This is a genomic window from Micromonospora sp. BS32 (assembly GCF_059089345.1).
In genome coordinates this window covers 57,461-111,852 of record NZ_JBSSHR010000019.1, presented here as the reverse complement: position 1 = coordinate 111,852, position 54,392 = coordinate 57,461, and the positions used below count along the sequence as shown (strand labels likewise).

Below are 54,392 nucleotides of genomic sequence, written 5' to 3'. Positions count from 1 at the left end.
GGCCGCCCCCACCCCCGTCGCGTGCCGGCACCGGGCCGGCAGGACAGGAGGAGACGATGACGGAGTTGACCCGTACCCCGGTCAACGTGGTGAGTGACGATCAGCGGCGGTCCGACGTGGCGACGACGCCGCCGGCCGCGACCGCGTCCCGCCGGTTCCGGGTACGCCCCGGCGCCGTCGGCCTGCCGCTGCTCGGCCTGGTGATCGCGCTGGCCGTCTGGTGGCTGGTCACGTCCGGGCTGAAGCTGGTGCACCCGGCGTCGCTGCCGCCCCCGCAGGACGTCTGGCGGGCGCTGACGGCCGCGACCGACGTGCTGCTGCCGGCGCTCGGCATCACCACCGGCATGACGCTGCTGGGCTTTCTGCTCTCGTCGGTGGCCGGGGTGCTGATCGGGATGGCGCTGGCGGCCTCCCGCCGGGTGGAGCGGATGTTCGCGCCGCTGCTGGTGGCGGTCAACGCGGTGCCGAAGATCGCGCTCGGCCCGCTGCTGGTGGTCTCGGTCGGCTGGGGCCAGAAGCCCATCCTGACCATGGTCTTCCTGCTCTGCTTCTTCCCGATCGTGCTCTCCACCGCGACGGGGCTGACCACCACCCCGGCGGATCTGGCCGAGCTGGCCCGGTCGTTGAACGCCTCGTGGTGGCAGGCGTTCCGCAAGGTGCGCTTCCCGGCCGCGCTGCCGCAGATCTTCGTCGGGCTCAAGGTGGCCATGCCGCTGGCCGCGATCGGCGCGGTGATCGGGGAGTTCTACTCGGACAAGCCGGGGCTGGGCTACCAGATCCTGCAGTACAACGGCATCGGCGACACCCCGACGGCGTGGGCCGCGATCGTGCTGATCGCGATCATGAGCATCGTGCTCTTCGCGGCGCTGTCCCTGGTCGAGCGGATCGCCCTGCCCTGGGTCCGGGCCACCACCTCGGCCCGCTGACCGGTCCCGGTGTGGCCCGCCGCAGGCGACGGGCCACACTGGCGGCTCAGCTGGCGAGGCGCCAGCGCCCGCCGCGGGCGACGAGCGTGGTCAGCGCCTGGGGCATCAGGCCGGAGTGGTTGTCCGGGGTCATCCGGATCGGCCCGGAGAGGCCGTCCAGCTGGGACGTCTCCAGCACGTCCCGGATGCCGTCCCGGTTGACCCGGTCGTCGCCCCCGCCGGCCCGCAGCGAGGCGTCGGCGACGAGTTGGACGGCGTCCGCGGCGAACGAGGAGAAGCCGTGGTAGCCGCCGAAGCGGGCGGTGTAGTCCTGGAACCACTGCCGGCGGGCGGCCTTGGCCGGGGTGGTGGCGATGACGTCGTCGATCACCATGGTCTGGGTGAAGACCAGGGTGGCCCGCTCGGTGGCCCGGCCGCCGGGAAGGAACAGGTCTCCCGCGGCCGCCGCATCCAGGAAGAGCGACCCGGCGAACTTTGCCTGGGTGGCGCTGACGGCGGCGAGCGTCGCCTGCTCCGGCGGGGTCCAGATGACCAAAGCGTCGGGGTCGTTGCGGGTCAGCCTGCGGACCTGCTGGCTGACATCGGTGTCGGTGCCCTTGACGTTTTCCTGGTCCAGCAGTTTGATGCCGGCCTTGCGGAATTCGTCGCCAAGGGCGTCGAGTCCCTCGCGGCCGTAGTCGTCGTCGCTGTACAGGATGGCGACCTTGCGAATGGCGCGGCGGCGCAGTTCGGTGGTGAGCGCGTCCGCGCTGTCGGCCGCGTTCGGGGCCAGCTTGAACACGTACCGCCGGTCCGCGACCGGGTCGGCGACGGCGCCGGAAGCGGCGAGCGCGATGGTCGGGATCTTCTTCTCGTTGATGGTGCGCACGGCGCCGACCGCGCATTCGTTGCAGCCACCCATGATGATCGCGCTGACCTTGGAATCGTTGCTGAAGTCACCGATGTTGCGCAGTGACTCGCTGGCGTCGGAACGGTTGTCCTTCACCTGAAGCTTGATCTTCCGTTCACCCAGGGCGCCGGAGGAGTTCAGCTGCTCGATCTTCAGTTCCAGGGCACGCTGGTACGCCTTGCCGATCGGTGCGGAGGCGCCGGAAAGTTCCAGGTCGGCGGCGATGACGATGGGGCTCGCGTCCTCCTGCCCCGCCCCGAACGAGCAGCCGGTGAGCGTGGTGGCCAGCACGGCCGATGCGAGCGCCACGATGGTCGCGGAGCGGATGGGGCTCAACTCAGTCCTCCAGGTGCGGCGCGGGACGCTGCCCGGTCACCGCCGCTAGTCCGTCCTCAGTGGAAGAACGGGATTGGGTGCCGTACGGTGTGCGTGAAAGCCTGCAAAACCTTGCCAATGCGGGGCGGCTGCGGTCAAGCGCAGATGCCAGCGGCGGTTTCGGGACGCGAATCCCACATGGTGGGGTCATCAGATATTTACAGATGCTCACTCCGGAGAGGCTGTGCGGCCACTCTGGAGTGACATTGCCTGTTCAGAGCGTGCGCGGCAATGAGGGTAAATCGCAACGGGCTCGTTGGTTGACCGTTTCGTGCCTCACTGCGGCTTCCCAAACAGGACCAACTCTGATGAAATCGCGGCCGTGCCGCGCGTGGCGCTGTCCGTTGCACCGGGCGCGGGTCGGTGGGTCAGGCGTGGAAGAAACGACGGAGGCGATGTCGTGAGCACCGGACCGACGACCCTGCCCGAGATCGGCGACTCCGCCGGACGTGACCGGGGAAGGCGGCTGCCCCGCCTGCGGGACGCGCGGATCCGCTCGAAGCTCGCCCTGATCCTGGTCGTCCCGGTCGCCGCCGTCATTGCACTGGCAACAATCCGACTCGTCTCCACCGGCGAGGGCGCGGTCGACGCCACCCGGATCCGGTCGCTGACCGCGCTCTCCGTCGACGTCAGCGCCCTCGCGCAGGACCTGCATAAGGAGCGGATGGCCGCGGCCGGCTACCTGGCCAACCCGCAGCAGCGCCCCGACGACTACAACCTGCGGGTCCGGGCCACCGGGGCGCGGATCGACGCGTACCGGGCCGAGCGGGGCACCATCGGCGACGTCCCGGCGGCGGTGCGGGACCGGCTCAAGGTCATCGACGACCACCTGGAGACGCTCGACGCCACCCGGCAGGAGGTGCTCGACCGCCGGCAGATGCCGGTCGCCGAGGCCACCCTCCGGTACGGCGTCATCCTCACCGACCTGGTCTCCTACGGCGACACCCTGGCCCAGCTCCCCGGCCAGGAGAGCCTGGCCGACGCCCGCCGCGCGGTGGCCGCGTTCTCCCGGGCCAAGGCGGCGGTCGCCGAGGAGGAGGCGGTCGCCTTCACCGCGCTGAGCGGCGGCCGACTCGACCAGGAACAGCTCTCCTCCTTCCTGGCCACCCTCACCGGCCAGCAGGAGGCGCTGCTCTCCTTCTCGCTGGCCGCGGACCCGGATCAGCGGGCCCTGGTCGACGGGGCGGTCTCCGGCGACGCGGTCGGGCTCGCCGACCGGGTGGGCACCGACATCACCCGCTCGGTCGGGCTGCGCTCGCCGGTCAGCGCGGCGGACGCCAGCGCCTCGATCGGCGCGGTGAACGACCTGATGCGGTGGGCCGAGCTCCAGCTCCAGGACCGGCTCCTCTCCCGGGCCGAGCAGGCCCGCAGCGACGTGACCCGGCAGGCCGTCGTCGAGTCGGTGCTGGTGCTGCTCACCCTGCTCATCGCGATCAGCCTCGCCGTGGTGCTGGCCCGCTCGCTCAACCACTCGCTGCGCCGGCTGCGGGAGGGCGCCCTCTCGGTGGCCAACCACGACCTGCCGGACGCGGTACAGCGGCTGCAGAACATGGGCAGCGTCGGCGACGGCGGCGTGGAGGAGATCGTCCGCCAGGTACGCGACCCGATCCGGCTGGAGAACCGGGACGAGGTCGGCCAGGTGGCGCTGGCCTTCAACGTGGTCCACCGGGAGGCGGTCCGGGTCGCCGCCGAGCAGGCGGCGCTGCGTACCAGCGTCTCGGCGATGTTCCTCAACCTGGCCCGGCGCAGTCAGACCCTGGTCGACCGGATGATCGGCGAGCTGGACGCGATCGAGCGCGGCGAGGAGGACCCGAAGCGCCTCGCCCAGCTCTTCGAGCTGGACCACCTGGCCACCCGGATGCGCCGCAACGACGAGAACCTCCTGGTCCTGGCCGGCGCCGACTCGGCCGTGCCGCGCCGCGACGACGCGCTCCTGGTGGACGTGCTGCGGGCCGCCCAGTCCGAGGTCGAGCTCTACAACCGGATCGAGTTCGGCACCGTGGACACCGACATCTCGGTCTCCGCCCACGCGGTCAACGACGTGGTCCGGCTGGTCGCCGAGCTGCTCGACAACGCGACCCGCTTCTCGCCGCCGACCACCACGGTGGTCGCCGACGGCCGGCGGATCCGGGACTACGTGCTGATCCAGGTGGAGGACCGGGGACTCGGCCTCACCGACGAGCAGCTCGACTCGCTCAACCGGCGGCTCGCCGCGCCGCCGACCGTGGACGTGGCCGCGTTCCGGCTGATGGGTCTGGCCGTGGTGAGCCGGCTCGCCTCCCGCTACGGCATCCGGGTGGAGCTGCGCCGCAACGTCGAGGGCGGCACGGTCGCCCAGGTGACGCTGCCGAACGCCACCGTGATCCTCCCCGCCCACCGGGGCCGGGACCAGTCGATCATGCGGCCGCGTCAGCCGATGGCGGTCGAGCAGACGCCGCTCACCCCGGTCGGGCTCGGCGACCAGCTGCCCGGTGGCCGGACGGCGACGCTGACCGACCAGTGGCGTACCGCGCCGCCGGCTCCGGCGCCCTGGCAGCCCCCGGTCGACGCGCGGGACACCGCGTCGGCGGTGCGCCTCGGCGGCCCGGTGTCGTCCCCGCCGGCCGTGCCGACGTCCGCGGTGCCGACCTCTGCGGTGCCGACCTCTGCGGTGCCGACCTCTGCGGTGCCGACCTCTGCGGTGCCGACCTCTGCGGTGCCGACCTCTGCGGTGCCGACCTCTGCGGTGCCGACCTCTGCGGTGCCGACCTCCGCAGTGCCGACCTCCGCGGTGCCGACCTCCGCGGTGCCGGCGGAGCCCGCCTCCTTCGGCGGGTTCTCGGCGGGCAGCCCCACGGTGGCGAACCCGGCCATCGACCCGTTGCCGAAGCGGTCCCTGGCCGGTGAGGGCGCCCCCGGGCTGCCGGCCGGACCGGTGGCCGGCGCCCCGGGCGCCCCGACCGCCGAGTCGTACGCCCCGTTCGGCGCCGCGCCGGCCGCACCGCCGTCATACGCCCCGGCCGCTCCAGCGTCCTACGCCGCGGCGCCGTTCGCCGCGCCGCTGACCCCGGCCCCGACGCCGGTCGCCCCGGCGGTGCCGTACACCCCGCCGGCCGCGGCGCCCAGCGCCCCGGTGGTCGCCCGGCCCACCCCGCCGGCCGACTCGCCGATCTTCCGGGAGATGGAGGCGGTCTGGTTCCGGTCCCACGGGGACGACGCCACCGCGATCTTCACCCGGCCGCGCTTCGACGACAAGCCGGCCGCCGCCGCCCCGGCCGTGGGGCGGCCCACCGCCGCGTCGCCGGCCCGGCCACCGCTGCCGACCCGGGTGCCGGCCGCGCCGGCGGCCAGCGGCACCCCCACCGTCGCCCCGGCGGCCAGCGACCCCGAACCGCCGGCCGCCGCCACCCCGCCCCCGTCGTACGTCCCGCCGCCGGTGCCGTCCGCGCCGCCGGCCTCCCCGGCGGCGCCGGAACCGGCCACCGCGCCGGAGCCGGCTTCGGAGGCCTGGCGCACGGCCGCCGACGACGGCTGGACCCGGGCCACCAAGGCGGCCGAACCGGCCGCCGCCGGCACCACCCGCTCCGGTCTGCCGAAGCGGGTGCCGCAGGCCCAGCTCGTGCCGGGCGGCATCGAACCGAAGGGTGGCCGGGACCGCAGCCGGCGCACCCCGGACGAAGTACGTGGCCTGCTCTCGGCCTACCACCGTGGCGTACAGCGCGGGCGGACGGCCGGGGCGGACCTGAACAGCACCTCGACCAAGGAGACGAGCCGATGAACAGGCCAGCTGCCATGCAGGACATGGGTTGGCTGCTCACCAACTTCGCCGACAGCGTGGCGGGCATCGCCCACGTCGTGGCGGTGTCCGCGGACGGGCTGCTGCTCGCGTCCTCGCGGGACCTCCCCACGGACCGGGCCGACCAGCTCGCCGCGATCACCTCCGGCGTGGTGAGCCTGACCGAGGGCGCCGCCCGGATGTTCAGCGCCGGCGGGGTCTTGCAGACCGTGATCGAGATGGACAGCGGCTACCTCTTCCTGATGTCGATCAGCGACGGCTCCTCGATGGCCGTGCTCGCGGCGCGCAGCTGCGACGTGGGGCAGGTCGGGTACGAGATGGCGCTGCTCGTCGAGCGGGTGGGTGCCGCTCTGGTCCCGCTGCCGCGGGACGCCGTGCGTTCCTGACACGGCGGCTGCACGGCCGGGCGCGACCGCGCCCGGCCAGGGAATGAGGGATCCGGGGCCGCTGGCCCCGGGCGGGAGGAGGTGATCGCGGATGGAACCACGGCGGGACCCGCGCGGTGCGTTGGTGCGCCCGTACGCGGTCACCCGGGGTCGTACCGAGCCCAGCCGGGACATCGCCCTGGAGGCGGTGCTGTCGTCCACCCCCACCCAGGTCGCCGAGTCACGGTTCGCGGGGCACGACAAGTACCGCATCGCCACGGTCTGCGAGGGCCGGGCACAGTCGCTGGCGGAGATCGCCGCGTATACCCGGATGCCGCTCGGCGTCACCCGGGTGCTGGTCGCCGACCTGGTGGCCGATGGCCTGCTGACGCTACACACTGCCGCTCCCGCCGAAGGATTCGAGGAGCGGATGAACCTGCTGGGAAGGGTGCTAAGTGGACTTCGCGAACTATGACCCCGCCGGGGCGCGCCGCAGCCGGGAGATCATCTCCGCGAAGATCGTGGTCGCGGGTGGCTTCGGCGTGGGCAAGACGACAATGGTCGGGGCGATCTCCGAGATCACGCCGTTGACCACCGAGGCGTTGATGACCGCCGCCGGCGTGGGCATCGACGATCCGTCGAAGGTGCCCGGCAAGGAGACCACCACGGTCGCCATGGACTTCGGCCGGATCACCATGGCGCAGGACCTCATCCTGTACCTGTTCGGCACGCCGGGCCAGACCCGCTTCTGGTTCATGTGGGACGAGATCATCCGGGGTGCGGTGGGTGCCGCCGTGCTGGTGGACACCCGGCGGATCACCGACGCCTTCGCGCCGCTGGACTACTTCGAGAACCGCAACCTGCCGTACGTGGTGGCGCTGAACCGGTTCGACGACGCGCCGCAGTACGAGCCGGAGGAGGTCCGGGAGGCGCTGGCCATCTCGCCGGACGTGCCGCTGGTGATGTGCGACGCCCGGCAGCGGGAGTCGGTCAAGCAGGTGCTGGTGACGGTGGTCGAGCACGCCATGCTCCGGCTCCAGGCCGATCAGGGGCGGGACTACCCCGCGCCGGTGGGCTGAGCCGTACCGGCTGCGGGTGGCCGGTTCATTCCACCCGCAGCCGGTAGCCGCGCTTGACGACGGTCTGCACCACCCGGGGGGCCCGCAACCCCACCCGGAGCCGGGCGACCGCCATCTCCACCGCGTGCTCGTCCGCGCCCCGAGGCAGGGTCCGCAGCAGCTCGGTACGGGAGAGCACCCGGCCCGGCGCGGCGGCGAGCGCCCGCAGCACCGCCATCGGGGCGGGGGCGAGCGGTTGCAGTTCCCCGTCGACCAAAGCGGCGTGCCCGCGCAGGGTCAGCACGTGTCCGGCGGCCTTGACGCTGACCGTCCGGCGGGGCAGCTCATCGACGATCGTCCGGACCAGCGCGCCCAACCGGGCCCGGCTCGGCGCGCTCACCGGCACCCCGCGCCGGACCAGCGGCTCCGCCGTGACCGCGCCGACGCAGCTGGCCAGTACGTCCCCGCGCAGCGCCTCAAGCACCGTCTCGGTCCGGTCCCCGGCCGCCCGCAGCAGCGCCTCGGCGGCCGGCGCGGAGGTGAAGGTGACGGCGTCCACCAGCCGGCCGGCGACCAGGTCGATCAGCCTGTGCAGCGGCGCCGGGTCGGTCGGCGGCGCCCACCGGTAGACCGGCACCTCGATCACGGTGGCCCCGGCCTCCTCCAGCGCCTCGGTGCACTCCGGCTGCCGGTCGCCGTGCAGCTGCATGGCGATGACCTGGCCGGCCACCCCGCGCCGGCGCAGGTGGTCGACGACCTCCTCGCAGCTCTCCGAGTCGGGGGACCACTGGTCGTGCAGTCCTGCGGCCCGGATCGCGCCGCGCGCCTTGGGCCCCCGGGCCACCACGTACGACCGGGAGAGCACCCCGCGCAGCGGCTCGGCCAGTCCCCAGCCCTCGGCCGCCTCCAGCCAGCCGCGCATCCCGATGCCGGTGTTGGCCATCAGGATGTCCGGCGGGCGGTCGAGGCAGGCCCGGGTGGCCTCGCGCAGGTCGGTGTCGTCGGCCAGCGGCACGATCCGCAGGGCCGGGGCGAGCACCACCCGGGCGCCGCGCCGCTGGAGCAGCGCGGCCAGCTCGTCGCGTCGCCGGTCGGCGGTCACTCCGATGGTGAAGCCGGCCAGTTCGTCGGCCATCACTCCTCCAGTCGCAGCCGCACCTCGACCAGACCGTCCCGGCAGCGCGCCGGGTGCCGCCGCAGCCGCACTCCGGGCAGGTCGAGACAGTCGCCGGTGCACAGGTCGTAGACCTGCTTGTGCAGGGGGGAGGCGAGCGTCGGCACGCCGCCGCGGCTGCCGACGATGCCCCGCGACATCACGTACGCGCCGCCGACCGGGTCGAGGTTGTCGACGGCGTACAGCTCGCCGCCGGTGTGGAAGAGCGCCACCTGCACGCCGTCGACCAGGGCGGCGACGCCGCGGTCCGGGTCGAGTCGGTGGAGCGGGCAGACCGCGGTCCAGTCCAGGGTCGTGGTGTTCATCGCCGCACCTCCGGCAGGCCGAGTGCGACGGGCTGGCGGCGGCGGTCCGCGCCGGCCCCGGGCGGTGCCCCGCGCGCGGGTACCGGCTGACCGCGTTCGACCGCGAAGGTGATCGACGGGTCGGGCACGTCGGGGGCGTTGACGAAGGAGGTGAACCGGCGCAGCCGTTCCGGGTCGTCGAGCACGTCGCGCCACTCGTCGGAGTACGACGCGACGTGCCGGGCCATGGCCGCGTCGAGCTCGGCGCAGAGCCCGAGCGAGTCGTCCACGATGACGGCGCGCAGGTGGTCGAGGCCACCCTCCATCGCCTCGATCCAGGCGGCGGTGCGTTGCAGCCGGTCGGCGGTGCGGATGTAATACATCAGGAATCTGTCGATCAGCGAGATCAGCGCTTCCGTGGACAGGTCGGTGGCGAAGAGGTCGGCGTGCCGGGGCCGGAAGCCGCCGTTGCCGCCGAGGTAGAGGTTCCAGCCGGTCTCGGTGGCGATGATCCCGAAGTCCTTGCTGCGCGCCTCGGCGCACTCGCGGGCGCAGCCGGAGACCGCCGACTTGATCTTGTGAGGGGCGCGCAGCCCCCGGTAGCGCAGCTCCAGCGCGACGGCCAGCCCGACCGAGTCCTGCACCCCGTACCGGCACCAGGTCTCGCCGACGCAGGACTTCACCGTGCGCAGCGCCTTGCCGTACGCGTGGCCGGACTCGAAGCCCGCGTCGACCAGCCGCCGCCAGATCTGCGGCAGCTGCTCGACCCGGGCCCCGAACAGGTCGATCCGCTGCCCACCGGTGATCTTGGTGTAGAGCCGGAAGTCGCGGGCCACCTCGCCGATCACGATCAGCTTCTCCGGGGTGATCTCGCCACCCGGGATCCGGGGCACCACCGAGTAGCTGCCGTCGCGTTGCAGATTGGCCAGGAAGTGGTCGTTGGTGTCCTGCAACGACGCCCGCTCGCCGTCGAGCACGTGCCCGCTGCCCAGCGAGGCGAGGATGGAGGCCACCACCGGCTTGCAGATGTCACAGCCGCGCCCCCGCCCGTGCTCGGCGATGAGCTGCGAGAAGCTGCGCACGCCGCGCACCCGGACGATGTCGAAGAGCTCCTGCCGGCTGGCGTCGAAGTGTTCGCAGAGCGCGGTCGACTGCGCCACCCCGGCCGCGTCGAGCAGCTGCTTCAGCATCGGCACGCAGGAGCCGCAACTGGTGCCGGCCCGGGTGCACGCCTTCAGCGCCGGCACGTCGGCCGCGCCGCCCGCGATCGCCACGTCGATGTCGTCCCGGGTCACCGCGTTGCAGGAGCAGACCTGCGCCGCGCCGGGCAGCGCGGTCACCCCGCCGCCCGCCTCGCCCGCCGGGGCGAGCAGCGCGAGCGGGGGAGCGGGCAGCGGCCCGCCGACACTGGCCCGCAACGTCGGGTAGGCCGTGGCGTCCCCGACCAGCACGCCGCCGAGCAGCGTCCGCGCGTCGTCGGAGAGGACCAGCTTCGCGTACGACCGGGTGGCCGGGTCGGTGAACGTGACGTCCAGGCAGCCCGGGGTGGTCCCGTGCGCGTCCCCGAACGAGGCCACGTCCACCCCGAGCAGCTTCAGTTTGGTGGCGGTGTCCGCGCCGGGGAAGGTCGCCGAGCCGCCCAGCAGCCGGTCGGCGACCACCTCCGCCGTGGCGTACCCGGGGGCGACCAGGCCGTGGCAGGTGCCGTCGACCGCCGCGCACTCGCCGACCGCCCAGATCCGCTCGTCAGCCGTCCGGCAGGTCGGGTCGACCAGCACGCCGCCGCGCGGGCCGAGGGCCAACCCGGCCGCCCGGACCAGCTCGTCGCGGGGGCGGATGCCGGCGGCGACCACGACGAGGTCGGCGTCGACCGTGCTCCCGTCGGAGAGTTCGAGGGTGCCGACCGCGCCGGCCGGGCCGGGCCGCAGCGCGGTGGTGGCCACCCCGAGGTGGGTGGTCACCCCCAGTTCCTCGACGTAGCGCCGGAGCATCGCCCCGCCGGCGGGGTCCACCTGCACCGGCATCAGCCGGGGCGCGAACTCCACCACGTGGGTCGCGAGCCCCAGCAGCCGCAGCGCGTTCGCCGCCTCCAGCCCGAGCAGGCCGCCGCCGATCACCGCGCCGGTCCGCCGGCCCCGGGCGTGCTCCCGGATCGCCGCCAGGTCGTCCAGGGTGCGGTAGACGAAGACCCCGGGCAGGTCCGTGCCGTCCACCGGCGGCACGAAGGCGGACGACCCGGTGGCCAGCACGAGCGCGTCGTACGGGTGCTCGCCGGTCGCGGTGGTCACCACCCGCCGCTCCCGGTCGATGCCGGTGGCCGGCTCGCCGAGGCGCAGCTCCACCCCGTCGTCGGGGGTGTGCAGGTTCAGCTCCTCGGCGCTCACCCCGTCGAAGTACGCCGAGAGTCGCACCCGGTCGTACGCCGGCCGGCCCTCCTCGGCGAGCACCGTCACCCGCCAACGGCCGTCGTGGTCCCGGGCGCGCAGCGCCTCGACGAACCGCTGCCCGACCATGCCGTTGCCGACGACCACCAGTCTTCCGCCGGTCATCGCGTCACCTCCTATGGGTCCGGTGTTCATCGCGTCGCCTCCACGGAGTCCACCTCGGACAGCCAGCCGACGATCCCGGTGACCGCGTTGCGGCAGCCGCCGCAGCCGGTGCCGGCCCGGGTCGTGGCGACCACCTCGTCCACCGTCCGGGCGCCGGCCCGCCAGCAACGGACCAGGGCCCCCTTGCTGACGTCGTTGCACTGGCAGACGGTCGCCGCGTCCGGCATCAGCGCCGGGGACTCCACGGGCGCCGCCGGGCCGCTGCCGAGCGACCGGCCGAGCAGCAGCACCCGCCGGTCCGCCGGCACCGGGCCACCCCGGTCGAAGAGCTGCACCACCGTGCCCACCGCCGGGTTGTCGCCGAGCAGGATCGCGCCGGTCAGCCGCTCGTCGTGGATGCGCAGCCGGGCGTACGTGCCCCGGGCCGGGTCGGCGAAGGTCAGCTCCTCGCCCGGACCGCCGGTCGGGTCGCCCATCGCCGCGAGGTCGATGCCGGCCGCCTTGAGCCGGGTCACCACCGGGCGGGGCCGGTACCGGGCCGCCGGGTCCTCCCCGGTGAGCAGCTGCGCCACCACCCGGGCCTGCGCCCAGGCCGGCGCGACCAGCCCGGTCAGCGTCCCGGCGTGCTGGGCACAGTCACCGATCGCGGAGATCCACTCGTCGTCGGTGCGCAGCCGGTCGTCCACCGTCACGCCGTGCTCCACGGCCAGCCCGGCCGATGCGGCGAGGGTGGTGTCCGGGCGTACCCCGCAGGAGAGCACCAGCAGGTCGGCGGCGAGGGTCCGGCCGTCGGTCAGCCGGAGCCGGACCTCGTCGTCGGCGACGTCCACGCCGGATGCCCCGACCGACAGCTCGGTGCGGATGCCGAGCCCGGCGAGGGTGCCGGCGAGCACCGCCCCGGCGGCCGGGTCGAGCTGCCGTTCCATCAGATGCCCCATGGGGTGCACCACGGTCACGTCGAGGCCCCGGGCGGCCAGTCCGCGGGCGGCCTCCAGCCCGAGCAGCCCGCCGCCGAGCACCAGGACGGTGCGCGCGTCGCGGGCCGCGGCGAGGATCCGCCGGCAGTCGTCCAGGGTGCGGAAGGCGGCCACCCGGGCCGGCAGGTCGCCCGGGTCCAGGCCCGGCAGCGGCGGCACCACCGCGCGGCTACCGGTGGCGAGCACCAGGTGGTCGTAGCCGATCCGGTCGCCGTCGTCGGTCCGCACCTCGCGGGCGGCCCGGTCGATCGCGACGGCGGCCACTCCGGTCCGCACGTCGACGCCCTGCCCGGCCACCTCGGCCAGCTCCACGTCCGGCTCGCCGATCTTCCCGGCGAGCAGGGTGGAGAGCATGATCCGGTTGTACGCCCGGTGCGGCTCCGCCCCGAGCACGGTGACCTTCCGGTCGCCGTCCCTGGCGTGCAGCTCGGCGGCGACCCGCGACCCGGCCATTCCGTATCCGACGATGACGATGTTCATGCCTTCTCCACCCGGACGGCGCAGATCTTGAACTCGGGCATTCCGGAGACCGGGTCGACCGCGTCGTTGGTGACCGAGTTGGCCCGGGCCGCGCCGGGCCAGTGGAACGGCGCGAAGACGGTGTCCGGCCGGATCGCCGGGCTGAGCCGGGCCGGCGCGCGCAGCTCGCCCCGGCGGGAGGTGACCCGCAGCTCGTCCCCGTCGGTCACGTCGAGCCGGGCGGCCAGCTCGGGGTGCAGCTCGACGAAGCCGCCGGGCGCGGCCCTGCGCAGCGCGGCGACCCGCCGGGTCTGCGTGCCGGACTGGTACTGGGCCAGCACCCGCCCGGTGGTGAAGTGCAGCGGGTAGTCCGGGCAGACCTCCTCGGCGGCCGGCCGGTGGTTCACCGGGTGGAACCGGGCCCGGCCGTCGGGGGTGGGGAACGACTCGGCGAAGAGTCGGGGCGTGTCCGGTCCGTCCGGGTCGGGGCAGGGCCAGAAGACGCCGTCGGCCTGGTCGATCCGCTCCCAGCTCACCCCGGCGTAGTCGGCCGGCCCGCCGGCCGAGGCGCGGCCCAGCTCGGCGAGGACGGCCCGCGGGTCGGTGGGGAACCGCTCGGCGGCCCGGTCGTCGTCCGTGAGGCGTTCGGCCAGGCCGGCGAGGATGTCGAGGTCGCTGCGGACGCCCGGCGGGGGTGGGCGCAGCGCGCGGCGGCGCAGCACCCGGCCCTCCAGGTTGGTCATCGTGCCGTCCTCCTCGGCCCACTGGGTCACCGGCAGCACCACGTCGGCGAGTTCGGCCGTCTCGGAGCGCAGGAAGTCGGCGACCACCAGCAGGTCCAGCCCGCGCAGCCGCTCGGTGACCCGGGCGGCCCGGGGCGCGGAGACCACCGGGTTGGAGCCGAAGACCAGCAGCGCGCGCGCCCCACCCGGCTGCCCGAGCGAGTCCAGCAGTTGGTACGCCGGCACCCCCGCCCCGGGCAGCTCGTCCGGGTCCACGCCCCAGACCCCGGCCACGTGCGCCCGGGCCGCCGGGTCGTCGATCCGCCGGTACCCGGGCAGCTGGTCGGCCTTCTGCCCGTGCTCCCGCCCGCCCTGGCCGTTGCCCTGGCCGGTGAGGCAGCCGTACCCGGAGCCGGGGCGGCCGGGCAGGCCGAGGGCGAGCGCCAGGTTGACGAGGGCGCTGACCGTGTCGACGCCCTTGGCGTGCTGTTCCGCCCCGCGCGCGGTGAGGATGATCGCGCTGCGGGCGGTGCCGAGCGCCCGGGCGGTCGCCTCCAGGTCGGCCACCGGCACCCCGGAGAGCCGTTCCACCTCCGCCGGCCAGTACCCGGCCACGGTCCGCCGGACCTCGTCGAAGCCGGTGGTGCGGGCGTCGACGTACGCCTTGTCGACCAGGCCCTCGGTGAGCGCGATGTGCAGTAGCGCGTTGGCCACCGCCAGGTCGGTGCCGGGCAGCGGTTGCAGGTGCAGGTCGGCCTGTCGGGCGGTGGCGGTCTCCCGGGGGTCGACCACGATCAGTCGGCCGCCGGCCCGCCGCCGGTCGGCCAGGTGGCGCATCAGCGGCGGCATGGTCTCGGCCGGATTGGCGCCGACCAGCAGCAGGGTCTCGGCCCGGGCGAGGTCGGTGACCGGGAAGGGCAGCCCCCGGTCGACGCCGAAGGCACGCAGCCCGGCCGCCGCGGCCGAGGACATGCACCACCGGCCGTTGTAGTCGATGTGCCGGGTGCGCAGCGCGACCCGGGCGAACTTCCCCAGCGCGTACGCCTTCTCGTTGGTGAGGCCGCCGCCGCCGAAGACGGCGACCGCGTCGGGCCCGTGTCCGGCCTGGACGGTGCGGATGCCGGTGGCGATCCGGTCCAACGCCTCGTCCCAGCTCGCCGGCCGCAGCTCGCCGTCGGGCCGGTCGCGCAGCAGCGGCGTGGTCAGCCGGTCGGGGTGGTCGAGCAGGTCGGCGGCGGTCCAGCCCTTCTGGCAGAGGCCGCCCCGGTTGGTGGGGAACTCCCGGGGGAGCACCTCGACCCGGTCGCCGGTGTCGCGCAGCAGCATCCCGCACTGGAGGGCGCAGTACGGGCAGTGCGTCTCCGCCTGCCGAGGGTCGGCCCCCGGTGCCGTCGCGAAGTGCACACCGTCTGTCATGTCGGCAAAGCGTGCCGGGGAGCGGTTTCCGGTCCGGGTCCCTTCTGTTTCGGTCCTGTCAAGAGCGGCTCACTACGCACGGGACCACCGGGACGGTCCGCGGGGTTTAGAATATGAGACAACTTTCTCAACAATTGGGAGACTGGGATGGACGTGGCGGCGGCCTTCGACGCGGTGGCGGGCAGCTACGACGAGGCGAGACGCCGCCTCGTGCCCTGCTTCGACAGCTTCTACGGCACGGCGGTCGAGGTGGCCGCGCCGCCGCTGCGGGCGGCGCTGGCGGCGGGGCGTACCCCCGAGGTGCTGGACCTGGGCGCGGGCACCGGGCTGCTCTCACTGCTGCTGGCCGCGGCCGTGCCGGGGATCCGGCCGACCCTGGTCGACGGCGCCCCGCGGATGCTCGCGGTGGCCGCCGAGCGGCTCGCCGCTCGGGGCGTGCCGCACCGGACGGTGGTGGCCGACCTGGCCGACCCGCTCCCCGCCGGCCGCTACGACGCGGTGGTCTCCGCCCTGGCCGTCCACCACCTCGACGACGACGGCAAGCGGGCGCTCTACCGGCGGGCCGCCGGCGCGCTCGCCCCCGGCGGGGTGTTCGTCAACGCCGAGCAGGTGGCCGGCCCCACCCCGGCCCTCGACCGCCGGTACGACGACGTCTGGGTCGCGCAGATCACCGCGCTCGGCTCGGATGCCGAGGAGATCGCCGCCGCCCGGGAGCGGATGCGGCACGACCGTCCGGCCTCCGTGCCCGACCAGTGCCGCTGGCTCGACGAGGCCGGCCTGGTCGACGTCGACTGCTTCTTCAAGGCCTGGCGGTTCGCCGTCTTCGGTGGGCGGGCCGGCTGAGCCCGCCCGGTTTGACCGGTTCGACGGCGGGCGCGAGCGGGGATGACTGGCGGTCATACCAATGGGTAGTCTCACCGGCATGACTGCCAAGGTGACACTGTCCTTCTCCGACGAGACGATCGAGGAGGCGCGCCGGTTCGCCAAGCGCGAGGGGCTCTCGCTATCGGCGTGGATGGACCAGGCGGCCCGGGAGAAGGCCCTGCGTGAGGTCTTCACCGCGCACGCCGCGGCGGTCGCCCGGGCCGGGATCGACCTCGAATCCGCCGCCCTCGCCGACGCCGCGGAGGTCGGCATGGTCGACGACGTGCTCTTCGGCGGGCGTGGGCGTGCTGCGTAGGGGAGAGGTCTGGCGGATCGAGGGCGCCCGCGAGCGGCTGGGACTGGTGATCAGCTCCGACGTCTACAACTCCACCGACGTGCCGATCGTGATCGTGGTGGAGGTGGTCGACGAGTCGCTGCTGCGCGACTCCCCGCTCGCCGTGCCGATGGGCCGGTGGGTGGTGATGCCCGACCGGCTCTCCTCGCCGATGAAGAAGTGGTTCACCGAGTGCGTGGACGTCGCCGACACCGAGACCATGCAGCGGGTCGGCCGAGCGCTGCGCATCCTCCAGGAAATCTGAGTCTCACCATCGCCGGCCGGCGGACGTGCGATCTCCGTTTCCGGAACGACCCCTGACGGGCACGGTCGGGTAACCCGCCGTTCCTAGCGTTCCCCCTGGTCACATCGACGAGGAGGAGCCGCCGTGAGCACGCTCGCCAGCACCACCGCAGTCACCGCCGACCCGCCGGCCGCCGCCGGCCGGCACCGGATCGACGACTGGCGGCCCGAGGACGCCACCTTCTGGCGTACGACGGGCGCCCGGATCGCCCGACGCAACCTCTGGGTCTCGATCTTCGCCGAGCACGTCGGGTTCTCGGTGTGGAGCCTCTGGTCGGTCACCGTGCTCTTCCTCGGCCCGGCGTACGGCATCGACCCGGCCGGGAAGTTCCTGCTCACCGCCGTGCCCGCCGCCCTGGGCGCGGTGCTGCGGCTGCCGTACACCCTGGCGGTGGCCCGCTTCGGCGGGCGGAACTGGACCATCGTGAGCGCCCTGCTGCTGCTGGTGCCGGCGGTGCCGATGACGCTGCTGCTGGAACCGGGGGTGTCGTACACCACATTGATGGTGCTCGCCTGCCTGACCGGGGTGGGCGGTGGCAACTTCGCCTCCTCGATGGCGAACATCAACCTCTTCTTCCCGGACCGGCTCAAGGGCCGGGCGCTCGGGCTCAACGCCGGCGGCGGCAACCTGGGCGTACCGGCGGTGCAGCTGGTCGGGCTGGCGGTGCTGGCCACCGCCGGGGCGGCGTACCCCCGGCTGGTGCCGGCGGTCTACCTGCCGCTGATCGTGTTGGCCGCGCTCGCCGCGGCGCGCTGGCTGGACAATCTCCCCGGCGCCCGCAACGAGCCGGGCGCGTTGCGTGAGGCCGCCCGCGACCCGCACACCTGGGTGATGTCCCTGCTCTACGTGGGCACCTTCGGCTCGTTCATCGGCTTCGGCTTCGCCTTCGGTCAGGTCCTCCAGCTCCAGTTCCACGACCGGTTCCCCACCCCGGTCGACGCGGCCTGGCTGACCTTCCTCGGGCCGCTGGTCGGCTCGCTGATCCGGCCGGTCGGCGGGCAGCTCGCCGACCGGCTCGGCGGGGCCCGGGTGACCTTCTGGAACTTCGTCGCGATGGCCGTCGGCGCCGGGCTGGTGCTCTACGCGGCCCGGGAGAGGTCCTTCCCGCTCTACCTGGCCGGGTTCCTGTCGCTCTTCGTCTTCTCCGGGATCGGCAACGGGTCGACGTACAAGATGATCCCGGCGATCTTCCGGGCCCGGGCGGCGGCCGACGCCGAGCTGACCGGTGACCCCGAGGCGGCCCAGCGCCGCGCCCGGCGGCTCTCCGGAGCGCTGATCGGCATCGCCGGCGCGGTCGGGGCGTCCGGCGGGGTTCTGGTCAACGTGGCGTTCCGCCAGTCGTTCCTGGCCTCGGGCAACGCCGACGCGGCCTACCTGGCCTTCATCGGCTGGTACGCGCTCTGCTTCCTGGTCACCTGGGCCGTCTACCTGAGGAGGGGCCCCCACCGGCTGGCCGGCGTGTGACCTGTGACATCGTGGAGCCGCAAGCCACGCTGGGTGAACCCCCCGTTTTGACCTGCGGACCGGGCGGCGGGTATCGTTGCCTGCTGTTGTACGACATCCAGAGGCGTGCCGCATCAGGTACGCTTGGTCGTTCGTGCGCGCCTGATCAATTCGGCGCGCGACCCCAGACCGACGACGAGACAAGGTAGACCTGTGCGTACGTACAGCCCGAAGCCGGGTGAGATCGAGCGTCAGTGGCACGTTATCGACGCCTCTGATGTCGTGCTGGGCCGCCTGGCCACCCACGCCGCCACGCTGCTGCGCGGCAAGCACAAGCCGACTTTCGCGCCGCACGTCGACACGGGCGACTTCGTCGTCATCGTGAACGCGGGCAAGGTCGCGCTGACCGGCAACAAGCGACACACCAAGGTCGCCTACCGCCACTCCGGTTACCCGGGTGGTCTGAAGCAGGTCGGCTACGACGAGCTGCTGACCAAGCGTCCCGACCGGGCCATCGAGCTGGCCGTCAAGGGCATGCTCCCGCACAACAAGCTCGGCCGTCAGCTCATCAAGAAGCTGAAGGTCTACGCCGGTGCCGAGCACCCGCACGGCGCGCAGCAGCCGGTGCCGTTCGAGATCAAGCAGATCGCGCAGTGAGCGCGGGCGAAGGAAACAGCATGACCGACATCACCGAGACCGAGGTCGCCCCCGAGGCCACCGAGGCGCCCGCGCCCGTCGCCCGCGCGCCGCGTGGTGACCGCCCGATCCAGACCGTGGGTCGGCGCAAGGAGGCCATCGTCCGGGTGCGCATCGTCCCCGGCAGCGGCAAGATCACCTGCAACGGCCGCGACCTCGAGGCCTACTTCCCGAGCAAGGTGCACCAGCAGCTCATCAAGGACCCGCTGGTGACCGCCGAGAAGCCCGAGGCGTTCGACGTCATCGCCAACCTGCGTGGCGGCGGCACCACCGGCCAGGCCGGTGCGCTGCGGCTGGCCATCGCCCGGGCGCTGATCGTCAACGAGCCCGACGACCGTCCGGCCCTCAAGAAGGCCGGCTTCCTGACCCGGGACGCCCGCGTCAAGGAGAGCAAGAAGTACGGCCTCAAGAAGGCCCGTAAGGCTCCTCAGTACTCGAAGCGCTGATCTTCAGCCGCGCCTTGTACTTCTGACGGACGGCCGGGTCCGCCTCCCTTCACAGGAGGTGGCCCGGCCGTTCGCTTTTTCCCCTGGGACCCTTTCATCGGAGGTTGGCGGGTATGGGCCGGTTGTTCGGCACGGACGGCGTACGCGGGCGGGCGAACGCGGATCTCACCCCGGAGTTGGCGCTCGCGGTGGCGGTGGCCGCCGCGCACACCCTCGCGGAGTCGGACAGGAGCCACCCCCCGCTGGCCGTGGTCGGCCGGGACACCCGGGCCAGCGGCGAGATGCTGGAGGCGGCGGTGGTCGCCGGGCTGACCAGCGCCGGAGCCAACGTGGTCCGGGTCGGTGTGCTGCCCACCCCCGCTGTCGCCTTCCTCACCGCCGAGACCAAGGCCGACCTGGGCGTGATGCTCTCCGCGTCGCACAACCCGATGCCGGACAACGGCATCAAGCTCTTCGCCGCCGGCGGGCACAAACTGCCGGACGAGATCGAGTTGCGGATCGAGGCGGCCGTCGAGGCGAACGCGACCACCGCCTGGGACCGCCCGATCGGGGCCGGCGTCGGCCGGGTGCACGATCTGCTCGACGGCGCCGACCACTACGTGCAGCACCTGGTCAACACCGTGCCGCACCGCCTCGACGGGATCAAGGTGGTGGTCGACTGCGCCAACGGCGCGGCCGCCGAGGTCGCCCCGGTTGCCTACCGCGAGGCGGGCGCCGAGGTGATCGCGATCCACGCCGAGCCCGACGGGCTCAACATCAACGACGACTGCGGCTCGAACCACATCGACGCCCTGCGCGCCGCCGTGGTCGAGCACGGGGCCCACCTCGGCATCGCGCACGACGGCGACGCCGACCGCTGCGTCGCGGTGACCGCCGACGGCGAGGAGGTCGACGGCGATGAGCTGATGGCGATCCTCGCCCTCGCCATGCGGGAGGCCGGCACCCTCACCGGGGACACCCTGGTCGCGACCGTGATGAGCAACCTCGGCCTGCGCCTGGCGATGTCCGCCGAGGGCATCCGGCTGGTCGAGACCAAGGTCGGCGACCGGTACGTCCTGGAGGAGCTGCGGGCCAACGGCCTCGCCCTCGGCGGCGAGCAGAGCGGCCACATCGTCATGCCGGCGTACGCGACCACCGGCGACGGGGTGCTCACCGGGCTGCACCTGATGGCCCGGCTGGCGGCGACCGGCAAGTCGCTCGCGGAGCTGGCCGGGGCGATCACCAAGCTGCCCCAGGTGCTGATCAACGTGCCGGTCGGCGACCGCACCGTCGGCGCCGCGGCTCCGGCCGTCCGGGCCGAGGTGGAGCGGGCCGAGGCCGAGCTGGGGGAGACCGGCCGGGTGCTGCTGCGCCCGTCCGGCACCGAGCCGCTGGTGCGGGTGATGGTCGAGGCGGCCACCGAGCCGACCGCGCGCTCCGTCGCCGAGCGGATCGCCGAGCACGTGCGGGCCGCCAGCCCCACCGCCTGACCCCCTGTCGTCGCCGGCTGAGGCTGCCGTCGACCAGCGGGCGCGCGTGGCTGCGGGTGGCCCTCGGTTGGCTGGCGCGGGTGGCCGCAGGTGGCCCCTGGCTGGCGCGCGTGGCTGCTGGTGGTGTGGTGGGGGGCGGGGTGCTGGTGGCCACGGGCCGGCGGCTGCGCACCCGGGTGCCGCGGACGCTACGAACTTGATGACGTGAACGAATCAGCGGCGGGGCATGTCCTCGGCCGGTCGCCCCGTGTCGCCTGATTCGTTGCCGTCATCAAGTTTGTAGCGAGCGCAGCAGGCGGGTTGGTAGCGGGCGCACGGGTTGGTGGCGAGCGCGGCAAGCGCGGCTCTCGGCCACCCAACTCCAGCATCGACCGACCGGTCGGGGCCCGGCCCCGGGCGCGGGCAGGGGGGCAGGGGCTGAGGGCCGGGTCTACCGGCGCCTGGGCGCGGGCCGGGAGCTGCGGGTCGGCTACAGCCGCAGCTGGGTGGCGCGGTCGAAGGTGTCGGCCGGGTCCTCGCCGTCGGTGAGATCGAGGTCCTCCACGATCCGCCCGTCGCCGAGCCGGACCAGCCGGTCGCAGCGAGCGGCGATGGCCCGCTCGTGGGTGGCCAGCAGGATCGTCATGCCGTGCCGGTCGCGCAGGTCCAGCAGCAGGTCGAGGATCTGCCCGCCGGTGGTGGAGTCCAGGTTGCCGGTGGGCTCGTCGGCAAGCAGCAACCGGGGCGCCCCCATCAGCGCGCGGGCGATCGCCACCCGCTGCTGCTGGCCGCCGGAGAGTTGCGCCGGCAGCGCCCGCTCCCGCCCGGCCAGGCCGACCGCGTCGAGCAGTTCCCGGGCCCGGGCCGCGTGGTCGCCGTGACCCCGGCGGGGCAGCACCGGGGCGATCACGTTGTCCAGCACGGTCAGCGCCGGCAGCAGGTGGTAGCGCTGGAAGACGAAGCCGACCCGCTGCCGGTAGCGGGCCAGGGCCGCCCGGCGCAGGGCGGTCACCTCGACGTCGTCCACCGTCACGGTGCCCCGGTCGGCCTGCTCGATCGCTCCGATCATGTGCAGCAGCGTCGACTTGCCCGAACCGCTCGGGCCGGTCAGCGCCACCACCGAGCCCGCCCCGATCTCGAGCGACACCTCGTCGATCGCGGTGAGTCGCTCGGCGCCGGTGCGGAACTGTCGGACCAGCCCGGCCGTCCGGACCGTACTGCCCGTGGTCGCGTCCATGGTCACTCCTCTGCGAGCAGTCGTGCGGTGGGGAGACGGCGCAGCAGCGCAGCCGGGACGAGCGCGGCCAGCGAGGTGACCAGCACCCCGGCCAGCGCCACCGCGGCGGCGACCAGCACCAGCGGCCGGGGCAGGTCACCGACCAGCCAGGCCGCGCCGCCGAGGCCGAGTGCCGCGCCGGTGAGGGCGCCGAGCAGACCGAGGGCGATTCCCTCGTACCCGATCAGGCGGCCCAGCGCGGCGTCGGTCCAGCCGACCGCGCGCAGGGTGGCCAGCTCGGACGCCCGGTCCCTGATGTTCAGGTAGAGCACGTCGGCGACGGCGGCGGCGCCGAGCAGCACGGTGGCGACCGCGGCCATGGTGTCCGCGCCGCGCACGCTCAGCGAGACGGTGTCGCCGAGCAGGCTGCCGACGATCGCGCCGCGGAAGGCGTACGCGGCGGCGGTGACCAGGGTCAGCGCGGCCACCCCGATGGCCAGCGCGCCCGCGCCGAGCAGGGTGCGCCCGGGGGTGCGGACCAGGTTGACCAGGGCCAGGCCGGTCAGCGTGCGCGGTCGGCGTACCCAGCGGGCCGTCGCCACCGGCGGCCGGAGCGCGGCGGCCGGGTGGGCGCGCGCGGCCCGCAGCGCCGGTGCCAGGCCCGCGACCAGCGCCAGCAGCAGGGCCACCGGTACGGCGAGCAGCGCCCGTCGCCAGTCGACGTCGATGCCCAACGCGAAGCCCAACGGGAACGCCAGGCCGACGGCGAGCAGCCCGGCCGCCAGCCCCAGCAGGGCGACCTCGCCGAGGATCAGCGCGCCGATCCGCCGGGCCGGCCAGCCTAGGCAGGCGAGCACCGCCAGTTCCGGCCGGCGGTCCCGGACCGCGGCGGAGACCGCGTTGCCGAGGAAGAGCACGCAGACCACCAGCACCAGCACGAAGAGCGCAACGCTCTTGCGGTCCACCGCCCTGGTGATGGTCGATGCCACCCCGAGCGCGGACCAGTTCTCGGTCAGCCGCAGCTCGGGTCGGCCGAACGCGCCGGCCGGCAGCTCCACGGTCTGCGGGGCCGGCGAGGAACCGAGGGTGATGTCGACGTCTAAACCGGTGACCTGGTTGATTCGCTCGGCGATCAGTCGGACCCGCTCGGCTGAGCGCTCGCTGTAGCCGTCCACGCCGGCCACCCGGACCCGGATCGCGCTGATCGGCGCCTTGAGCTGCGGGCTTCCCCCGCCTTCGAGGAGCTTCGGCAGGCTGCCCAGGTTGGTCAGCAGCAGCGGCGGTGGGGAGAGGTAGCCGGCCGGATTGCCGCTCGGCTCCAACGGCTGCCCGCCGAGCGCGGCGCGACTACGGTCGTCGGCGCCCTCGGCCCGCGGCGGCTCGTACGTCTCCAGCGGCACCTTGCCGAGGTCGCTGAAGCCGCGCAGCCTTTCCGGGTCGAAGATCCCCACCGCCCCCCATTCCCGGGTGACGTCGCCCCCGGCGAGCCCCAGCCGGCGCAGCGGGCGGGCGCCGGTGTCGTCGCTGAGCCAAGGTCTGGGTAACCAGCTGTAATGCTGTTCGTCGCCGAACAGCTCGGAGGCAGGGGGCGGGATGCTGGCGGCGCGCAGCACCCTATCGGGCAGCCGCTGGTACGCCACGTCACCGGGCTGGGTGAGGTTCTCGACCTGCCCGAAGCAGCACCGCCCGCGCTCGGACACCCCCTCGGCGAGCTGCTTGCGGTATGCGTCGGCCAGTGTGCCCTCGACGGCGCCGGCCGGCGTGCCGGTGGCCCGCCCCAGGGTCTGTTCCAACTCCTCCCCGGGCAGGCCGGCGGGTCGGGCGTCGGCCAGCCGGGTGAGGCGGGCCCGCAGGGACGCGTCGAACCAGGGGCGGTTGGTGGTCAGCACGGGGAACGAGTAGTTGTTGGCGGCGCCGAGGCGGGTGTTGGTCTCCGTGTCCGCGGCATGTAGGGCGCGCCCCTGGACGACCGTGCCGGCGAGGCCGACCAGGCGGTCCTCGGCGTCGGGGTCGATCGCGGCCAGCAGGAAGGACACCGTCACCGGTCCGGCTACCACGAGCCGGTCGGTGGTGGCCGTCAGAGCGTCGTTCCCCGCGCGGGCCAGCACCCCGTTGGCCGCCTCGAACCGCCGGTCGGGGCGCAGCCGTACCGCGGTGACGGTCCAGTCGTCGCGTTCGGAGAGCTTTCCCCGGTTGCCGAGGATCCCACCGAACTGTGGGCCGCACACCGGCCGGTTGCTGCCGTCCGGCTGGACCTCGCGGGGGGCGGGACCGCACACGTCCTCCCACGGATAGCTGCGCCCGTCGGAGTAGCGTGTCCCGGCCTGCGCCATCTCGCCCCCGGTCACCATCGGGTAAATCAGCGGAAGGCGGGTGACGTACACGTACCGCGGCTTGCCCGGCGCAGTGGACAGACCGCGCTCGGCCACGTACGTGGGGTCAATCCGGATCACCTGCCGGTTCAGTGAGCGGTCGACGGCGTCGGTGAGGTCGAGCGGGATCGGCACCGACGATGTCGAATAGCCGAGCATCGCGATCGGGGCGGCCACGTCCACCCCGGCAACCGCCTTGACCTGCTCGTACTGGGCGGGGGTGATGCCGCCGTAGAGGCCGGAGAGGTAGTTGGGCCGGACCAGCTTGCGCTCGGCCTCCAACGGAGTGCGGGTCCCCTGCGGACGGACGAGGATGTCGTACGCCGCCCGGGTGTTCCGCTCGACGGTGCCGGTGACGTCCAGGCGGGAGGTGGTGGTGGCGCCGGTCAGCACGACGAAGCCGGTGGTCGCCACCAGCACGCCGGCCAGCAGCGCCACCGACCGCCCCGCACGGCCACGTAGCTGTCTCCAGACGAACCGAAACATGTCGCGCCTCCCCGTGTGCTGAGGACACTGTGCGCGATACATTGTGACAATGCAAGAGCCCACCCGGGTGGACCTGCCCGGGCCGGATTGGAGGAGACGGTGGCGATCCAGCACGCGGTCCTGGCCCTGCTCGCCCGCGGCCCCAGCTACGGCTACCAGCTCAAGGGCGCCTTCGAGCAGGCGGTCGGCCCGCAGTGGGGCCCGCTGAACATCGGGCACCTCTACCAGATCCTCGACCGGCTGTCCCGGGACGGCCTGGTGGTCGCCGAGCGTCAGGCCCAACCCGTCAAGCCGGACCGGGTGGTCTACGAGATCACCGACGGCGGCCGGGTCGAGCTGGACCGCTGGCTCACCGAACCCAGCCCGCGCAGCGGCGGCTTCCGGGACGACTTCTTCCTCAAGGTCACCGCCGCGGCCCGCTCCGGCGAGGCGGCGATCGTGCGGACGGTCCTGAGCAATCAGCGCGGCCACCTCATGCGCGAGCTGCGCAACCTCGACGGGCTGCGGCGCCGCGCCGAGGACGCGGTGGTCGGCCTGCTGCTCGCCGCCGCCGCTCGGCACGTCGAGGCGGACCTCGCCTTCGTTGACGACGCCGAGTCGGTCCTGCTCGCCGACGGCGGCGCGCTGCTCGGCCAGCTCGCCGCGCGCCCCGCCGAGACGTCCACCGAGGAGCCGGGCGCGGCACGCGCGGCCGGCTGACCCGCCGGAGCGGTCAGGCCGCGGCGACCCGGCCCAGGAAGCGCTCGCCCACCTCGACCACGGCGGCGGCGTCGAACTCCAGCGCCGGGCCGGCCACCGTCACCTCGGTCATCGCCAGGCCGGGCAGATCGGTGTCCTGCCAGCCGCCGGCGAACCACACCTTCTCCTCCTCGGCGAGGGCGAGATTCGCCTCGTCGAGCAGCCGGGCCGGGTGCGGCAGCCAGAGCCGGAACTGGTGGGTGTGCGGGGGCGCCGGGAACACCACGGCGCCGGGCAGCTCGGCCAGCGCCGCGGCGACGGTACGGGCGTGCGCCACGTATCCGGCGAGCCGGGGGAGCTCCTCGGCGAGCCCGGCCAGCGCGGACAGGGCCGCCGGCCACTGCTGGAAGACCTGCCCGCCGTAGCGGTGCCGCCAGGCCCGGGCGTAGCGGACCAGCGCCTCGTCACCGGCCAGCGCGGCCCCGGAGATGCCGCCGAGGGACTTGTAGAACGAGACGTAGACGCTGTCGAAGAGCCCCGCCACCTCGGGCAGCGGGCGCCCGAGGTGGGTGGTGGACTCCCACAGCCGGGCCCCGTCGGCGTGCACCCGGGCCCCCGTGTCGCGGGCCGCCGCCACCGTCGCGGTCAGCTCGTCCCAACTCGGCAGCACGAAACCGGCGTCGCGCAGCGGCAGTTCGAGCAGCAGGGTGCCGATCGGCTCGGCCAGCGCGGCCACCTCGTCGGCGTCCGGGTTGCGCGCGGCCTGCGTGGTGAGCACCGCGCGCAGCCCGCCGAGCACCGCGTACGCGTCCCGCTCGTGCACCAACGGGTGGCTCAGCGGGTGCAGGCCGACGGCGCTGCGGCCGGTCACCTCGGCGCCGTACCGCATGGCGACCTGCTGGGCCATCGTGCCGGTGGGGAAGAAGACCGCGTCCGCCGTGCCGAGCAACTCGGCCACCCGGCGCTCCACCGCCGCCACCGCGCCGCCCTCGCCGTAGATGTCCGGCAGGCCGTCCGGGTCGGCGGTGGACCGCATGACCGCGAGCTGGTCGTGAACCGAGGTGGGCCGGGCGCGGGTCAGGATCCGGTCGCAGCCGCGCAACGCCGTGATCTGCCGGGCCCGCTCGGCGTACCCGCCGGTCATCGGACCGCCGCCAGCCGGCGCAACCGGGTGACCGCCTCGGTCAGCACCTCGGGGCGCTTGCAGAAGGCGAACCGGATCAGTCGCCGGCCGGCCTCCGGGTCGTCGTAGAAGACCTGGGTGGGCACCGCCACCACCCCGCAGCGCTCGGGCAGCGAGCGGCAGAACTCCACCCCGTCCCGGCCGCCGAGCGCGGTCACGTCGGCGGTGACGAAGTACGTCCCCTCCGGCGTCAGCACCTCGAACCCGGCGTCGCCGAGCCCGGCGACCAACTGGTCCCGGCGCTGCTCGAGGTCGTCGCGGAACCCGGTGAAGTAGGCGTCGGGCAGGCCCAGCGCCACGGCCACCGCCGGTTGCAGCGGGGCGGCGTTGACGAAGGTGAGGAACTGCTTGACCCGCAGCACCGCCGAGACCAGCGCCGCCGGCCCGCTCGCCCAGCCGACCTTCCACCCGGTGCAGGAGAAGGTCTTCCCCGCCGACGAGATGCGCAGCGTCCGCTCCCGCATCCCGGGCAGGGTGGCCAGCGGCACGTGCGGGGTGGCGGCGTCGGTGAAGACCAGGTGCTCGTAGACCTCGTCGGTGACCGCGTAGGCGTCGTGCTCCCGGCAGAGCTCGGCGACGAGGGCCAGCTCTCCGGGGGTGAAGACCTTGCCCGTCGGGTTGTGCGGGGAGTTGAGCAGCACCAGCCGGGTCCGTGGCCCGAAGGCGGCGCGCAGCTCCGCCGGGTCGAAGGCGTACCGGCCGTCGTCCCCGGGATGCAGCGTCACCGGCCGTCGGACCGCGCCGGCCAGCGCGATCGAGGCGGCGTACGAGTCGTAGTACGGCTCGAAGCAGACCACCTCGTCACCCGGCTCGCAGAGGGCGAGGATGCTGGCGGCGATCGCCTCGGTGGCGCCGGCGGTGACGACGACCTCGCCGTCCGGGTCGTACTCCAGACCGTGGAAGCGGCGCTGGTGGTCCGCGATCGCCCGGCGCAGCACGGGGATCCCCGGACCCGGCGGGTACTGGTTCTGCCCGCCGCGCAGCGCCTCGGCCGCGGCGGCCAGCATCTCCGGCGGGCCGTCGGTGTCCGGGAAACCCTGCCCCAGGTTGACCGCCCCGGTCCGGACGGCGAGCGCGGACATCTCGGCGAAGATCGTCGTCCCGAACGGCCGCATCCGGGCGACGAGCGGGTCGACATCGGGGGGTGTCGTCACGGGGGCCAGCCTACGGGGCCAGGGCATCCGTTCAGTTGGCCGATCTGCCGGTGCAGGTCGCCTGCCATTCACCCGCGTCGGTCACCGGCGTGCGGCCGGTCACCGTGGTCGAGCAGCGGATGGTCCCACCGTCCGTGAGGTTGGCGGCGATGACCATGACCCGTCCCAGGTCGTCGGTGCGGATCCGCTGCCGCCAGGGCAGGCGTACCCCCTCCTGGCGGATGAACTCGCCGTTCGCGTCGTACCACTGCAGGTTGGCCCCGCCCGGGCCGGTCACCTCGTAGGTCACCGCGTACCTGCCCCGGCTGGAGGACGGGGAGGCGGCGGGACTCGCCGGCTGGCTGGGAGTCGGCGGGGTCCAGGCGGGCACCGGGTCCTCGCCCTCCTCCTCGTAGTAGTACGGGTCGTCGGCGTCGTAGGAGGTGTCGTCGTCGACGGCCGGGCCGGGCAGGTGCCGCCCGACCAGCGCGCCGCCCACCCCGAGGCAGCCGCAGAAGGCGAGGGCGAGCGCGGCGACCACCGCGACGACGATGCCCACCACCCGGCCACTGTTCCTCGACGAGCCGCCGGCCGGCGGGTACCCGGGGTGCGGGTATCCGTAGGCGGGCGGCTGGCCGTACCCGATGGGCAGGCCGGCCGGGGCGGCGGGTGGCTGGCCGTACCCGATCGGCATGCCGGGCGGGGCGGCGGGACGCGGGCCGGCCGGCGCCGGGTGCGGCACAGGCCATGGGCCCGGGGTCGTGGGCATCCCGCCGCCGGCGTGCGTCGGGGCGCCCGGCGGCGAGGCCGACCACGAGTCGGGAGCCATCCAGGGCTGCGGTGCGGCGAGCGGATCCGGCGGGGTCCAGGCGTGGGGCGAGCCGGGCGGCGGCGCCGTCGGGTCCGCGGGCGGGGCCGGGGAGGGCTCGGGGCTCGGCGCGGTGGCGGCGGGCTCGGGGGTCGACGGGCCGGGGGAGGACGGCTCGGCGGGCGGTGAGGTATCGGACATGTCTGCTCCGGGAGGGGTGTGATGACGGACCGTCCCAGGGACGTGCCGGATCCGCCGAGAGAGTGTCGTACCGGACGCGGGGGCCGCAACCCCGTTCGGCGGGGACGATGGGCCGGAGCGCCGGGCCGTTTGTCCGACTGCCGCCGGTGACCGACCGATCGCTCAGATTCAGTGCTTGTTTGCCGGACTTCCGAGCACGCGAGATGAGCGAAGCTGGGTTAGGCTGCCAACCATGTGTGGAATCGTGGGTTACGCCGGCGCACGCCCGGCACTCGGCATCGTGCTCGACGGACTGCGGCGGCTGGAGTACCGCGGCTACGACTCGGCCGGCGTGGCCATCGTCTGCGACGACGAGCTGCTGACCGAGAAGAAGGCCGGCAAGCTGGCCAATCTGGAGAAGGTGCTCTCCGAGCGCGCCGCCAGCAACCCGGCCGACTGCGCCGCCAGCCCGATCGGCATCGGCGACGGCACCACCGGCATCGGCCACACCCGCTGGGCCACCCACGGCGGTCCGACCGACCGCAACGCCCACCCGCACCTGGCCCCCGACGGCCGGGTCGCCGTGATCCACAACGGCATCATCGAGAACTTCGCCAAGCTCCGCGCCGAGCTGGAGGACGACGGCGTCCAGTTCGTCAGCGACACCGACACCGAGTGCGCCGCCCACCTGCTCTCCCACGCGCTCGCCGAACTGCGCGCGGCCGGCGAGGCCGACAGCCCGCAGCTGCTCGCCTCCGCCATGCGGGTGGTCTGCCGGCGGCTCGAGGGCGCGTTCACCCTGCTCGCCGTCGACGCCGGCATCCCCGGCGCGGTGGTCGGCGCCCGGCGCAACTCGCCGCTGGTGGTCGGCCGGGGCGAGGGGGAGAACTACCTGGCCAGCGACGTGGCCGCGTTCATCGAGCACACCCGGGAGGCGGTCGAGCTCGGCCAGGACCAGATCGTGCTGATCACCGGCGAGAGCATCGAGATCACCGACTTCGACGGCCAGCCCGCCGCCGGCAAGGACTTCCACATCGACTGGGACGTATCGGCCGCCGAGAAGGGCGGCTACGACTACTTCATGCTCAAGGAGATCGCGGAGCAGCCGCAGGCGATCGCCGACACGCTGCTCGGCCGGCTCACCGAAACCGGTGAGATCGCCCTCGACGAGGTCCGCCTCAGCGACCAGGACCTGCGCGACGTCGACAAGATTTTCATCGTCGCCTGCGGCACCTCCTACCACGCCGGGTTGGTCGCCAAGTACGCCATCGAGCACTGGACCCGCATCCCCTGCGAGGTCGAGCTGGCCAGCGAGTTCCGCTACCGCGACCCGGTCCTCGACCGGTCCACGCTGATCGTGGTGATCTCGCAGTCCGGCGAGACCATGGACACCCTGATGGCCCTGCGCCACGCCAAGGAGCAGAAGGCCCGCGTGCTGGCCATCTGCAACACGAACGGCTCGACCATCCCGCGCGAGTCGGACGCCGTGCTCTACACCCACGGTGGTCCGGAGATCGCCGTGGCCTCCACCAAGGCGTTCCTCACCCAGCTGGTGGCCTGCTACCTGATCGGCCTGCACCTGGCCCAGGTCCGGGGCATCAAGTTCGCCGACGAGGTCGGCGCGGTGGTGGCCCAGCTCCAGGAGATGCCGGGCAAGCTCCGCCAGCTGCTGGACCGGATCGAGCCGGTCCGCGAGCTGGCCCGGGAGCTGAAGTCCGAGCCGACCGTGCTCTTCATCGGCCGGCACGTCGGCTACCCGGTGGCCCTGGAGGGCGCGCTGAAGCTCAAGGAACTGGCGTACATGCACGCCGAGGGCTTCGCGGCCGGCGAGCTCAAGCACGGCCCGATCTCGCTCATCGACAAGGGCACCCCGGTGATCTGCGTGGTGCCGTCGCCGGTCGGCCGCGGCATGCTGCACGACAAGGTCGTCTCCAACATTCAGGAGGTCCGCGCCCGGGGCGCCCGGACCATCGTGATCGCGGAGGAGGGCGACGAGGCGGTCGTCCGCTACGCCGACCACCTGATCTACGTGCCGCGGACGCCGACGCTGCTGGCCCCGCTGGTGACCACGGTGCCGCTGCAGGTGCTCGCCGCCGAGATCGCCGCGGCTCGCGGGCACGACGTCGACCAGCCGCGCAACCTGGCGAAGTCGGTCACCGTCGAGTAATCGCGCCGGACGCACACCGGGCCCCGCCCGCCGTACCCACGGCCGGCGGGGCCCGGCCGTCTCCCGGCGTCATCGGCCCAGCACGATCCGGGCCATCCCGTCGAGCGCCGGATTGTCGGGGTCCCAGTAGCCGGTGTGGCCGTACCGGCCGCTGGGAAAGGTGCGACCGCCGAAGCCCGGGTCGCTGGGATCGTGGCCGAACCACAGCTCGTGCCCGGACGGGGCGAGCAGGGAGACCGCGGTGGCCAACGGGGAGGTGGCGAGGGCCGCCCGGCCGGCCAGCTCGGCGGGCGGCCGGACCAGCCGGATCACGTCGTCCGGCGCGGTGCTCGCCCAGACCCGCTCCGGCGGCAGGCGCAGCGCCTCGGCGCGCTCCACCCCGACGCCGGGCGAGCCCACCAAGACCAGGGCGTCCGCGTCGAGCCCGTGGTCCCGGGCGGCGGCGCCCACCACCACCGAGCCATAGCTGTGCCCGAGCACGGTCTGCCGGGCCGGCGCCCCCTCGTGAGCGGCGCGCAACCCCTCCTGGAAGCGGTGCAACGCCGGGCCGGCCTCCCGGGCCTGGGCCGGCCAGGCGGCCTCGTGTACGAAGTCGGGCGCGTCGTAGTCCAGCCAGAGCACCGCCGCGGCCTCCGTGCCCGGGGCGAGCGCGGCGCACCGCCCGAGCACCCGCCCGGCCCGGCCCAGCTCGCCCGGGGCGTCGGCGAGGTCACTGGTCATTCCGGGCACGTAGGTCAGCACCTGGCCGGCCCGGTCCGGGTTGCCCAGCGCCACCACCGCCCGCCCGTCGCCGGCCGGGTCGACCTTGAGCAGGTACGCCCGGGGCGGCCCGGCCGCCGCCAGCCGCTCGGCCAGCGCGTCGACGCCGGCCAGGCTCCGGTCCAGCCGGGCCAGCCCGGCCTGCTCGACCGGCCCGCGCGGGAACCGGCCCGCCAGCCGCCGCCGCTGGGCGAGCAGCACCTCCCTGCGGGCGGCCAGGGTCAGCCGGTTGGCCTGGTCCCGCGCGGCGGCCGGGAGCCCGTCGAGGCGCCCGACCAGCCGGGGCTCGTGCGCCACCAGCCACCGCCGCTGCGCCGGGGTGAACCCCGCCCACCAGGCCGCGATCTCGGCGGCCGGGGCACCCGGCGCGGGCCGACCCGGCGGCGGTGGTGCGGTCCAGCCCGCACGGGCCGCGCCGGACAGCTCGTCCAACCGCGCCGCCGCCTCCCGGTCGGCCGCGTCGGCCAGCGCCAGCGCGTCGCGCAGCGCGGCGGCCACCTGCGCCACCGCCGCCTGACCGCCAACGCCAACCGGACCCACGCCAACCGGACCCACGCCGGCGCCCGGAACGGCCCCCGCCTCCGGTCCGCGCCACACCGGCGGCTGAACCGCCGGCAGGGGGCCCGGCCGCACCCTGCCGTCCCGGTCGATCAGCACCCCGGTCCGCTCGGCCAGCGCCACCGCATCGGCCAGCCGCCCCTTCGCCGCCCGCAGCCGGACAGCGAACTCGGCGAGCACCTGATCCGCCTCGACCAGGGCCGGCAGCACCCCGGTCAGCTCGCCCCGGAGCGTGTCGAGCCGCCCGTCGGCCGCCGCGGCGGCCCCGCCCGACCAGCTTGCGCGCAGGGTGGTCGCCCCGCCCCGCAGTGCCGCGCGCCGCCCGGTGACCGGAGCGGTCAGCCCGCGCCAGGCCGCGCCGGCGTCGCTCCACCCGGCGGGGGCGGCGCCCCACAGCCGCGCGTAGCCGGTCACCGGGGCAGGCCGGCGAGCCGACCGGCCGCCCGGTCGTCCACCGCCTCGTATTCGTCGGCGGCGGCGCGCAGGGCGCCAGCGGTCTCCGCCACCCGGGCGCCGAGCGCACCCAGCCACGCGTGCGCCGCCGACTCCCAGCGGACCAGGGCGGCGCCGGCCCGCCACTGCGGCGCCGCCACCACCAGCCCCGGCACGTCGGCGAGGCCGTGCGCCAGCCCGTACGCCTCGGCGGCGAGCCCGCCCGCCACCTGGCGCAGCACCTCCGGGTCCACCCGCACCCGCTCCTCGGTCATGCCCGCGCCCCCTCCGCCCCGTGACCCGACCCGGCCGACGCTAGGCGGCCCACCGGGCGTCCGGTCGGCCCTGTGGACGGCGGGCGGTGGTCGTACCCTCCGGTTTTCCACAGGCGTTGCCCACCGCGTCCCCGGTGGCTAATCTGCCGCCCGGCCCGCCGGTAGGGTGGGTTGGTGATCGTCGCGGTCGGTATCGACGTCGTGCTGGTGGAGCGGTTCGCCCGGGCCCTGGCCCGGACGCCGCTGCTCGCCGACCGGCTCTTCACCGAGTCGGAGCGGTACACCCGCTCCGGCAACCCGCGCTCGCCGGAGTCCCTCGCGGCCCGGTTCGCGGCCAAGGAGGCGGTGGCCAAGGCGCTCGGCGCGCCGGCCGGGTTGAGCTGGCACGACTGCGAGGTCGTGCCCGACCCGGACGGGCGCCCCTGGCTCACGGTCTCCGGCACGGTCGCCGCCGCGGCCACCGAGCGCGGGGTCAACCGCTGGCATCTCTCGCTGTCCCACGACGGCGGGATCGCCTCGGCGATGGTGGTGGCGGAACGATGATCTCACCGGGCGGGCCGGCCGGTCCGCCCGTACGGGTGACGGATGGGACTCGGGTGGCATGAAACCGGTGTGGCGGGTCGCGGACGTACGCGCGGCGGAGGCCGGCCTGATGGCCACCCTTCCGCCCGGAACGCTGATGAAGCGGGCCGCCGCCGGGCTGGCCCGGCGCTGCGCGCTGCTGCTCGCCGACCGGGGCGGGGTGTACGGCGCCCGGGTGCTGCTGCTGGTGGGCACCGGCGACAACGGCGGTGACGCCCTCTACGCCGGCGCCCTGCTGGCCGGCCGGGGGGCCGCCGTGTCGGCGCTGCCGCTCACTCCGGGCCGGGCGCACGCCGAGGGGCTGGCGGCGCTGCGGGCCGCCGGGGGGCGGCTGGTCGACGCGCCGCCGGCCACGGTCGACCTGGTGCTCGACGGCATCGTCGGGATCGGTGGCACGGGTGGGCTGCGGGAGGCCGCCGACCGGCTCGCCGATCGGCTGCCCGAGCTGTCCGGCCGCAATGGCGACCGGGCGACCGTGGTGGCGGTGGACGTGCCGAGCGGGGTGGCGGTGGACACCGGCGGGGTGCCGCTGTCCGCGTCGGGCCGGCCCGTCGCGGTCCGCGCCGACGTGACGGTGGCCTTCGGGGCGTTGAAGCCGGGGCTGGTGTTCGGCCCGGCCGCCCCGCTGGCCGGGCACATCGAGTTGGTCGACATCGGGCTCGGCCCGTGGCTGCGCGGCACCCCGGCGTTGCGGGTGACCGAGTGGTCGGACGTGGTCGAGTGGTGGCCGAAACTGGGTCCGGCCTCGGAGAAGTACAGCCGGGGCGTGGTCGGGGTGGCCACCGGTTCGGCGACCTACCCGGGCGCGGCGGTGCTCTCGGTGGGCGGCGCGCTCGCCGGCCCGACCGGCCTGGTCCGGTACGCCGGGAGCGCCCGCGAGGAGGTCGTCCGGCGCCACCCCTCGGTGATCGCCACCGGCCGGGTCGCCGACGCGGGCCGGGTGCAGGCCTGGGTCTGCGGCTCGGGGCTGGGCACCGGCGAGGACGCCGCCGCCGAGCTGCGCGCGGTGCTCGCCGCCCCGGTCCCGGTGGTGCTGGACGCGGACGCGCTGACCCTGCTGGTGGACGGTTCGCTCGCCGACCGGCTGCGCGGTCGGGACGCGCCGATCGTGGTCACCCCGCACGACCGGGAGTTCAGCCGGCTCTGCGGGGAGGAGCCGGGCGGTGACCGGGTCTCCGCGGTGCTGCGGCTGGCCGCCTGGATGAACGCGACGGTGCTGCTCAAGGGGGACCGGACGATCATCGGCACGCCGGATGGCCGGGCGTACGTGAACCCGACCGGCAGCCCCGCGCTGGCCACCGGGGGCACCGGGGACGTGCTGGCCGGGCTGCTCGGTTCGCTGCTGGCCACCGGGCTGGCCCCGGAGCGGGCGGCGGCGACCGCGGCGTACCTGCACGGCCTGGCCGGGCGGGAGGCGGCCCGGCTCGGCCCGGTGACCGCGCCGGACGTGGCGGCCGCGCTGCGCCCGGTGATCGCGCCGCTGGTCGACTGAGACCCGGACCGCCCTGGGGTGATCACCGGGGCAAGTAGGCTGGGTTCATGTGGCAGGCCGAGGTGCGCGTCGATCTCGACGCGATCCGTGACAACGTGGCCCGGCTCCGGGCGGGCACCAGCGCCGAGCTGATGGCGGTGGTGAAGGGCGACGGGTACGGCCACGGCATGGTCCCGTCGGCCAACGCCGCGCTGGACGCCGGGGCGGACTGGCTCGGGGTGTGCACGCTCGACGAGGCGCTGACCCTGCGCCGGGCGGGGATCACCGCGCCGGTGCTGGCCTGGCTGCTGTCGCCGGGGCTGCCGCTGCACGAGGGGGTCGCGGCGGGGGTCGACCTGGCCGCCGCCAGCCTGCCCCAGCTGGACGAGATGATCGAGGCGAGCCGGCGTGCGGACCGCCCGGCCCAGCTCCACCTCAAGATCGACACCGGGTTGTCGCGCGGTGGCGCCACCGTCGCCGACTGGCCGAACCTGCTGGAGGCCGCCGCGAAGGCCCAGGCCGAGGGGCTGGTCGAGGTGGTCGGCGTGTGGAGCCACTTCGTGTACGCGGACCTGCCCGGTCACCCCACCACGGACCGCCAGCTCGCGATCTTCCACGAGGGGCTGGCCATGGTCGAGCGGGCCGGGCTGCGCCCGCGGCACCGGCACCTGGCCAACTCCGCGGCCACGCTGACCCGCCCGGACACCCACTTCGACCTGGTCCGGCCGGGGATCGCGATCTACGGTCTCTCCCCGGTGGCCGGTGACACCTTCGGGCTGCGCCCGGCGATGACCGCCCGGGCCCGGGTGATGCTCGCCAAGCGGGTCCCGGAGGGCACCGGCGTCTCCTACGGCCACACGTACACCACCGAGCGGGAGGCGAACCTGGCCGTGGTGCCGCTCGGCTACGCCGACGGGGTGCCCCGGCACGCCTCCAACGTCGGCCCGGTGCGGCTGGCCGGCAAGCGGCGCACCATCTCCGGCCGGGTCTGCATGGACCAGTTCGTGCTGGACTGCGGCGACGACCCGGTGGCCGCCGGCGACGTGGCCACCCTCTTCGGCAGCGGCGCGGACGGCGAGCCCACCGCCGACGACTGGGCGGACGCGGTCGGCACCATCAACTACGAGATCGTCACCCGGTTCGGCAGCAGCCGGGTGCCCCGGGTCTATGACGGAGACCGGCCGTGAGCCCGTCGCCCCGGTTCCGGATTCCCCGGCCGCGGACCGCGGTGGGCCGGGCCGCCGGCGTGGTCGGGGCTGCGGTCGGCGTAGCCGCCGCGGGGCTCGCCGCGGGCGTGGTGAGCGAGCGCGTCCTGGTCCGCCGGCTCAAGAGCGACCCCGCCGACCGGTACGCGGACGAGGTCTTCGGCGCGCAGCGGTACGACGAGTCGTTCCGGCTGGAGATGCCGGACGGCACCGACATCCACGTCGAGGTGGTGGAGCCGACCCGGCCGGTGCCGGGGCACCCGACCGTGGTGCTGGTGCACGGCTTCTGCCTGGACATGGGGACCTTCCACTTCCAGCGCAAGATGCTCGCCGAGCGCGGCGACTACCGGGTCGTCGCGTACGACCAGCCGGGGCACGGCCGGTCGGGGCGGTTGGAGACCGGCGACTACGACCTGGCCGCGCTGGGCCGTACCCTGCGCCGGGTCATCGACCGGACCGCCCCGGAGGGGCCGCTGGTGCTGGTCGGCCACTCGATGGGCGGGATGACCATCATGGCCTTCGCCGAGCTCTACCCGGAGATGTTCGGCGACCGGGTGGTCGGCACCGTGCTGATGGCCACCTCGGGCGGTCTGCTCGCCGAGACGAAGCTGGTCGCCCCGGCGATGCTCGGGCGGGTGGGCGCGCCGGTGCTCTACATGATGAGCAACGCCACCCGGTACGGCGGCACGGTGATCGACAAGGCCCGCCGGTCGACGTCCAACGTGGCCTGGCTGCTCACCCGCAAGTACGGCTTCGGCACCCCGAAGCCGAGCCCGGCGCTGGTGTCCTACGTGGAGCAGATGAACTCCCGCACCTCCGCCGACACGGTCACCCGCTACCTGCGTACCCTCGCCACCCACTCCCGCTTCCCGGCGCTGGCCGCGCTGAGCGGCACGCCGGTGCTGGTGGTGGTCGGCGACAAGGACATGATCACCCCGGTGAACCACTCGGAGGAGATCGTGCGTCGGCTGCCGCACGCCGACTACCTCAAGATCAATGACAGCGGGCACGTGGTGATGCTGGAGCATGCCGACGAGGTCAACGCCGCGCTGGAGCAGTTCCTGGAGGCGCTGTGAGCGTGACCGTCTCCCTGCCGACGGTGGCGGACACGCAGGCGTTCGGGCGGCGGCTGGCCGGGGTGCTGCGCGCCGGCGACCTGCTGCTGCTCACCGGCCCGCTGGGCGCCGGCAAGACCGCGCTCACCCAGGGCGTCGGCGCCGGGCTGGGGGTGCTCGGCGACATCACCTCGCCGACCTTCGTGATCGCCCGGGTGCACCGGCCGGATCCGGCCCGGGGCGGCTCGGTGGCGCTGGTGCACGCCGACGCGTACCGGCTGGGGGACGCGGGCGACCCGCGCGCCGAGATCGACGACCTCGACCTCGACGCCTCGGTGGACGACTCGGTGACCGTGGTCGAGTGGGGCGAGGGGCTGGTGGAGCAGCTGGTCGACGCGCACCTGCGGGTGCGGATCGACCGGCGCGACGACGACACCCGGGTGGTCACGTTGGAACCGGTCGGCGGCGACTGGGCGCGGCGCCTGGAAGCCCTGCGCTGAGCGCTGTCGTACCCGCTGCCTAGAGTGCCGGGACCGACTGCGAAAGGTTGCCGATGCCCGACGACGCCCCCGCCCTCGACCTGCTGGCGCTGCTGCCGGAGGCCTGGCGTGCCGCGCTGACCCCGCACCTCGACCCGGCCCGCACCGTGGCGCTGGCTGAGTTCGTCGCCCGGGAGTACGCCACCCAGACGGTCTTCCCGCCGGTGGAGGATCTCTTCTCCGCCTACCGGCTGTGCGGGCCGGAGCAGTGCCGGGTGCTGATCCTGGGGCAGGACCCGTACCACCGGGCGGGGCAGGCGCACGGGTTGAGCTTCAGCGTCCGCGAGGGGGTGACGGTGCCACCGTCGCTGCGCAACGTCTTCAAGGAGCTGGGCGAGGACCTGGGCGTGCCGAAGCCGCGCAGCGGCAACCTCGACGGCTGGGCGGCGCAGGGGGTGCTGCTGCTCAACTCGGTGCTCACCGTCCGGCAGGCCACCCCCGGCTCGCACGCCAACCGGGGTTGGGAGGAGTTCACCGACGCCACCATCCGCGCCCTCGACGCGTCGGAGCAGCGGGTGGTCTTCCTGCTCTGGGGCGGGTACGCCCGCAAGAAGGCGGCCCTGGTCACCAACGCCCGGCACGTGGTGCTGGAGGCGGGGCACCCCAGCCCGATGAACCCGCGCGGCTTCCTCGGCAGCCGGCCGTTCAGCGCGGCCAACAAGGCGCTCGCCGACGCCGGCCTGCCCACCGTCGACTGGGAGCGCTCAGCCGGCTGACCCGCCGCTCAGCCGGCTGAGCCGGCGGACCCGGCCGACCGGGTGCCGGCGTCGCCGGCCTGCCGCTGGCGGTGCCGGCGCAGCAGGTCGGCGGCGCGCGGGTCGGTCAGCTCCACCGTGACCAGCGGCACCACCCGGTAGCTCCGCCCGTCGTGCCGCACCTCGATCGCCTCGGGCAGCTCGTCGCACAGCTGCGCGCGGACCTCGCCGTACCGGGTCTGCCAGCGGTGCTCCCCGGGCTCCTCCGGTTCCAGGCGCAGGCCGCCGAACTCACCCCACCGGGCGTTCCAGCGTTGGCCGTAGGCGGCGTCCAGCCAGGTGGTGAAGCGGGCCGAGTCGGACCACCGGACCGCGATCTCCACCCCGTCCGCCGGCACCGGCGCGCCCTGCAACACCGCGGCGGTCCCGCCGGCGAGCACGTGCGGCAGGTCGCCGAGCCGGTCGAGCACCCGGTCCAGCCCGAGTTCGTCGATCCGTTCGGCGAGCGGCCGGGCGGCCAGCTCGTCCATCCGGGCGTCCAGGTGGGCGTCGAGCGGCTCGACCGTGACGGCGAGTTGCAGGCCGAGGGCCGCGAAGACCCGTTCGACCAGCGGGATGCTCGGCATCCGGTCGCCGCGTTCGATCCGGGCCACGCCGCCCTGGCTCATCCCCGCCAGGGTGGCCAGCGCCTGCTGGGTCAGCCCCCGGGCCTCCCGCTCAAGGCGCAACGTGCCGGCGATCCGGGCGGCCAGGCGACTCTCCGTCATCACCACAGGATGACTTTCCGCGGAGAGCGGTATGCCTCTCCGTCATATTTGTGACGCTCAGTCATACCGCTCGTTGCGAAATCGTCCGCCACGGCCGTCACGCTGGGTGATGTCGGTGCGGTGCGGTACGCCGCCACCTTCCCGCTCGACCGGCCCGTTCCGCCCCGCGTCCGCCGGGTGCGCCCGTCGACCGGAGGAGCGGTGCGGCCGGCGTGCGGGCGGTGACCCGGGGTGACGGGCGGGCGGCTAGGCTGGCATACCGTGCTCGTACTGGTGGTGGACTCCTCGACCCCCGCGGTGACCGCGGCGCTCGTGGCCGTTTCGGCGGACGGCGTCACGCTGCGGGCGCACCGCTGCACGGTCGACGCCCGGGCCCACGGCGAACTGCTCGCCCCGCAGGTCGACGCGGTGCTCGCCGACGCCGAAGCCCGGCCGCGCGACCTCGCCGCGATCGTCGCCGGCCTCGGTCCCGGCCCGTTCACCGGGCTCCGGGTCGGGCTGGTCACCGCCGCCACCATGGGGCAGGTTCTCGGCATCCCCACGTACGGTGTCTGCTCGCTCGACGGCATCGGCCACCCCGTGGCGGCCGGCGAGCCGGTCCTGGCCGCCAGCGATGCCCGCCGCCGGGAGCTCTACTGGGCCGTCTACGACGGCGCCGGCCAGCGGATCGCCGGGCCGAACGTGGACGCCCCCGCGGTCGTCGCGGAACGCGCCCGCGACCTGGCCGTCACCGTCGCGGTCGGTGACGGCGCCCACCGGTACGCCGACCAGCTCGGGCTGCCGCTGCGCGCCGAACCCCGCTACCCGGACGCCGCCGCGCTGGCCGGCCTGGCGGCCGAGCGGATCCGGGCGGGCGCGCCGAGCGAACCGCTCACCCCGCTCTACCTGCGCCGCCCGGACGCCGTGGCGGCGACCGCCCACAAGTCGGTCCTGCCGTGAGTGGGCCGGTACGACTCGACCGGTTCCGCTGGTGGCACATCGACGAGGTGCTGCCCATCGAGGCGGACCTCTTCGGCGCCGAGCAGTGGTCCCCGGCGATGTTCTGGAACGAGCTGGCCAGCGGGCACTGGTACCGGGTGGCGCTCGACGCCGACGGCACGCTGCTCGGCTACGCCGGGCTGACCGTCCAGCCGGACGAGGCGTGGGTGCAGAACATCGCCGTCCGCCGGGACGCCCAGCGGCGCGGCATCGGCCGGGCCCTGCTGGAGGACCTGCTCGCCGAGGCGGACCGGCGCGGCGCTCACAGCGTGCTGCTGGAGGTGGCCGCGGACAACGCGCCCGCCCAGCGCCTCTACGCCGGGTACGGCTTCGAGCCGGTCGGCGTGCGTCGCGGCTACTACCAACCGAGCAACACCGACGCGCTGGTCATGCGGCGCGACGCGGAACCGACCGGGAACGGGAACGGACCATGGCTGACGAACCACTGATCCTCGGCATCGAGACCTCCTGCGACGAGACCGGCGTCGGCATCGTGCGCGGGCACACCCTGCTCGCCGACGCGCTCGCCTCCAGCGTCGAGCAGCACGCCCGGTTCGGCGGCGTGGTCCCCGAGGTGGCCAGCCGGGCCCATCTGGAGGCCATCGTGCCGACCATGGAGCGGGCGCTGAAGGAGGCCGGGGTGACGCTCGCCGACATCGACGCGATCGCGGTCACCTCCGGCCCGGGCCTGGCCGGCGCGCTGCTGGTCGGGGTGGCCGCGGCCAAGGGCTACGCGCTCGCCGCCGAGAAGCCGGTGTACGGGGTGAACCACCTCGCCGCGCACGTCGCCGTGGACACCCTGGAACACGGGCCGCTGCCCGAGCCAGCGATCGCCATGCTGGTCTCCGGCGGGCACTCCTCGCTGCTGCTCGTGGACGACCTGGCCCGCGGGGTCACCCCGCTCGGCGCGACCATCGACGACGCGGCCGGCGAGGCGTTCGACAAGGTCGCCCGGCTGCTCGGGCTGCCCTTCCCCGGCGGGCCGTACATCGACCGGGAGGCCCGGGCGGGCGACCCGGCGGCGATCGGCTTCCCGCGCGGCCTCACCGCCGCCAAGGACCTCGCGGCCCACCGGTACGACTTCTCCTTCTCCGGCCTGAAGACGGCCGTCGCCCGCTGGGTGGAGGCCCGGCAGCGGGCCGGCGAGCCGGTGCCGGTGGCCGACGTGGCGGCCTCGTTCCAGGAGGCCGTCTGCGACGTGCTCACCGGCAAGGCCCTGGCCGCCTGCCGGGCGAACGGGGTCGAGACGCTGGTCATCGGCGGGGGAGTGGCGGCCAACTCGCGGCTGCGGGCGATGGCCGAGCAGCGGGCGGAGAAGTACGGCATCCGGGTGCGGGTGCCGCGGCCCGGGCTCTGCACCGACAACGGGGCGATGGTCGCGGCGCTCGGGTCGCACCTGGTCGCCGCCGGGGTGGCGCCGAGCCGGCTGGACCTGCCCGCCGACTCGGCGATGCCGGTGACCACGGTCAGCGTGTGAGGGTGTGGAAGGGATGGCCGGCGTGATCGTCCGGATGTGGGAGGCCCGCGCGGAGCCGTACGGGTTCGCCGATCTGATCACCTGGGTCTGCGACACCGCGCTGCCCGGGTTCGAGCACGACCCGCTGCACCTGTCCAGCGAGGTCTTCTCCTCCACCGACCACCGGGTGGTGGTGATCTCCAAGTGGCGGAGCAACCCACGGTCGCTGCCGGAACCGCCCGCCATGCTGGTCGCCCGGCCGCCGCACGCCTGGGACTTCGCCCAGGTCGACCGCTGACCCGACGGCGGGCGGGCAGGAGCGTTCCCGCCGGCCCGCCGCCCGTCGGTCAGCTGCGGCGCAGGATCCGGTACGTGGCGATGCCGCCGGTGCCCAGCGCCAGCAGGAAGACCGCCCAGACCACGGTGGTGCTGACCGCCGGGGCGGGCCCGGTGGCGCCGGCCCGGGCGGCGGCGATCAGCGAGTCGCTCTGCGCGGGAGGCATGGCGGCCGGCGGCAGCTGCTGCCAGCGGACCAGCCCGGTGCTCTCCAGCATCGCCATGTGGTCGTTGACGAACTTGTTCGCCTGATCGGCGAGCTTGCGGACCGTGGCGTCGCGGGTGCTGGCCCGGACCGCGCCGATAACCGGGTAGATCTTTCCGTGCGCGACCCGCAACCGGGTCACGAAGATCTGGTCGAACTGGGCCCCGGTGGCGTTCTGCATCTCGGTCAGCCACCCCTTCTGCTCGGTGGTGGGGTCCGTCGGCAGGGTCGCGTTCAGCCTGTTGGCGGCGTCGACCACCAGCTGGTCCAGCACGCCGTGCTGTCGGGCGATCTCCGCGCCGATCTCCCGTACCCGGGGGCTCTGGCCCTTTCCGGCGGCCATCTGCCCGGCCGGCATCTCCCAGAGCCCGGCGAGTCGTACGCCGTTGAGCAGGGTCATGTCGGCGGCGTTCATCTGGTTGGCCGGGGCGGCGACGGCGACGCCGGGCAGGACGACCAGCCCGGCCAGCATCGTGAGGATCAGCACCGCCATTCGACGGGTCCGGTGCCCTGGCCGACGACGTGCGAATTCCAGCGCTGCCATGCTGCGTTGCCTCCTCGGTCCGGGCCGTACGCGGGTCGCCGGGCAGCGCACCCACCGGCTGCCCGTCCGTCCACTGGTACGGATTACCGACCCGATCAGTTCAGTCGGCGCCTCAGCCCACGTCGAGGGGATCGGCGAGGAGCCGTTCGAAGGCCAGTTCGGCCGCGCCGACCAGCGGCGCGTCCGTGCCGAGCTTGGGGGTGCGCAGCCGGACGTGCTCCAGGCAGGCGGGCAGCCCCATCGAGTTGAGCCGGCTGCGCACCTGCGCGGCGGAGGCCAGGTAGAGGTCGCGCATGGTGCCGCCGAAGATGACCAGCTCCGGGTTGAAGATGTTGACCAGGTTGGCCACGCCGAAGCCGAGCCAGTCGCCGGCCTGGCGTACCGCCCGCTGGGCCCGGGCGTCGCCGCGGTCGGCCGCGTCGAAGAGGGCCAGCAGCGCGTCCCGACCGCGGGCATCGGAGCGGCCGGCGGCCCGGAGCAGGCCGTGCTCGCCGATCTCGGTCTCCCAGCAGCCCCGGGAGCCGCACTCGCAGCGGGTCCCGTCGCGGACGACGACCATGTGCCCGACCTCGCCGCCGTACCCGCCGTGCCCGGTCAGCCGGCGTCCGCCGGCGATGATGCCGGCGCCGACGCCGACGTCCCCGTACAGGTAGATGACGTTGTCGCAGCCGGCGGCGACGCCCCGGGCGTGCTCGGCGAAGGCCGCCACGTCGGCCACGTTGCCGACCGTGACGGGCACGTCGAGGCCGAGTTCGGCGGCGAGCGCCGCGCCGATCGGCTCGTCCACCCAGCCGGTGGTCGGGCCGAGCCGGACCAGCCCGTCGGCCTTGCGGACCATGCCGCAGACCGCCACGCCGGCGCCGACGCAGAGCGCCCCGGCCGGGACGCTCTGGTGCATCTCCTTGAGCGCGCCGGCGAGCAGCGGCGCGGTCTCCCCGGCGTCCAGGCCGCGCGGTCGTTCCAGGTCCCGGCGGTCGAGCACCGCACCGCCGAGACCGACCCGCGCGGCCCGCAGCCGGTCCACCTCGATGGAGTACGCGTACGCGTAGACCCGCTCCGACTCGGGGTGGACGACCAGCGACGGTCGGCCGGCCCGGCCGGTCTCCTTCGGCGTCCCCTCGCTGACCAGGCCGACGCCGGCCAGGTCGGCGGTGAGCGCGCCGATGGTGCTGCGGTTCAGCCCGAGCGTGGTGGTGAGTTCCGCGCGGGAGGTGGCCCCGTGGACGTGCACGTACCGCAGCAACGCACCGAGGTTCTGCCGCCGGATCTCCTCCTGGCTCGGTCCCGCCCGCATCACTGCTGGCACCCCGTGGTCAACGCGTGCCGGTGGCGGCGGAGCGACGACGCGACAGCGCGTCGATGCCCGCGGCCGACAGCAGCACGAGGCCGGTGAAGGTGTACTTGAGTCCGGAGCTGAGGTCCAGCAGGCCCATGCCATTGATGATGACAGCCACCACCGCGCCGCCCAGCACCGCGTGGATCATCCGTCCCTTGCCGCCGAAGAGGCTGGTGCCGCCGATGACGGCGGCGCCGACCGCGTAGAGCAGGACGTTGCTGCCGCCGGTGTTCGGGTCGACCGACCGGTCCTTGCTGGCGGCGATGATGCCGCCGACGGCCGCCATGCCGGAGCAGATCACGAAGGCGGAGATCTTCAACCGGTCCACGTTGATCCCGGCGCGGCGGGCAGCCTCGGCGTTGCCGCCCACCGCGTAGAGGTGCCGGCCGTACGCGGTGCGGTTGAGCACGAAGGTCCAGAAGACCAGCAGCACCCCGATGAGCGGCACGACGACCGGCATCCCCTTGGTGGAGCTGATCAGCGTGTTGATGCTGCGCTCCTGGTTGAGCACGTAGACGGCGGAGCCGAGCAGCAGGGCCAGCCCGGCGACCCGGGCGGCGACCACGGCGATCGGGTCGGTGACCAGGCCGCGGGTGGCCCGGTTGCGGTGGCTGAGGAACTGCACGGTGCCGTACCCGCCGACTGCGACGGCGGCCAGCAGCCACCCGACGGTGGGCGGCACGTAGTTGTTCTCGATCGCGATGATCACCTGGTCGCTGATCGAGATGTTGGTCCCCTCCTTCATCAGCAGCAGCACGGCCCCCTGGAAGGCGAGGAAGCCGGCCAGGGTGACCACGAAGGACGGAATGCCGACCTTGGCCACCAGGAAGCCGATGGTGAGCCCGATCAGCGCCCCGGTGGCGAGTGCGGCGAGGACCGCCACGTACCAGGGGTAGCCGAGCACGCTGAGCACGTTGGCCAGGATGGCGGCGCAGACGCCGCTGGCGAAACCGGCGGAGAGGTCGATCTCGCCGATCAGCAGCACGAAGATCAGACCCATCGCGATCACGGTGACCGCGGCGCCCTGGGTGAACAGGTTGGCGAAGTTGGCCGCGGAGAGGAAGACCGGCCGGACGATCGCGAAGGTCACGCAGAGCGCGCTGAGGCCGATCACGGCGGGCAGGGAGCCGAGGTCGCCGCCGCGTACCCGGGCGACGTAGTTGCGGACGTGGTCGCCGACGGTCGGGGCCGGGGTGCCGGCCGGCGCGGCCGGCCGGCGCACGATGGTGGTGGTCATCGGAGTGCTCCTCGGATCGAGTCGGCCAGCTCGCCGCCGTCGCCCGGGTCGTTCCCGGCGGCCTCGGCCCGGAGGCCGAGGTCGCCGGAGCGGCCGGCGGTGATCAGCTCGACCACCTGCGAGTGGGTGATGTCGGTGGTCCTCACCTGGGCGACCAGCTGGCCGAGGTAGAGCGCGGCGATCCGGTCCGAGATGGCGAAGACGTCGTTCATGTTGTGCGAGATGAGCACCACGGCCAGGCCGTTGTCGGCCAGCCGGCGGACGAGTTCGAGGACCTGGGCGGTCTGCGCGAGGCCGAGCGCCGCGGTGGGCTCGTCGAGGATGACCAGCCGGCTGTTCCAGAGCACCGCCTTGGCGATGGCGACGGTCTGGCGCTGGCCGCCGGAGAGGCTGGAGACGTGCTGGCGCAGGGTGACGGTACGGACGCCGAGCCCGGCGAGGGTCTCGGTGGCCATCTGCTCCATGGTGGGTTCGTCGAGCACGATGCCGCTGCGCTTCTCCCGCCCGAGGAACATGTTCTGCACGATGTCGAGGTTGTCGCAGAGGGCGAGGTCCTGGTAGACCACCTCGATGCCAAGGCCGGCGGCGTCCCGGGGGCTGTTGATGTTGACCGGGCGGCCCTCGAAGAGGAACTCGCCGGCGTCGGTGGGGTGGATACCGCTGATGCACTTGACCAGGGTGGACTTGCCGGCGCCGTTGTCGCCCACCAGCGCGGTCACCTCGCCGGGGTGGACGGAGAGGGCGACGTCGCGCAGGACCTGGACGGGACCGAAGCTCTTGTCGATCCCGCGTAGTTCCAGCAGGGGGGTCGCGGGCACTGGGTTCTCCTTCTGGTGTCGCCGAGCGGGTGGGGCGGGTACGGGTCAGCGGATGCCGGCGTCGGCGCAGAGCCTGGCGTACTCCCCGCCGCAGACCTCGTCCCTGGTGACGTAGCCGTCGGCGATGACCTGGGCGACGTCGGCCTTGTAGATGGCCCGGGGGGTGAGCAGGATGGCGTCCACGTCGCGGCCGCTCTCCGGGTCCCGGACGGTCTGGCCGGTCTCCCGGCGCTCGCCGTTGGCCAGCGCGATGGCCAGGTCGGAGGCGGCCTTCGCCTCCTCCTTGATCGCCTTGTAGACGGTCATGCACTGGTCCCCGGCGAGGATGTTCCGCAGACCCTGCGGGGTGGCGTCCTGGCCGGTCACCGGGATCTTGCCGTTGAGCTTGTTCTTCTTCAGCACGGAGATGGCCGCGTTGCCCAGGCCGTCGTTGGCCGCGAGGACGCCGTCGATCCGGCCGGCGGTCTTGGTGAGCATCTGCTCGAAGATGACTCCGGCCTGGGCGTTGTCCCAGTCCGGGACCGACTGGGCCGGGCCCCTGCGGTACTCCCCGGCGTCGAACTTGGGCTTGAGCACCGAGTCGTAGCCGTTCTTGAACAGGGTGGCGTTGTTGTCGGTCGGCGAGCCGTTGAGGTAGGCCACGACCGGCTTGGTGGCGCCCTTCTCGGCCAGGCACTTGCTCAGGCCCTCGCCCTGGAGCTTTCCGACGGCCTCGTTGTCGAAGCTGACGTAGTACTCGGCGGAGCCGCTGAGGGTGAGCCGGTCGTAGTCGATGGTGGCGACTCCCTGGGACCGCGCCTTCTCCAGCACCGCCTTGCCGGTACCCGAGTCGAGATTGACGATCATCAAAACGGTGGCGCCATTCGTGATCATCTGTTCGGCGATGTTGGAGAACTGCGACTTGTCGCCCTGCGCGTTCTGGATGTCGGAGGCCACCCCGGCGGCGTCGAATGCCTGCTTGAGGAACTTGCGGTCCGCGCCCTCCCAGCGGGCGGAGGACTTGCTGTCGGGCAGGATCACACCGATCTTCGCCTTCTTGCCGTTACCGGCCTGGGCGCCGGTCGACTGGTCGGCGCAGCCGGTCGCGCTGGAGGCCAGCAGCCCGACCGCGGCGAAGGTGAGGAGGCCCTTGCGCATCTACACGGGTCCTTTCCGGGGGTGGTGGGGGGTGGTGGTGGGGGAGGTCGCGCGCGTTTGTTGTGAGCGGCAACGTATGGCGGGTCCCGTCGTCGCCGCAAGACTCGGGGGTTCCAACTTAGGGGGACTGCGGTAACAATCCCGTAACGCGGGGAAGTCCGGCGAAATCGCCGGACAATGGCGGCCGAAATTGTCGCCGGTACGGCATTCCGCCGCACCCGCTCGGCGAATTCTCAGTGGGCGGCGAGCGGCGCGGTGGTGGCGTCGGTCAGCGCGATCAGATCGGCCGGGGCCAGTTCCACCTGGAGGCCCCGACGGCCGGCCGAGACGTAGACGCTCTCGTACGCCAGCGCCGACGAGTCCAGCACCGTGGGCAGCCGCTTGCGCTGGCCGAGCGGGCTGATCCCACCCCGGACGTAACCGGTGGCCCGTTCGGCGGCCGCCCGGTCGGCCAGGGCGGCCCGCTTGCCGCCCAGCGCCGCCGCCAGCGCCTTGAGGTCCAGCTCGCCGGTGACCGGGACGACCGCCATCGTCAACCCGCCGTCGACCTCGGTGACCAGCGACTTGAAGACCCGCTCCGGCGGCACCCCGAGCGCCTCGGCGACCAGCGCGCCGTAGTTCGGCGCGTCGGGGGAGACGTCGTACGGGTGGGTGCGGTGCCGGATCTTCCGCTTCGTCAGCAGCGCCGTCGCCGGAGTGCCCTGTCCCGCCATGCCGGTCACGCTAACCCGCCCGGTGGGCTCAGGTCGCGACGGGCCGGCAGAGGAGCACCGTCGGCGCTCCGGCGACCCGGGTCAGCACCAGGCTCGCCGCCGCGTCGCCGGCCAGCCGCAGGTCCCGGCGCAGCTTCTCCGGCTCCAGCGCCGAGCCGCGCTTGAGGATCTCCACCCGGCCGACCCGGCGCTCCCGCAGCAGCGCGCGCAGCCGCTTCAGCGAGAACGGCAGCGTGTCGGTCACCTCCAGACAGCGGGCGAACGGGGTGCCGGTCGGGGTGTCCGCGTACAGGTAGGCGATGCTCGGGTCGGCCAGCGTCGCGTCGAGCGTGTCGGCCAGCTCGGCGACCAGGTGCGCGCGTACCACCGCGCCGTCCGGGTCGTACAGGTAGCGCCGGACCGGGCCGACGGCCGCCTCGGCCGCGCCCACGCCGGTCAGCACGTGTTCGGCCTCGCCGCGCAGCACGGTCGCCCGGCGGGGGACCTCGGCCAGCCGGCCGCACCACAGGGCCGCCTCGACCAGGTCGCCGTCCGCGCTGACCCACTCCGCCTCGGCGCCCGCCGGGACCAGCGCGTGGTCGATACCCGGGGCCACCTTCACCACGGTGTACGGCACCCGCTCGGCCAGGCCGGTGACGAAGTCCCAGGGCGGGGAGTAGGCGTTCGGGTCGAAGATCCGCCGTCCGGTGCCGGCCCTGCGGCGGGCCGGGTCGCAGAAGACGCCGTCGACCCGGGTCACGTCGAACGCCGTGGCGTCGCCGCACTCCACCGTGAACAGCTCGGCCAGCCCCGCCGCCTCGGCGTTCGCGGCGGCCATCGCGGCGGTCAGCGGGTCGGCCTCCACGCCGTACACCCGGATGCCGGCGCGGGCCGCGGCGAGCGCGTCCGCGCCGAGGCCGCAACCCAGGTCGGCGAGGGTGCGCACCCCGGCGGCGCGCAACCGGCCGGCGCGCCGGTCGGCGACGACCCGGCGGGTGGCCTGCTCCAGCCCGGCGCGGGTGAGGAACATCCCGGCCGCCGCCGGCCCGAACTTGCCGGCCGCCCGGCGGCGCAGCTCGGCCTGGGTGAGGGCGGCGGCGGCCAGCCCGGCCGGCACCCCGGCCGACCGCAGCGCGGCGGCCGAGGTCAGCGGGTCGCCGCCGGCCAGCCCGGTCGCCGCGGCGAGCGCGGCCGACCCCTCGGGGGTACGCAGCGCGGCCAGCTGGTCGGGTTCCACGCCCGCCATTCTCCCCGGCGGGCGCGACGCGCCGGGCGGCGGGCTGGCACTCTCCTTGACGGAGTGCTAGCCGAGGAATAACCTGCGATTAGCACTCTCACCCTGAGGGTGCCAGCTCCCGGGTCACTCGGCACGGGCGCTGAACGCCAGGCGGACCGGCACCCGCGACGACGGCCCCGCCCGGTGGCATGTGGCAGATTGACGCTGGTCGGCTCCGGTCGACCGGTAACGAAACCAGTACCCCGGGAGGGTATGCCCGTGACTACCGCGACCAAGGTTGCGATCAAGCCGCTCGAGGACCGGATCGTGGTCCAGGCGAACGAGGCTGAGACCACCACGGCGTCGGGCATCGTGATCCCCGACACCGCCAAGGAGAAGCCGCAGGAGGGCACCGTCCTCGCTGTCGGCCCGGGCCGGATCGACGACAACGGCAACCGCGTGCCGCTCGACGTCAAGGTCGGCGACACCGTTCTCTACTCGAAGTACGGCGGCACCGAGGTCAAGTACGCCGGCGAGGAGTACCTGGTGCTCTCCGCCCGCGACGTCCTCGCGGTCATCGAGAAGTAAGCAACCGATCAGTGTCGTTGCCCCGGTCCGGCTCGCCGGGCCGGGGCAACGTCGCTTCGAAGGGACATTCATGGCGAAGATCCTGAGCTTCTCGGACGACGCCCGGCACCTGCTGGAGCACGGTGTCAACGCCCTCGCGGACACGGTCAAGGTCACCCTCGGCCCGCGCGGGCGCAACGTCGTCCTGGACAAGAAATTCGGTGCGCCCACGATCACCAACGATGGCGTGACCATCGCCAAGGAGATCGAGCTCACCAACCCGTACGAGAACCTCGGCGCGCAGCTGGTCAAGGAGGTGGCGACCAAGACCAACGACGTCGCCGGCGACGGGACCACCACCGCGACCGTGCTGGCCCAGGCGATGGTCCGCGAGGGCCTGCGCAACGTGACCGCCGGGGCGAGCCCGTCCGGTCTCAAGCGGGGCATCGACGCGGCGGCCGCCAAGGTCTCCGAGGCGCTGCTCGACCGGGCCGTCGCGGTCTCCGACAAGGAGTCCGTCGCGCACGTCGCGACGATCTCCGCGCAGGACGCCACGATCGGCGAGCTGATCGCCGAGGCGATGGAGCGGGTCGGCCGCGACGGTGTCATCACCGTCGAGGAGGGGTCCGCGCTCACCACCGAGCTGGAGGTGACCGAGGGTCTCCAGTTCGACAAGGGCTTCATCTCGCCGAACTTCGTCACCGACGTGGAGTCGCAGGAGTCGGTCCTGGAGGACCCGTACATCCTGATCACCACGCAGAAGATCTCGGCGATCGAGGAGCTGCTGCCGCTGCTGGAGAAGGTCCTCCAGAACAGCAAGCCGCTGCTGATCATCGCCGAGGACGTCGACGGCCAGGCGCTGTCGACCCTGGTGGTCAACTCGATCCGCAAGACCCTGAAGGTCTGCGCGGTCAAGGCCCCTGGCTTCGGCGACCGGCGCAAGGCGATGCTGCAGGACATGGCGATCCTGACCGGCGCCGAGCTGGTCGCCCCGGAGCTGGGCTACAAGCTCGACCAGGTCGGCCTGGAGGTGCTCGGCACCGCCCGGCGCGTCGTGGTCGACAAGGAGAACACCACCGTCGTCGACGGTGGCGGCCAGTCCTCCGAGGTCGCCGACCGGGTCGCGCAGATCCGCAAGGAGATCGAGGCCTCGGACTCCGAGTGGGACCGGGAGAAGCTGGCCGAGCGGCTGGCGAAGCTCTCCGGCGGCATCGCGGTCATCAAGGTGGGCGCGGCGACCGAGGTCGAGATGAAGGAGCGCAAGCACCGCATCGAGGACGCGATCGCCGCCACCAAGGCCGCCGTCGAGGAGGGCACGGTGCCCGGTGGTGGCGCCGCGCTGGTCCAGATCCTGCCGGCGCTCGACGACGACCTGGGCCTGACCGGCGACGAGAAGACCGGTGTCTCGATCGTCCGCAAGGCGCTGGTCGAGCCGCTGCGCTGGATCGCCCAGAACGCCGGCCACGACGGTTACGTGGTGGTGCAGAAGGTCGCCGGCAAGGAGTGGGGCAACGGCCTCGACGCCGCCCGCGGCGAGTACGTGGACCTGGTCAAGTCCGGCATCATCGACCCGGTGAAGGTGACCCGTAACGCGGTCACCAACGCCGCGTCGATCGCCGGCCTGCTGCTCACCACCGAGAGCCTGGTGGTGGAGAAGCCGGAGCAGGCCGAGCCGGCCGCCGCCGGTGGGCACGGCCACGGTCACGGCCACCAGCACGGCCCGGGTTTCTGACCCACGCCGTACGCCAGGTCAGGGCGCACCGTCGAGTGACGGTGCGCCCTGATGCGTTCGCCAGGCGATTACGGAACGCTGACGTCGTTGGCGATCGGCCCGGTTGATCGACAAGACTGGGCGGATGAGCAGCACGCCGCGCCGCCTCGCCGCGCTCGCCGGGATCACCGCCGCCGCCGTGGCGGTCGGCGTCGCCGAGCCGGTGGCCGTCCTCACCGGGCCCCGTTCCGCGCCGCTGATCGCGGTCGGCGGGCTGGTGGTCGACGTGGTCCCCGGGCCGCTCAAGCAGTTCGCCATCGCGGTCTTCGGCACGTACGACAAGATCGCCCTGCTGGTCGGCACGGCGCTGCTGCTGGCGGGGTTCGCCGCGCTGCTCGGGGTGCTGGCCGTCCGCCGGCTCTGGATCGGGCTGGCCGGCGTCGCGGCCTTCGGCGTCCTCGGGGCGGCCGCCGCGCTGACCCGTGCCGGCGCGAACGCCGCCGACGCGCTCCCGTCGCTGGTCGGGGCGGCGCTGGGCGGCCTGGTGCTCTGGGCCTTCCTGGCCGGCCCGTTGCAGGTCGACCCGTGGCCCTGGCGCCCGCCCACCCCGCTGTCGTACACGCCCGCCGATCCTCCGCCCGCGCCGCCGGCCCGGCCGGACGGGTGGGAGCCGCCGGAGAGCACCGACCCGGAGTCGCGGCGGCGCTTCCTGCGCGGGGTGGGCGTGCTCGCCGGCGCGGCCACGGTGGCCGGGCTGGGCGGGCACTGGCTGGCCGGGCGGCGGGGCGTCTCGGCGGCGCGGCAGGCGGTCGCGCTGCCCACCCCGTCGATCCCCGCTCCGCCGGTGCCGGCCGGCGCGGATCTCTCCCTCGCCCAGCTCGCGCCCTACACCACGCCGAACACGGGCTTCTACCGGATCGACACCGCGCTGGTGGTGCCGCAGGTGGACCCGGAGACCTGGCGGCTGCGCATCCACGGCCGGGTGCGCAACCCGATCGAGCTGAGCTTCGCCGACCTGCTGGCCCGCCCGATGGTCGAGCGGTACGTCACCCTGGCCTGCGTCTCCAACGAGGTGGGCGGCGACCTGATCGGCAACGCCCGCTGGCTGGGCGTACCGATCAAGGAGCTGCTCGACGAGGCCGAGCCGGAGGAGGGCGCGGACCAGGTGGTCGGGCGCTCGGTCGACGGCTGGACCTGCGGCACCCCCACCGCGACGCTGCGGGACGGCCGGGACGCGCTGCTGGCGGTGGGGATGAACGGCGAGCCGCTGCCGGTGGAGCACGGCTTCCCGGTCCGGATGGTGGTCCCCGGCCTGTACGGCTACGTGTCGGCCTGCAAGTGGGTCACCGAGCTGGAGCTGACCAGCTTCGCCGACTTCGACGCGTACTGGGTGCCGCGCGGCTGGGCGGCGCAGGGGCCGGTGAAGACCCAGTCCCGGATCGACACGCCCCGGTCGCGCAACCGGCTGACCGCCGGGACGGTGCCGGTCGCCGGGGTGGCCTGGGCGCAGCACCGGGGGATCAGCCGGGTCGAGGTACGCGTCGACGGCGGCCCCTGGCAGAAGGCGACCCTAGCCCCGACGGTGTCGGTGGACACCTGGGTGCAGTGGTCCTGGCGGTGGCCGGCCACCGCGGGCGAGCACACCCTCCAGGTGCGGGCGACGGACGCCGACGGGCAGACCCAGACCGGCGAGCGCCGGCCGGTGGAGCCGGACGGGGCCACCGGCTGGCACACCGTGAAGGTGACCGTCCGCTGACCCGGCACGCGCCCGGGGCACGGATGTCGCCGACGTCCATCGTCGCGCAGGCCGGGGTGTGTTGCCGCCGGTTGCGCGGCGCACGAACACCGTCCGCACACGACGACGCCGCGCCCCCGGTCGGGGACGCGGCGTCGACGAGGTCTGTGCGGGTCGGTTCAGGCGATCTTGCGCTGGGCCGGCACGGCCGACTTGTGCGGGCTGCCGAGGCGGGCCTCCAGCCGGGCGATGTCGACCCGGGTCTGCCGGCGGTCGGCGAGGTCCTCCCAGCCCAGGGCGAGCAGCCGGAGCCGCTCGGACTCGCTGAGGCCACCCCAGACGCCGTACGGCTCGCGCACCGACAGGGCGTGGGCGGCGCACTCGGCGCGTACCGGGCAGGCCCGGCAGACGGCCTTGGCGCCGGACTCCCGGCGCAGCCGGGACGAGCCGCGCTCGCCGTCCGGGTGGAAGAACTGGGCGCTGTCGCGACCCCGGCAGGCGCCGAGGCGCTGCCAGTCCCAGAGGTCGACGATGGGTCCGGGCAGTCTGCGTACGTTCGACATCAGCACCCCTCCTCCCGCGCGGCACCGCGGAGATCCTCGTTTCACCGGCGTCCGTCGGCGGTCCGCGTGGGCGCACCGTGTCCGGCCTGGACCCTCGGTACCCGGGCTTTCCCGGACTCACACTTCTGTGATCGAAAACCTCGACAACTCGCGGCATATGCCCCAGATGTCGGAAAAGTTCGGAGGATTGCCCGGAACCTCCTCCCGGGCGGACGTCGCCATGGTCTGCTCTCTGCGGAGAGGAGACCACAGTGCGTACCGTTCTCGTGTGCGTTCGGACACCGCTCGCCGCGCAGCAGTTGACCAACGCGGCAGCCCGACTGGGGCTGGCCGCGGTGGTGCGGACAGCCGTCTCCGATCCCGAGGTGATGCTGCGACTCGCCGAACGTCCGGTGGACGTGGTGCTCGCCGACACCGCCCTGACCCGGCCGGACAGCGCCGGCTTCGTCCGCCGGGTGCTGGCCCGCGCGCCGCAGGCCGCGGTGCTGCTGCTCGGCACCGAGGAGTCCGAGGCGGCGGCCGCGACCATCAACGCCGGAGCCCGGGGGCTCATCCAGGGCGCCGACAACGACCTGACCAGCGCGGTGGCCAAGGCCCTGCTGCTGCTCTCCGCGCCCGGCCGGACGGCCCGGCACCGGGTGAACGACCCGGCCCGGGACACCGCGGCGGTCGGTGCGCCACCCCGGCCCGCCGGCGGCCGTAACGCCGGACCGTCCTGGCCCGCCGGGCCGGCCGAGGGGCCGGGCGGTGCGCCGTCGGTGGTACCCGTGCAGCGCGGTGACGACGAGGTGGAGCC

The 54,392-nt window shown here is 74.1% G+C and carries 50 protein-coding genes and 1 pseudogene (1 of these 51 cut by a window edge); 29 read left to right on the top strand and 22 right to left on the bottom strand.

Annotated features, from left to right (window positions below; all coding sequences use genetic code 11):
- Nucleotides 1-56: 56 nt before the first annotated feature.
- A complete protein-coding gene (locus tag AC5RWQ_RS24345) occupies nucleotides 57-926 on the top strand; it encodes an ABC transporter permease (RefSeq protein ID WP_494284971.1) in 870 nt (289 codons plus the stop codon).
- Nucleotides 927-972: 46 nt separating this feature from the next.
- Here AC5RWQ_RS24345 and AC5RWQ_RS24340 read toward each other — a convergent pair whose 3' ends face one another.
- Nucleotides 973-2,151 (bottom strand): ABC transporter substrate-binding protein, encoded by a 1,179-nt coding sequence (locus tag AC5RWQ_RS24340; protein WP_494284970.1) that lies wholly within the window; start codon nucleotides 2,149-2,151, stop codon nucleotides 973-975.
- A gap of 703 nt (nucleotides 2,152-2,854) precedes the next feature.
- Between AC5RWQ_RS24340 and AC5RWQ_RS24335 the strand changes: the two are divergent.
- From AC5RWQ_RS24335 to AC5RWQ_RS24315, 5 genes and pseudogenes are all read left to right on the top strand, one after another.
- Nucleotides 2,855-4,483 (top strand): annotated as a pseudogene (locus tag AC5RWQ_RS24335) (sensor histidine kinase); the annotation flags it as partial.
- 206 nt (nucleotides 4,484-4,689) lie between these two features.
- A complete protein-coding gene (locus AC5RWQ_RS24330) occupies nucleotides 4,690-5,076 on the top strand; it encodes a pentapeptide repeat-containing protein (protein ID WP_494284974.1) in 387 nt (128 codons plus the stop codon).
- A gap of 867 nt (nucleotides 5,077-5,943) precedes the next feature.
- Entirely contained in the window at nucleotides 5,944-6,351 is a 408-nt protein-coding gene (locus AC5RWQ_RS24325) for a roadblock/LC7 domain-containing protein (RefSeq protein WP_067313320.1), read from the top strand.
- A 91-nt stretch (nucleotides 6,352-6,442) separates the two neighbouring features.
- Nucleotides 6,443-6,805 carry a DUF742 domain-containing protein gene (locus AC5RWQ_RS24320; RefSeq protein WP_494284969.1) on the top strand — a complete coding sequence of 121 codons (363 nt, stop codon included), beginning with the start codon at nucleotides 6,443-6,445 and terminating at the stop codon, nucleotides 6,803-6,805.
- Nucleotides 6,786-7,409, top strand: coding sequence for a GTP-binding protein (locus AC5RWQ_RS24315; RefSeq protein ID WP_494284968.1), 624 nt, complete (start codon nucleotides 6,786-6,788; stop codon nucleotides 7,407-7,409). The genes AC5RWQ_RS24320 and AC5RWQ_RS24315 overlap by 20 nt, the downstream gene beginning before the upstream one ends.
- A gap of 25 nt (nucleotides 7,410-7,434) precedes the next feature.
- Here AC5RWQ_RS24315 and AC5RWQ_RS24310 read toward each other — a convergent pair whose 3' ends face one another.
- The 5 genes from AC5RWQ_RS24310 to AC5RWQ_RS24290 are packed head-to-tail and all read right to left on the bottom strand — an operon-like array spanning nucleotide 7,435 to nucleotide 14,969.
- On the bottom strand, nucleotides 7,435-8,523 hold the full coding sequence (locus AC5RWQ_RS24310) for a uroporphyrinogen-III synthase (RefSeq protein ID WP_334488189.1): 1,089 nt from the start codon (nucleotides 8,521-8,523) through the stop codon (nucleotides 7,435-7,437).
- Nucleotides 8,523-8,867, bottom strand: a complete 345-nt coding sequence (gene nirD, locus AC5RWQ_RS24305; RefSeq protein WP_494284967.1) for a nitrite reductase small subunit NirD — start codon at nucleotides 8,865-8,867, stop codon at nucleotides 8,523-8,525. The genes AC5RWQ_RS24310 and nirD overlap by 1 nt, the downstream gene beginning before the upstream one ends.
- Nucleotides 8,864-11,395 (bottom strand): nitrite reductase large subunit NirB, encoded by a 2,532-nt coding sequence (gene nirB, locus AC5RWQ_RS24300; RefSeq protein WP_494284966.1) that lies wholly within the window; start codon nucleotides 11,393-11,395, stop codon nucleotides 8,864-8,866. The genes nirD and nirB overlap by 4 nt, the downstream gene beginning before the upstream one ends.
- 26 nt (nucleotides 11,396-11,421) lie before the next feature.
- On the bottom strand, nucleotides 11,422-12,852 hold the full coding sequence (locus AC5RWQ_RS24295) for an FAD-dependent oxidoreductase (protein ID WP_494284965.1): 1,431 nt from the start codon (nucleotides 12,850-12,852) through the stop codon (nucleotides 11,422-11,424).
- Nucleotides 12,849-14,969, bottom strand: a complete 2,121-nt coding sequence (locus tag AC5RWQ_RS24290; protein ID WP_494284964.1) for a molybdopterin oxidoreductase family protein — start codon at nucleotides 14,967-14,969, stop codon at nucleotides 12,849-12,851. Before AC5RWQ_RS24290 ends, AC5RWQ_RS24295 begins: the two co-directional genes overlap by 4 nt.
- A gap of 147 nt (nucleotides 14,970-15,116) precedes the next feature.
- Between AC5RWQ_RS24290 and AC5RWQ_RS24285 the strand changes: the two genes are divergently transcribed.
- From AC5RWQ_RS24285 to glmM, 7 genes are all read left to right on the top strand, one after another.
- Nucleotides 15,117-15,812 carry a class I SAM-dependent methyltransferase gene (locus AC5RWQ_RS24285; RefSeq protein ID WP_494284963.1) on the top strand — a complete coding sequence of 232 codons (696 nt, stop codon included), beginning with the start codon at nucleotides 15,117-15,119 and terminating at the stop codon, nucleotides 15,810-15,812.
- Between the two features lie 79 nt (nucleotides 15,813-15,891).
- A complete protein-coding gene (locus tag AC5RWQ_RS24280; protein WP_334488174.1) occupies nucleotides 15,892-16,149 on the top strand; it encodes a DUF6364 family protein in 258 nt (85 codons plus the stop codon).
- Complete coding sequence (locus tag AC5RWQ_RS24275; RefSeq protein WP_494284962.1) at nucleotides 16,139-16,432, top strand: type II toxin-antitoxin system PemK/MazF family toxin; 294 nt, start codon at nucleotides 16,139-16,141, stop codon at nucleotides 16,430-16,432. Before AC5RWQ_RS24280 ends, AC5RWQ_RS24275 begins: the two co-directional genes overlap by 11 nt.
- 123 nt (nucleotides 16,433-16,555) lie before the next feature.
- Nucleotides 16,556-17,935, top strand: a complete 1,380-nt coding sequence (locus AC5RWQ_RS24270; RefSeq protein ID WP_494284961.1) for an MFS transporter — start codon at nucleotides 16,556-16,558, stop codon at nucleotides 17,933-17,935.
- 192 nt (nucleotides 17,936-18,127) lie between these two features.
- Entirely contained in the window at nucleotides 18,128-18,571 is a 444-nt protein-coding gene (rplM, locus tag AC5RWQ_RS24265; protein WP_334488166.1) for a 50S ribosomal protein L13, read from the top strand.
- A 20-nt stretch (nucleotides 18,572-18,591) separates the two neighbouring features.
- Complete coding sequence (gene rpsI / locus AC5RWQ_RS24260; protein ID WP_088998399.1) at nucleotides 18,592-19,056, top strand: 30S ribosomal protein S9; 465 nt, start codon at nucleotides 18,592-18,594, stop codon at nucleotides 19,054-19,056.
- Between the two features lie 113 nt (nucleotides 19,057-19,169).
- Complete coding sequence (gene glmM, locus AC5RWQ_RS24255; protein WP_494284960.1) at nucleotides 19,170-20,525, top strand: phosphoglucosamine mutase; 1,356 nt, start codon at nucleotides 19,170-19,172, stop codon at nucleotides 20,523-20,525.
- Nucleotides 20,526-20,994: 469 nt separating this feature from the next.
- Here the strand turns inward: glmM and AC5RWQ_RS24250 are convergent, their stop codons facing one another.
- Both AC5RWQ_RS24250 and AC5RWQ_RS24245 read right to left on the bottom strand, forming a co-directional pair.
- Nucleotides 20,995-21,741 carry an ABC transporter ATP-binding protein gene (locus tag AC5RWQ_RS24250; RefSeq protein WP_494284959.1) on the bottom strand — a complete coding sequence of 249 codons (747 nt, stop codon included), beginning with the start codon at nucleotides 21,739-21,741 and terminating at the stop codon, nucleotides 20,995-20,997.
- Nucleotides 21,742-21,743: 2 nt separating this feature from the next.
- A complete protein-coding gene (locus AC5RWQ_RS24245; RefSeq protein ID WP_494284958.1) occupies nucleotides 21,744-24,578 on the bottom strand; it encodes an FtsX-like permease family protein in 2,835 nt (944 codons plus the stop codon).
- A gap of 99 nt (nucleotides 24,579-24,677) precedes the next feature.
- Here AC5RWQ_RS24245 and AC5RWQ_RS24240 point away from each other — a divergent pair, with 99 nt between their 5' ends.
- Nucleotides 24,678-25,277 (top strand): PadR family transcriptional regulator, encoded by a 600-nt coding sequence (locus AC5RWQ_RS24240; RefSeq protein WP_494284957.1) that lies wholly within the window; start codon nucleotides 24,678-24,680, stop codon nucleotides 25,275-25,277.
- 13 nt (nucleotides 25,278-25,290) lie between these two features.
- Here AC5RWQ_RS24240 and AC5RWQ_RS24235 read toward each other — a convergent pair whose 3' ends face one another.
- The 3 genes from AC5RWQ_RS24235 to AC5RWQ_RS24225 are packed head-to-tail and all read right to left on the bottom strand — an operon-like array spanning nucleotide 25,291 to nucleotide 28,581.
- Nucleotides 25,291-26,400: a threonine aldolase family protein gene (locus tag AC5RWQ_RS24235; protein ID WP_494284956.1), complete on the bottom strand. Its 1,110-nt coding sequence runs from the start codon at nucleotides 26,398-26,400 to the stop codon at nucleotides 25,291-25,293.
- A complete protein-coding gene (locus AC5RWQ_RS24230) occupies nucleotides 26,397-27,593 on the bottom strand; it encodes a pyridoxal phosphate-dependent aminotransferase (RefSeq protein WP_494284955.1) in 1,197 nt (398 codons plus the stop codon). The genes AC5RWQ_RS24235 and AC5RWQ_RS24230 overlap by 4 nt, the downstream gene beginning before the upstream one ends.
- A 31-nt stretch (nucleotides 27,594-27,624) precedes the next feature.
- Nucleotides 27,625-28,581, bottom strand: coding sequence for an MmpS family transport accessory protein (locus tag AC5RWQ_RS24225; protein ID WP_494284954.1), 957 nt, complete (start codon nucleotides 28,579-28,581; stop codon nucleotides 27,625-27,627).
- A 232-nt stretch (nucleotides 28,582-28,813) separates the two neighbouring features.
- On the opposite strand from AC5RWQ_RS24225, the gene glmS reads away from it, so the two are divergent.
- Complete coding sequence (gene glmS, locus AC5RWQ_RS24220; protein ID WP_494284953.1) at nucleotides 28,814-30,727, top strand: glutamine--fructose-6-phosphate transaminase (isomerizing); 1,914 nt, start codon at nucleotides 28,814-28,816, stop codon at nucleotides 30,725-30,727.
- Between the two features lie 69 nt (nucleotides 30,728-30,796).
- On the opposite strand, the gene AC5RWQ_RS24215 is transcribed toward glmS, so the two are convergent.
- Together AC5RWQ_RS24215 and AC5RWQ_RS24210 are read right to left on the bottom strand one after the other, a co-directional pair.
- Entirely contained in the window at nucleotides 30,797-32,458 is a 1,662-nt protein-coding gene (locus AC5RWQ_RS24215; RefSeq protein ID WP_494284952.1) for an alpha/beta hydrolase, read from the bottom strand.
- Nucleotides 32,455-32,751, bottom strand: a complete 297-nt coding sequence (locus tag AC5RWQ_RS24210) for a hypothetical protein (protein WP_494284951.1) — start codon at nucleotides 32,749-32,751, stop codon at nucleotides 32,455-32,457. The genes AC5RWQ_RS24215 and AC5RWQ_RS24210 overlap by 4 nt, the downstream gene beginning before the upstream one ends.
- Before the next feature lie 174 nt (nucleotides 32,752-32,925).
- Between AC5RWQ_RS24210 and AC5RWQ_RS24205 the strand changes: the two genes are divergently transcribed.
- Genes AC5RWQ_RS24205 through ung form a run of 6 tightly spaced genes read left to right on the top strand, consistent with a single transcriptional unit; the run spans nucleotide 32,926 to nucleotide 38,319 of the window.
- A complete protein-coding gene (locus AC5RWQ_RS24205) occupies nucleotides 32,926-33,294 on the top strand; it encodes a holo-ACP synthase (protein ID WP_494284950.1) in 369 nt (122 codons plus the stop codon).
- 58 nt (nucleotides 33,295-33,352) lie between these two features.
- On the top strand, nucleotides 33,353-34,825 hold the full coding sequence (locus AC5RWQ_RS24200; RefSeq protein ID WP_494284949.1) for an NAD(P)H-hydrate dehydratase: 1,473 nt from the start codon (nucleotides 33,353-33,355) through the stop codon (nucleotides 34,823-34,825).
- 47 nt (nucleotides 34,826-34,872) lie between these two features.
- The gene (gene alr / locus AC5RWQ_RS24195) at nucleotides 34,873-35,991 is read left to right on the top strand and encodes an alanine racemase (RefSeq protein WP_494284948.1); all 1,119 of its coding nucleotides are present in this window, start codon (nucleotides 34,873-34,875) and stop codon (nucleotides 35,989-35,991) included.
- Nucleotides 35,988-37,085: an alpha/beta fold hydrolase gene (locus AC5RWQ_RS24190; protein ID WP_494284947.1), complete on the top strand. Its 1,098-nt coding sequence runs from the start codon at nucleotides 35,988-35,990 to the stop codon at nucleotides 37,083-37,085. Before alr ends, AC5RWQ_RS24190 begins: the two co-directional genes overlap by 4 nt.
- Nucleotides 37,082-37,564: a tRNA (adenosine(37)-N6)-threonylcarbamoyltransferase complex ATPase subunit type 1 TsaE gene (gene tsaE / locus AC5RWQ_RS24185; RefSeq protein ID WP_494284946.1), complete on the top strand. Its 483-nt coding sequence runs from the start codon at nucleotides 37,082-37,084 to the stop codon at nucleotides 37,562-37,564. The genes AC5RWQ_RS24190 and tsaE overlap by 4 nt, the downstream gene beginning before the upstream one ends.
- 53 nt (nucleotides 37,565-37,617) lie before the next feature.
- Nucleotides 37,618-38,319, top strand: coding sequence for a uracil-DNA glycosylase (gene ung / locus AC5RWQ_RS24180; protein WP_494284945.1), 702 nt, complete (start codon nucleotides 37,618-37,620; stop codon nucleotides 38,317-38,319).
- A gap of 8 nt (nucleotides 38,320-38,327) precedes the next feature.
- Here ung and AC5RWQ_RS24175 read toward each other — a convergent pair whose 3' ends face one another.
- A complete protein-coding gene (locus AC5RWQ_RS24175) occupies nucleotides 38,328-39,065 on the bottom strand; it encodes a helix-turn-helix domain-containing protein (RefSeq protein WP_494284944.1) in 738 nt (245 codons plus the stop codon).
- A gap of 261 nt (nucleotides 39,066-39,326) precedes the next feature.
- On the opposite strand from AC5RWQ_RS24175, the gene tsaB reads away from it, so the two are divergent.
- From tsaB to AC5RWQ_RS24155, 4 genes are read left to right on the top strand one after another with little or no spacing between them, the layout of a single operon-like run.
- Nucleotides 39,327-40,004, top strand: coding sequence for a tRNA (adenosine(37)-N6)-threonylcarbamoyltransferase complex dimerization subunit type 1 TsaB (tsaB, locus tag AC5RWQ_RS24170; RefSeq protein WP_494284943.1), 678 nt, complete (start codon nucleotides 39,327-39,329; stop codon nucleotides 40,002-40,004).
- Entirely contained in the window at nucleotides 40,001-40,492 is a 492-nt protein-coding gene (gene rimI / locus AC5RWQ_RS24165) for a ribosomal protein S18-alanine N-acetyltransferase (protein WP_494284942.1), read from the top strand. Before tsaB ends, rimI begins: the two co-directional genes overlap by 4 nt.
- Nucleotides 40,474-41,520: a tRNA (adenosine(37)-N6)-threonylcarbamoyltransferase complex transferase subunit TsaD gene (gene tsaD, locus AC5RWQ_RS24160; protein ID WP_494284941.1), complete on the top strand. Its 1,047-nt coding sequence runs from the start codon at nucleotides 40,474-40,476 to the stop codon at nucleotides 41,518-41,520. The genes rimI and tsaD overlap by 19 nt, the downstream gene beginning before the upstream one ends.
- A 22-nt stretch (nucleotides 41,521-41,542) precedes the next feature.
- Nucleotides 41,543-41,797, top strand: a complete 255-nt coding sequence (locus AC5RWQ_RS24155; protein WP_494284973.1) for a hypothetical protein — start codon at nucleotides 41,543-41,545, stop codon at nucleotides 41,795-41,797.
- A 49-nt stretch (nucleotides 41,798-41,846) separates the two neighbouring features.
- Here AC5RWQ_RS24155 and AC5RWQ_RS24150 read toward each other — a convergent pair whose 3' ends face one another.
- The 7 genes from AC5RWQ_RS24150 to AC5RWQ_RS24120 form a co-directional block, all read right to left on the bottom strand.
- Nucleotides 41,847-42,533 carry a DUF4142 domain-containing protein gene (locus AC5RWQ_RS24150; protein WP_494284940.1) on the bottom strand — a complete coding sequence of 229 codons (687 nt, stop codon included), beginning with the start codon at nucleotides 42,531-42,533 and terminating at the stop codon, nucleotides 41,847-41,849.
- A 163-nt stretch (nucleotides 42,534-42,696) separates the two neighbouring features.
- Nucleotides 42,697-43,878 carry an ROK family protein gene (locus AC5RWQ_RS24145; protein WP_334494061.1) on the bottom strand — a complete coding sequence of 394 codons (1,182 nt, stop codon included), beginning with the start codon at nucleotides 43,876-43,878 and terminating at the stop codon, nucleotides 42,697-42,699.
- A 19-nt stretch (nucleotides 43,879-43,897) separates the two neighbouring features.
- Nucleotides 43,898-45,157: a sugar ABC transporter permease gene (locus AC5RWQ_RS24140; RefSeq protein WP_494284939.1), complete on the bottom strand. Its 1,260-nt coding sequence runs from the start codon at nucleotides 45,155-45,157 to the stop codon at nucleotides 43,898-43,900.
- A complete protein-coding gene (locus AC5RWQ_RS24135) occupies nucleotides 45,154-45,975 on the bottom strand; it encodes an ATP-binding cassette domain-containing protein (RefSeq protein ID WP_494284938.1) in 822 nt (273 codons plus the stop codon). Before AC5RWQ_RS24135 ends, AC5RWQ_RS24140 begins: the two co-directional genes overlap by 4 nt.
- Nucleotides 45,976-46,020: 45 nt before the next feature.
- Nucleotides 46,021-47,112 carry a sugar ABC transporter substrate-binding protein gene (locus AC5RWQ_RS24130; protein WP_494284937.1) on the bottom strand — a complete coding sequence of 364 codons (1,092 nt, stop codon included), beginning with the start codon at nucleotides 47,110-47,112 and terminating at the stop codon, nucleotides 46,021-46,023.
- A gap of 233 nt (nucleotides 47,113-47,345) precedes the next feature.
- Complete coding sequence (gene ybaK / locus AC5RWQ_RS24125; RefSeq protein ID WP_494284936.1) at nucleotides 47,346-47,825, bottom strand: Cys-tRNA(Pro) deacylase; 480 nt, start codon at nucleotides 47,823-47,825, stop codon at nucleotides 47,346-47,348.
- A 28-nt stretch (nucleotides 47,826-47,853) separates the two neighbouring features.
- The gene (locus tag AC5RWQ_RS24120; protein ID WP_494284935.1) at nucleotides 47,854-49,041 is read right to left on the bottom strand and encodes a THUMP-like domain-containing protein; all 1,188 of its coding nucleotides are present in this window, start codon (nucleotides 49,039-49,041) and stop codon (nucleotides 47,854-47,856) included.
- A 252-nt stretch (nucleotides 49,042-49,293) separates the two neighbouring features.
- Here AC5RWQ_RS24120 and groES point away from each other — a divergent pair, with 252 nt between their 5' ends.
- The 3 genes from groES (at nucleotide 49,294) to AC5RWQ_RS24105 (ending at nucleotide 53,054) form a co-directional block, all read left to right on the top strand.
- Nucleotides 49,294-49,608, top strand: a complete 315-nt coding sequence (gene groES / locus AC5RWQ_RS24115; protein ID WP_084757526.1) for a co-chaperone GroES — start codon at nucleotides 49,294-49,296, stop codon at nucleotides 49,606-49,608.
- 70 nt (nucleotides 49,609-49,678) lie between these two features.
- Nucleotides 49,679-51,319 carry a chaperonin GroEL gene (gene groL / locus AC5RWQ_RS24110; protein ID WP_494284934.1) on the top strand — a complete coding sequence of 547 codons (1,641 nt, stop codon included), beginning with the start codon at nucleotides 49,679-49,681 and terminating at the stop codon, nucleotides 51,317-51,319.
- 124 nt (nucleotides 51,320-51,443) lie between these two features.
- Entirely contained in the window at nucleotides 51,444-53,054 is a 1,611-nt protein-coding gene (locus AC5RWQ_RS24105; protein ID WP_494284933.1) for a molybdopterin-dependent oxidoreductase, read from the top strand.
- A gap of 158 nt (nucleotides 53,055-53,212) precedes the next feature.
- Here AC5RWQ_RS24105 and AC5RWQ_RS24100 read toward each other — a convergent pair whose 3' ends face one another.
- On the bottom strand, nucleotides 53,213-53,596 hold the full coding sequence (locus AC5RWQ_RS24100; RefSeq protein ID WP_494284932.1) for a WhiB family transcriptional regulator: 384 nt from the start codon (nucleotides 53,594-53,596) through the stop codon (nucleotides 53,213-53,215).
- 251 nt (nucleotides 53,597-53,847) lie between these two features.
- Between AC5RWQ_RS24100 and AC5RWQ_RS24095 the strand changes: the two genes are divergently transcribed.
- Nucleotides 53,848-54,392: the 5' portion of a response regulator transcription factor gene (locus AC5RWQ_RS24095; protein ID WP_494284931.1), read on the top strand. It continues 271 nt past the right edge of the window; only the first 545 of its 816 coding nucleotides appear in the window; it begins with the start codon at nucleotides 53,848-53,850; its stop codon lies beyond the right edge, outside the window.

Bases quoted from the DNA above. Each gene is read 5' to 3' on its own strand.
- AC5RWQ_RS24295 (WP_494284965.1), bottom strand. From the start codon at position 12,852: ATGAACATCGTCATCGTCGGATACGGAATGGCCGGGTCGCGGGTCGCC.
- AC5RWQ_RS24140 (WP_494284939.1), bottom strand. From the start codon at position 45,157: ATGACCACCACCATCGTGCGCCGGCCGGCCGCGCCGGCCGGCACCCCG.
- AC5RWQ_RS24175 (WP_494284944.1), bottom strand. From the start codon at position 39,065: ATGACGGAGAGTCGCCTGGCCGCCCGGATCGCCGGCACGTTGCGCCTT.
- glmM (WP_494284960.1), top strand. From the start codon at position 19,170: ATGGGCCGGTTGTTCGGCACGGACGGCGTACGCGGGCGGGCGAACGCG.
- rpsI (WP_088998399.1), top strand. From the start codon at position 18,592: ATGACCGACATCACCGAGACCGAGGTCGCCCCCGAGGCCACCGAGGCG.
- AC5RWQ_RS24235 (WP_494284956.1), bottom strand. From the start codon at position 26,400: ATGACCGGCGGGTACGCCGAGCGGGCCCGGCAGATCACGGCGTTGCGC.
- AC5RWQ_RS24145 (WP_334494061.1), bottom strand. From the start codon at position 43,878: ATGCGGGCGGGACCGAGCCAGGAGGAGATCCGGCGGCAGAACCTCGGT.
- AC5RWQ_RS24105 (WP_494284933.1), top strand. From the start codon at position 51,444: ATGAGCAGCACGCCGCGCCGCCTCGCCGCGCTCGCCGGGATCACCGCC.
- AC5RWQ_RS24310 (WP_334488189.1), bottom strand. From the start codon at position 8,523: ATGGCCGACGAACTGGCCGGCTTCACCATCGGAGTGACCGCCGACCGG.
- AC5RWQ_RS24285 (WP_494284963.1), top strand. From the start codon at position 15,117: ATGGACGTGGCGGCGGCCTTCGACGCGGTGGCGGGCAGCTACGACGAG.
- AC5RWQ_RS24200 (WP_494284949.1), top strand. From the start codon at position 33,353: ATGAAACCGGTGTGGCGGGTCGCGGACGTACGCGCGGCGGAGGCCGGC.
- AC5RWQ_RS24290 (WP_494284964.1), bottom strand. From the start codon at position 14,969: ATGACAGACGGTGTGCACTTCGCGACGGCACCGGGGGCCGACCCTCGG.
- groES (WP_084757526.1), top strand. From the start codon at position 49,294: ATGCCCGTGACTACCGCGACCAAGGTTGCGATCAAGCCGCTCGAGGAC.
- ung (WP_494284945.1), top strand. From the start codon at position 37,618: ATGCCCGACGACGCCCCCGCCCTCGACCTGCTGGCGCTGCTGCCGGAG.
- nirD (WP_494284967.1), bottom strand. From the start codon at position 8,867: ATGAACACCACGACCCTGGACTGGACCGCGGTCTGCCCGCTCCACCGA.
- AC5RWQ_RS24150 (WP_494284940.1), bottom strand. From the start codon at position 42,533: ATGGCGGTGCTGATCCTCACGATGCTGGCCGGGCTGGTCGTCCTGCCC.
- glmS (WP_494284953.1), top strand. From the start codon at position 28,814: ATGTGTGGAATCGTGGGTTACGCCGGCGCACGCCCGGCACTCGGCATC.
- AC5RWQ_RS24210 (WP_494284951.1), bottom strand. From the start codon at position 32,751: ATGACCGAGGAGCGGGTGCGGGTGGACCCGGAGGTGCTGCGCCAGGTG.
- nirB (WP_494284966.1), bottom strand. From the start codon at position 11,395: ATGACCGGCGGAAGACTGGTGGTCGTCGGCAACGGCATGGTCGGGCAG.
- AC5RWQ_RS24250 (WP_494284959.1), bottom strand. From the start codon at position 21,741: ATGGACGCGACCACGGGCAGTACGGTCCGGACGGCCGGGCTGGTCCGA.
- AC5RWQ_RS24130 (WP_494284937.1), bottom strand. From the start codon at position 47,112: ATGCGCAAGGGCCTCCTCACCTTCGCCGCGGTCGGGCTGCTGGCCTCC.
- AC5RWQ_RS24245 (WP_494284958.1), bottom strand. From the start codon at position 24,578: ATGTTTCGGTTCGTCTGGAGACAGCTACGTGGCCGTGCGGGGCGGTCG.
- tsaD (WP_494284941.1), top strand. From the start codon at position 40,474: ATGGCTGACGAACCACTGATCCTCGGCATCGAGACCTCCTGCGACGAG.
- AC5RWQ_RS24325 (WP_067313320.1), top strand. From the start codon at position 5,944: ATGAACAGGCCAGCTGCCATGCAGGACATGGGTTGGCTGCTCACCAAC.
- groL (WP_494284934.1), top strand. From the start codon at position 49,679: ATGGCGAAGATCCTGAGCTTCTCGGACGACGCCCGGCACCTGCTGGAG.
- AC5RWQ_RS24100 (WP_494284932.1), bottom strand. From the start codon at position 53,596: ATGTCGAACGTACGCAGACTGCCCGGACCCATCGTCGACCTCTGGGAC.
- alr (WP_494284948.1), top strand. From the start codon at position 34,873: ATGTGGCAGGCCGAGGTGCGCGTCGATCTCGACGCGATCCGTGACAAC.
- AC5RWQ_RS24320 (WP_494284969.1), top strand. From the start codon at position 6,443: ATGGAACCACGGCGGGACCCGCGCGGTGCGTTGGTGCGCCCGTACGCG.
- ybaK (WP_494284936.1), bottom strand. From the start codon at position 47,825: ATGGCGGGACAGGGCACTCCGGCGACGGCGCTGCTGACGAAGCGGAAG.
- AC5RWQ_RS24345 (WP_494284971.1), top strand. From the start codon at position 57: ATGACGGAGTTGACCCGTACCCCGGTCAACGTGGTGAGTGACGATCAG.
- AC5RWQ_RS24280 (WP_334488174.1), top strand. From the start codon at position 15,892: ATGACTGCCAAGGTGACACTGTCCTTCTCCGACGAGACGATCGAGGAG.
- AC5RWQ_RS24225 (WP_494284954.1), bottom strand. From the start codon at position 28,581: ATGTCCGATACCTCACCGCCCGCCGAGCCGTCCTCCCCCGGCCCGTCG.